Raw genomic sequence first — 46,588 nt, 5'->3', positions numbered from 1 at the left:
CGCCGAAACACCGAGACGGCTGGCGACTTTGGCCACCGGATAGCCACGTTCGGTTACCTGTTTGACGGCTTCAATCTTGAATTCTTCGGGGAAAAGCTGCCTGCTCATGACACCTCCTTGTAGGGCCAGTGTGAGGCTCACGAGGTATCTAGGAAAGGAGGGGCGATTCACTACTGCAATGACGTCACCGGACATGGGGCAACACCACACCTTCGTCCATCATGTTGCGCACGACCTGATTGAAGTGCCCGATCCACACCGCGTCAAACTGGGCTTCGCCTGCATTGACTTCCGCCAGGGCACGCAGCAGTGAGCGCACCTGATGCCGCTGGCCATGCCGCAAGATCACGGCCTCAAACGTGTCGATAATGGCCAGCAGTTTGGCGCCGTCACAAATCAAATCCGCGCGCAGCCCCGCTGGGTAGCCATGCCCGTCCGGACGCTCATGGTGTTCCCGCGTAATGCGGGCCGCCATTTCCCAGCCAGTCATTCGCCCCAGCAAATCTGCCCCCCAGCCCGGATGCGCGGCAAGCTGTATCCGCTCTTCGGCACTCAGACGCCCCTGCCGCAACCACAGCTCCTGCGGCAAAAACATCATCCCGATATCGTGCATATAGACCGCAGCCTCCAGTTGCAAAGGGTCCACCAACCAGCCAGACACCTGATTGCACGCTGCGGCCAACATCAGATTTCGTTCGGTGCGTCCCTGAAACAGCATGGAGCGCTGCTCGAACTGCAGTGCCAATGAACGGAAAAACTCCAGGTCGGCCTGCTGCGCCGGTGACGCCGCACTTGGCTTGGCCGGCAAGCTTTGCTGTGGCACAAAGCCGGTAAGCCGCTTGACCAATAACCATGCCTGGGCATCAACCAGCGCGGCAGGCGTTTCCCCCAGCTGCTGCAACTCTGCAATCAGCAAGTTGAAATCGCGCAAGGAGATATCCCGGCCACTGTCCAGCTCGGAAATCAACAATTCCAGCCGGTCTACGGCCAACAGCATGACCTGCTCCAGTGCCGCGCTAAATATCAGCTCTCCCGCCTTGATGCGTGCCAGCGTATCCTCAACGGCATGCACCAGCGGCTCCACAAAATACAACCGGCACAGGCCGGCATCCCCCTTGATGGTGTGAAAAAGCCGCATCAACTCCGCCAGCACCAGCTGATCCGCCGGCTGCTGGCGAAGCGTCTGCAACAAGTTGGCCGCACGAGGTGCATATTCATTCAGCGCATAGAGGAAATCACCGAAACTCTCTTCATCCTCAATGCGATAGTGTTCAATGGTCTCCTCCATATACCTCTCCCTTTGTCTGTGTTCTGTGACTGCACTATAGAGCCACTCCTGATTCGTAATGGCAGAAATGTCCATTTGCCGTATGACAAGTTGTCATAGCCCACATTTTTTTTATGGATTTGCTGCAAAAAAGACTTGCTTGTCCCCTGAAGCGCAGGCAGACTGCGACTTGCAGTTTTTCAAGTCGTGATCTGTACAGTTGTTGTAAAGGCTATCGCCGTACCACAGTTTGTCTTTTCCCTTGATTGACATGCGCTTTTCTCATACTCAACGCTTTCTCAATAAGGGAATAGAACATGGCAACCGGTACCGTAAAATGGTTCAACGACGCTAAAGGTTTCGGCTTCATCACTCCGGACAATGGTGGTGACGACGTATTTGCACACTTCTCGCAAATCAACTCCAAAGGCTTCCGCTCCCTGGCAGAAAACCAGCGCGTAAGCTTTGACATCGTTGATGGCCCGAAGGGCAAACAAGCTTCCAACATCCAGCCGCTGTAATATCAGCACTGGTTTGGAACTGAAAAACCCGGATGCTTGCATCCGGGTTTTTGCTTTTGCAGCACTCGCAACACACCACCCATGCAAGGAGTCGCCTCATGGAAACCTCGCACGACGACATTATCGCCAGCACCCGCAACTGGCTGGAGAAAGCCGTCATCGGCCTGAACCTATGCCCGTTCGCCAAGGCAGTTTACGTCAAAGATCAAGTACGCATCGTTGTCAGCGATGCCGAATCCCCTGACGCACTACTGGAGCACCTGGTCACCGAGCTACGCCTACTGGCCGACAGTGATCCGGAAGAAATCGACACCACTTTGCTGGTCCATCCGTTTGTGCTGCAGCGCTTTCTCGATTTCAACGAGTTTCTTGGTGTGGTGGATGCGGTACTGGAGGAAATGAAGCTGGAAGGAGAACTCCAGGTTGCCGAATTCCACCCCAAGTTCCAGTTTGACGGTACAACCATTAATGACGTCAGCAACAACACCAATCGCGCGCCTTATCCCACCCTGCACTTGTTGCGCGAGAGCAGCATTGCCCGCGCCGTGGAAGCCTTCCCCGACCCGGCCTCGATATACGAGCGCAACATCGAGGTCATGGAGGAGCTTGGCCGCGCCGGCTGGGAGGCGCTAGACGTCGGCCCACACAAGGCTAAGTAATAACCAATAAAAAAACCGGCTAAGCCGGTTTTTTTATTGGTAGCACACTACTTGCAACTGCATCATTCGGTAAAAGGCAGCGGACTATTCGCGCCCGTACGGGCATCCACATTCATTACCGATAGCAATGCGGCCAACCCCTCGGACAGAGAAGACAGTTGCTGCGGCGACATCCGCGACAAGGCCTCTGGCAGCCACCCGCGTGGCGCGTAGTTAGCGCGACCAACCAGCTCTCGACCGGCATCACTCAATGCCACTTCAACAACCCGCATATCCTGCGCATTGCGCTGACGTTGCAAATACCCCAGCTCTTCCAGTCGCAGCAGCATATTACTTAATGTTGCCGGCTTGATGGACATGCGTGCGGCCAACTCCCCAGCCTTCAAAGACCCGTTGTCCCGCAACTCTACAAGCAACCATGCCTGAGCCCCGGAAATTCCCAGCAGTTTCTCGATATCGGAGGAATGCTGCTGCGCAGCCCGAAATACCACCCGGAACTGCTTGAGTACTTCAAGCGGCATGTCCGAAATTTCTGTGTTGGTCATAAACTCGGTAATTCAAACTTTCTCTGCATACACAACCCGGCCGCACAAGCCGCCGCAATGTCCAATGACCTGCTATCCATTCAGCAAACGCCCGCAAGACTATTACAGGTCTGCAGCGGGCGCACCTACCATGAGGTCACCATTTGTACACCCACCAGGAGCAGCAAAACCGAACGGGCCGCGCCACGATCAGGTTGCCGTACCGCCCACAGTCAAGCCGCCATCAATTCGCAGTGTTGGTTGCCCGACTCCGACCGGCACACTTTGCCCCTCTTTGCCGCAAACGCCAACGCCTTCATCAAGCGCCAGATCGTTGCCGATCATCGCCACATAATTCAGCACGTCAGGACCATTGCCAATCAACGTGGCACCCTTGACCGGATAAGCCAGCTTGCCGTTTTCAATCTTCCATGCCTCCGAAGCTGAAAACACGAACTTGCCACTGGTAATGTCCACCTGTCCGCCACCAAAGTTGGCCGCATAAATCCCGTCCTTTACCGACGCGATGATTTCTTCTGGCGCCTTATCACCCGCCAGCATATAGGTATTGGTCATCCGCGGCATGGGCAGATGGGCATAGGATTCACGCCGGCCATTGCCGGTGGGCGCCATACCCATCAAACGCGCATTCATTGCATCCTGCATATACCCCTTCAGGATGCCGTCTTCGATCAGCGTGGTGCAGTGTGTGGCATTGCCCTCGTCATCGATCGCCAGCGAGCCACGACGCCCCGCAAGGGTGCCATCATCCACCACCGTCACGCCGGGCGCAGCCACCCGCTGGCCGATACGGCCACTGAAGGCCGACGTGCCTTTGCGGTTGAAGTCTCCCTCCAGACCATGACCGATGGCCTCGTGCAGCAGCACACCGGGCCAGCCGGACCCCAGCACCACGGTCATGGCACCAGCCGGCGCCGGACGAGACTCCAGATTGACCAGCGCTTGCCGCACCGCCTTGTCAACGTGGCGCGCGATAAACTCATCACTGAAACCGGTAAGATCAAAGCGGCCACCACCGCCGCTGCTTCCCATCTCCCGGCGGCCATCCTGCTCGGCAATCACCGTAACCGACATGCGCACCAGCGGTCGCACATCTGCCGCTCGCACACCGTCATGACGCGCGATGTACACCACATCATATTCGGCCACCAGACCTGCCATAACCTGAATAACGCGCGGATCACTGGCTCGAGCCAGCCGTTCCACCTTCTCCAGCAACGCCACCTTGGCCTCGGCCGGCAGGCTATCTACCGGATCCAGCGCCGGATAAAGTGCCAGCGCCTGACGCGACTGCACCACACCCGCATTGCCATGCCCGCCCGCGGCTCCGATGGCACGCACCGCATCAGCCGCCTCGCCAAGCGCAAAGGCGCTGATATCGTCGGAATAGGCGAATGCCGTCTTGTCGCCCGACACCGCACGCACTCCTACGCCCTGATCAATGCTAAAACTGCCAGCCTTGACGATACCCTCCTCAAGGCTCCAGCCTTCAGTACGGGTGTACTGGAAATACAGGTCGGCATAATCCACCTGATGGGCCAGCATGCGGCCCAGCGTGGCATCGAGCACACGCTCGTCCACGCCATACGGGGCCAGCAACAGGTTGTCTGCAATGGCTAATGCGTTGCTCATATCTTGTTCTTTCAGGAAAACACGCGATGCGCCAGCGCCGGCAAGCGCCCCCGCACCGACTGGATAACTTCAGGGTCGATCTCGGCGATTACGACACCCTCGCCTTTGCTCAACTCGGCAACGATACGGCCCCATGGGTCGATAATCATGCTCTGGCCGTAGGTTTTGCGACCATTTTCATGCTCGCCACCCTGCGCTGATGCCAGCACGTAGCACTGGTTCTCGATGGCGCGCGCCCGTAGCAGCACCTCCCAGTGCGCCTCCCCCGTCGTGGCAGTAAACGCCGCAGGCAGCACCAGCAGGTCAAACGGTGACAGCCGGCGAAACAACTCGGGGAAACGCAGGTCGTAACAGATGCCGAACGCGATATCTGCCAGCGGAGTCCCGACTTTTAACGGCTCCGTACCGGCAAGGATGCTGTCAGACTCGCAATAACGCTCACCCTGTCCAATAAAGCCAAACAGGTGGATCTTGTCGTAACGGCCGGCAACACTGCCATCCGGTGCAAACAGCAGCAAGGTGTTATACACCTTGCCGGGCTCCGGACAGGCCAGTGGCACCGTTCCACCTACCAGCCAAACGCCGTGTTCACGCGCGATAGCGGCCAACCCCTGCTGCAGCGGCCCCGCCTCGAAATTTTCGCGGATCGCCACTTTGTCGCCATCCTGGTGGCCCATCATGCAAAAGTATTCTGGCAACACCACCAGCTCGGCCCCTTGGGCGACAGCTTCGGCAACCAGTTCTGCCGCACGCTGCAAATTACGCTGCGGATCCGGGCTGGATACCATCTGCACTGCCGCGGCCTTGAATGCTTTTTTCATTGGTTTCTCCGGCTACGGTTTCGTTTCGGATTGCTTTTCGACGCGCTGACCAACCTTGCGTACTTGCGGATCGTTCAGACTGCCTGTGACTTCATATTCGTACGACAGTATCTGACTGACAGGATCCTGCAACAATTTTTGTGCCGCCAGTGCTACCGCACCCGCCACCGGATTGAGCAGGGTCGCGCCAGCGATGACCGCCACACTTTCCGATAACGCCGGCGTTATCCGCACCAGCACCTGCTGCCGGTTGTTAGCCAGATCGGCCTCGCCACTCATTGCCACCCTGGCGGCCGGCCCCTGGATTTGCACATCGTTCGAGCGGAAGACACCTGAATCGATATTGGCAGTACCGCGCAAGTTATCGAAAGCAAAGCCACTGCTGAATACATCGGTAAAGTCGAGCCGGATGCGCCGGCTAAGCGATTGCAGGCTCAGCAGACCCAACAGGCGCCCGGCGCCCGGGTCCACCTGCGCAAATTGCCCTTTGCCCATATCCAGCTTCACGTTGCCACTAAGCCGCGACAAATCGAATGCGGCCAACTGCCCCAGCCATTGCAAGGAACCGGACATTTCGCCGCTACCGCCTTTAAGCATACCAACCATACCGACTCGATTCAGCAAGGCGCCAGCATCCTTGGCCTGCAATTTGAACTCCAGCTCGGTACGCCGCCCACCGCTGCCGGTACCTTCCGGCGCCGCACCTTTCATTTGCAGCACGGCCTCGGGCGATTGCAACACCACCTCGTCCAGCAACCAGAGTTGCGGCTGGTGGTGGGCCTGCAGGCGCAAATTGCCCAACTCGTACCCAGACACCTGCAAGGCATCTACCTGCACATCCAGTGCCGGAATGGTCTGCGGCGATTCGTTGTCTGTTGCCCCTTCCGCCACCGGCAATGGAACGGCCAGCCGCTGCAGGCGGGCACGCAATACCCCCTCGCCCGCCGGTTGGTAATCAAGCCGGCCCTGCAGCTCCCGCGATTGCATCTGCAATTCGAAAGGCGCGGCGCCGCCCTGCCAGTCAAGCTGACCAGCAACATCGTGCAGACCCTTGCCCCCCGCCTGTAACAGCGGGGTGTCGAGCCGTAGCTGCAGCGGAGGCACGACTGCATTACCTCCCCCCTCCACTGCACTCACTGCAGCAAGCCACGGCTCCAGCTTCAATTGCGGCACGCGACCGTAGATTGCGATATTGTTCTGCGGTTCGGGCGAGGTGACACCCACACCAACCCCGACCCCCTGCAGGCTGCCATTCGCGGCCAACGTCACCACGCCGGCGGCGCGCTGCTGCTGTTGCCAGGCCAGTCGCCAGCCACGCATTGCCGGCCGCAGGGAAAGCAGCAGCGGCCAGCTATCCTGTGCCTCCTTGGCCAGCGGCACCGGCGCCGCACTGCTGATACCTTGCAGCGAGGACTCGACCGTCAGCTCGTCCAGGTTTTTCCCCACGGTAAAGCGGGCCTGATAGGGCGTATGACCATTGATAAACCGCGTCAGCAGCGGTACGTATCGGGCAGTTACCTGCGGCAAGTCCAGCTCGCCACTGCTGGTAAAGTGCGATTTGCCGGCTGCATCGAGTGACGCAGCAAGGTGACTGCGGCCACCAAAGGCACTGTAGTCAATACCAGGGCTGGAAACCCCGCGCTCGTTGAAATGTAACGCCCCACGGACATCGGTCAACACCGGCAATGGCAAGCTGCGCAGCTGCAGCCGGTTACCGCCCAATGCCAGCTTGCCATCCACCTTGGTATCAGCGATGCGGGATAGCGGGATATTCAAGCCAAGCTGCAAACCGGCACCACCCGCACTGTCGATAGTAGAAAGAAAGCCATCCAGCCAGCCATCTACCGGACTGGCATGGGTATAGGCCAGCATTTTGGGTAGTTCACCCTGGGCATGGCCATTGATCAGCAGACGCGCATCGCCTCGAGTCACCGCCGGCAGACTGACAACAACGCCATCCAGCGCCACGCCCGCGGTCTGCGCGGTACGGGCATCGATACGGATGTCGTCGTTGCGCATGCTGAACCGCCCCTGGATGGCACTAATCGCCGGCCAGTCCGGCTCGAATTGCAGTTTGCCATCGTGAATATCGGCAGCCACCTCGAACCGCCCCTGCTTGCCGTCGGCAAACGGGAACGCGGCCAGATTTCCCTGCAGGCTGGCGCGTACCTGACGCGCCTCGCCCCCTTGCAACGCTGCACGCAACCAGTGGACAGTATCGGTACCAATCAAGGCCGGCAGATAGGCTGGCACGCGATTGGCCGGCACACTATCTGCGGCCAGCGTCAGGTCACTGCGTACCGACCCATCCAGCGGCAATTGCAAGCTGCCTTTGATAAGGGCAGACAGGTCAGGTGTCGTCACTTTTACGGCTGGCACAGCAAGTTGCCAACCGCTGCCGCTACGCTGCCACTCAAGGTTGGCCGCAAGCTTCTGCAACGCAACCGGCTGCGGCAACTGGCCAGGAACCGCCAGCTGCATCCTGCTGCCATCCAGCACCAGCTGTCCGCCATTGGCAGAGGCACTGACACGGCCAGACATCCCGCCGGCCAGACGGATGTCGTTATGTAACTGCAGTGCCAGGCCATTAAAAACGGTGGCGAACTGGTAATCATGCGGTTGCTGCACCGGACCATGCCAGCTGAAATCCAGTTGCTGCAACTGGCCGTCCACCCGGGCCAACTGACTCTCCGCCAACGCCGGCCAATGCGGCGCAAGCAAAGGCAACGCCGGTGTCAGCGACAAGCCGCTAACGCGGACGCTACCGCCCTGCCGTTCCTGCCAGCGCGCATTGATAGCGGCATCGGCCAGCAGCTTGCCATACTGGGTATTAACCACCAGGTGACTGGCCTGCAATGCATGACTGCCTGATTGCGTGCTCTGGTAATCCACCTCGCCAGCCAGATGCGGCAATGGCACCGCCTTGCCGGCCAGCGACAAGGCAACCTTTTCAACCTGCCACTTACCGGCCAGCGTGGTGACACGCCCCTCGGCAAACAGCATGCGCAATTGCGAGGAGGCCGCCCCGCCTACCGAGAATGGCGCATCCGGCCAGTAGCGTTGCAACCAGCCAAGTTGTGGCGCATCGGCCTTGAGTGACACCTCACCCGTCCAGTCTCGCCAGTCGCGCATTCGACTACCACGCCAGCTACCTTCCAGATCCAGCTGCGATAACAGCGCGCTTTCCGGTTTTGCCCTCACCTGCAAGCGATGGCCAAACAGACCGGCAAACAGTTGCAAATGCATGTCGCGCGCGGACAAAGGCGGCAAGCCCAACTGCTGATCCAGCCAGGTGAAGCGTTGCAGCACAACATCGACTTCGTCCTGCCGCATCAACCAGTCAGCGGCCGAACCATCACCCTTGCCCTCGTCCAGCGCCACCCCGTTCAGCCGCAGGCGTCCATCCGGCATGCGCTGCAAGTCCAGTGCCAGACCACGCAGGGTAATCCGTGCCAGGCGCGGCTCCAGATTCCACAGGCTCTTCCAAGCCGGCACCAGTTGCGCCTCGCGCAGCAACATCGGCGGCGCATCCGGCCGCGGACGGATAGCCACCTGTTCCAGCGTGATCTGCGGCGCCCATACCAGCCATTGTCCGGAGATGTGGCCAACCGTCACCGGCATGCCAATACTGTTGCTGGCCCAACGCTCGATGTCAGGACGCAGACGATCTAGATTGGGCAAAAACTGAAAGCGGAACAGCAGAAAAGCAACGGTCAGTGCAAGCGTCAGCAGCAGCAACAGCAGGCGCACCAGCCGCAGCGTGCGCCGCAGCAAGGACACCACCCGCAGGCTGCGGTCATCGCGCGCTGCGTTCGTGTCGGGAGAAGAGGTAGAATGAGGAGTCACGATTTCGTCATAGCGTTGAAGGCGCATTATGCCAGTAAACACCGCCGTCATCCCAGCAGCCAGAACATTCAGTTACTACCTAGACCGCCAGCTATCCGCCAACCCGGATCAGCTCGCCCTGCTTACCGAACGACTGCAACAGCCGTTCGATCTGGCGGAAATGCAGGCCTTTGCAGACTGGGACAGTCTGGACAGCATGGAAGTGCTACAAAAATTGCTGCGCCAGCTGCGCACCGCCGTGATGGCGCGACTGATTGCCCGCGATGTCGGCGGCGTTGCCAGCCTAGACGAAGTGGTCACTACCATCAGCTTGCTGGCAGATTTCGTCATCAACACCACCCTGCCCATTGCCAAGCGCACCTTGGCGCACTTTGGCGACCCTATCGGTGAAGACAGCGGCGAAGTCCAGGAACTGATAGTTGTCGGCATGGGCAAACTGGGTGGCCATGAACTGAATGTCTCTTCCGACATTGACCTGATTTTCCTGTATCCGGAAGGTGGAGACACCAACGGCAGCCGCAAGCTGGCCAACCATGAATACTTCACCCGGCTCGGCAAGCTGCTGATCGGCGCACTCAATGACATCACTTTTGATGGCCAGGTATTCCGCGTCGACATGCGCCTGCGTCCCTACGGCGACTCCGGTCCATTGGTCATGAGCCTGGCGGCGCTGGAAAACTACCTGCTGACCCAGGGCCGCGAGTGGGAGCGCTACGCCTGGATCAAGGCCAGGGTAATCGCCGGCGACGCCAGCCAGCTGGAGCCACTGACCCGCCCGTTTGTTTACCGCAAGTATCTGGATTACGGCGCCTATGGTGCGATGCGCGACTTGCACGCCCAGATTCGCCGCGAGGTTGCCCGCCGCGACATGGCGGAAAACATCAAGCTAGGGCCTGGCGGCATCCGCGAGGTGGAATTCATCGCCCAGGTGTTCCAGCTGATTCGCGGCGGCCGCGAGCGCCGCCTGCAGCTGAAGAGCACCCGCGACACTTATGCCGTGCTGGCAGAGCTGCGCCTCCTGGAGCCGGACACTGTTGACGAGCTGCTGCAGGCCTACACTTTCCTGCGCAACCTGGAACACCGGCTGCAATACCTCGACGACCAGCAAACCCAGAACCTGCCAACCAGCGACGACAACCGACAGCGCATTGCCCGCAGCATGGGCTTTGCCGACTGGCAAAGCTTCATGGACGAGCTGAACCAGCATCGCCGCAAGGTGGCACGTCACTTCGAACAGGTGTTCTTTTTGCCAACCGAAGGTGCGCCTGCACATCCACTGGAAAGTCTGTGGCGCGATATCAGCGACACCGACATCGACGGCCAGTTGGCCACGCTGGGCTATCAGGATGCGGCCGCGATCCAGTCGCAACTGCGCAGCCTGAAGACCAGCCAGCGCTATCAGCAGTTACCGGATGGCGGACGCAAAAAACTGGATGCGTTGATGGGGCCGCTGATCGAGGTGGCCGCCGGCTTCGAAAACCCGGACACCACCTTGTCGCGCGTCCTGACACTGATTGAAGCCATCAGTCGCCGCTCATCCTATCTATCGTTATTGCAGGAATACCCGCAGACCCTGCAACGACTGGCCTCATTGTGTTCTGCCAGCGCCTGGGTATCCGGCTACCTCACCCGCCACCCCATCCTGCTGGACGAACTGCTCGATGCCCGCGTACTGTACGCCAGCCCCGACTGGCCACAGTTGGCCGCACAGCTCCAGCAGCAACTGGCAGACTGCCAGGGCGACGTCGAAGCCAAGATGGATACCCTGCGCCACTTCCAGCATGCCCAGACCTTCCGCCTGGTAGCTCAGGACCTGGCCGGCATGTGGACGCTGGAGGCGCTGTCCGACGAATTGTCTCGCCTCGCCGACCTGGTGCTGGCAGCCACCTTGCAGCACGCCTGGCTAGACATCCCCAAGCGCCACCGCGAAGTACCGCTGTTCAGCATCATCGGCTACGGCAAGCTCGGCGGCAAAGAGCTGGGTTATGCCTCCGACCTCGACGTGATTTTCCTTTACGACGACGAGCATCCGGACGCCGCGGACCTGTATTCGCGACTGGCGCGCAAGATGACCACCTGGCTTACTAGCACCACTTCTGCTGGCGTGCTGTACGACATCGACTTGCGCCTGCGACCGAACGGCTCCAGTGGCCTGCTGGTCAGCACCACCGAGGCCTTCCGTCATTACCAGCATCATGATGCCTGGTTGTGGGAGCATCAGGCCCTGACTCGCGCCCGTTTTGTTTGTGGCAACACCGAGATCGGCGAGCGCTTCGAGTCCATCCGCGAAGAAGTGCTGTCACTGCCGCGCGAACCGGCAACGTTGGCCGCAGAAGTCATCGCCATGCGCAGCAAGATGCTGGAAACCCACCCGTCACGCGAGGATGACGTCAAACATGCGCGTGGCGGCATTGTCGATGTCGAATTCATCGTGCAATTCCTTATCCTGGCTCATGCCCGTCAGGTACCGGGCTTGCTGGCCAACAGCGGCAATATCGCACTGCTGGCAACGGCAGCCGAAGCCGGCCTGATTTCCCCGGCGCTAGCCAACCAGGCCCGTGATGCCTACCGCACTTATCGCCGACTACAGCATGCCAGCCGGCTCAATGACAGCAGCAAAGTCAGCCATGCCCCGCTGGAGTGCTATCAGCAAGTGCAGGCATTGTGGCAGCAGGTATTCGGCTGTGCCGCAGACTCTCCATGAAAGCCATAACACTTTGCAGGATGGCGACTGTATAATCGCCGCATAATTGAAAACAGGACTAGACGGAGAACCCACCATGTCGATGGCAGATCGCGACGGATACATCTGGTACAACGGCGAACTCGTGGAATGGCGCAACGCCACCACCCACGTACTGACCCATACCCTGCACTACGGCATGGGCGTATTCGAAGGGGTCCGCGCCTACGAAACCGCCAACGGCCCGGCAATTTTCCGTCTGCAAGACCATACCGACCGCCTGTTCCGCTCTGCCAAGATTCTCGGCATGAACCTGCCGTTCAGCAAAGAACAGATCAATCAGGCGCACCTTGATGTGGTGAAGGCCAACAAGCTGAAATCCTGTTATTTCCGTCCGATGGCATTCTACGGCTCCGGCAAGCTGGGCGTAGCACCGAAGCAGGACGACGTGCAGGTGATTGTGGCCGCTTGGCCGTGGGGCGCCTATCTGGGCGAAGAAGGCCTGGAGAATGGCATTCGCGTGAAGACCAGCTCCTTCACCCGCCACCACGTCAACATCACCATGTGCAAGGCCAAGGCCAATGGCAACTACATGAACTCCATTCTGGCCAACAACGAAGCCACCGCCGATGGTTACGACGAAGCATTGCTACTGGACGTGGACGGCTTCGTGGCCGAAGGCTCCGGCGAGAACATCTTTATTGTCCGGAAGGGCAAGCTGTATACCCCGGACCTGACCAGCGCGCTGGAAGGTATCACCCGCGACACCGTGGTACAGATTGCCACCGAAATGGGCCTGCAGATCGTCGAGAAGCGCATCACCCGCGACGAAGTCTACAGTGCCGACGAAGCCTTCTTTACCGGCACCGCTGCCGAGGTAACCCCGATCCGCGAACTGGATCGCCGCAGCATCGGCGAAGGCAAGCGCGGCCCGGTTACCGCCGAGATCCAGAAGCGTTACTTCGATTGCGTAAAAGGGCTCGACAGCAGCAAACAGCAGTGGCTGACCTACGTCGGCTGACCACCACAACCGGCGGCAACCACCGCCGATCATCGACCATACTGAAAGCAAGCTAGCATGGCTGAATTGAAAGAAAACACCGCCCGCGTCATCGAAGTTACCGCCAAGGATCTGCCTTTGCATTGCCCGACGCCAAACCAGATCAAGTGGAACTCTCACCCGCGCGTGTTCCTGCCGATCCTCAAGAACGGCGGAGAGGCTCTGTGCCCGTACTGCGGCACGCTCTATAAATTTACCGGCCCGGTGCCGCATGGCCATCACTAAGCCACGCACTCAATCATCTGATTTAAAGGTGTAGCCTTGCTGCACCTTTTTTGCTTCTGTACATGATCAAGAAAATTCTGGTAATCGGCCCCTCCTGGGTTGGCGATAGCGTAATGGCCCAGCCGCTTTATCGGCGCCTGCACGAACGTCACCCTGGACTGGAGTTGCACGTATTCGCCCCCGCATGGACACTGCCGCTGCTCTCGCGCATGCCGGAGGTGGCCAAGGCACACCTCAACCCCTTTGGCCATGGCCAGTTACGCTTGAAAGAGCGCTGGAAAGTTGCCCGCCAACTGCGTACCGAGCACTTCGACCAGGTTGTGGTGCTTCCTAATTCGCTCAAAGCCGCACTCATCCCATTCCTGAGTGGCATCCCGCTTCGCACCGGCTTTACCGGCGAACTGCGCTATGGCCTGCTTAACGACACCCGAGACCTGGACGAGCAGGAGCTTCCCACCATGGTGGAGCGCTTCTGCGCCTTGGCTGAAGAGTCCGGCATGCCTGTGCTGCGCCCGATCCCGCACCCCAGCCTGTCGTCGAAACTGGAACAGCAACAGGATACCGCCCGCAAGTTAGGCATCGACCTGCAGCAACCACTGATTGCCATGTGTCCTGGTGCCGAATACGGCCCGGCAAAGCGCTGGCCGGCACGACACTTTGCCGAGCTCGCCCGTCGCTACCACGCCGCCGGATATCAGGTCTGCCTGTTCGGCTCCGGCAAAGACAAGGAAATCGGCGAAGAAATCGCCAGCTTGTCACAAGGGGCTGCGGCCAACCTGTGTGGCAAAACCGGCCTGGAAGAAGCCATCGACCTGATCGGCCTTGCCAAGCTTGCCGTTTGCAACGACTCCGGACTGATGCATGTGGCTGCAGCGCTGGATGTGCCACTGGTCGGCATTTACGGCTCGTCCAGCCCTGACTTCACACCGCCGCTGAGCAACAAATCGGTGATCGTGTCGCTAAACATGGACTGCAGCCCATGTTTTGAGCGCAACTGCCCGTACAAGCACACGCTCTGCTTGGAAAACCTTCACCCGGCGCAGGTCTGGCAAGCTGCAGAGAGCATGCTGCAGCAATCGCCGCCACCAGCAACCCAATCGCAAGAATAAGATCATGAAGCGCAACGAACTACCGGCCACCCCGGAAGAAAATAGCCGCCGCATGGAACTGGTTCGCGCCGCCGCCCGGCTGTTCCGCGACCAGGGATACGAGCGCACCACCGTCCGCGACCTTGGCAATGCCGTAGGCTTGCAATCCGGCAGCCTGTTCTATCACTTCCGTACCAAGGAAGAAATCCTGGTTGCCGTCATGGCACTCGGCATTACCGCCACCACCGAACAGCTGGCAGCCACCTTGACCGCAGCCGGCGACACTCGCAGCAAGTTGGCCGCACTGTTTCATGTGCATCTGCATTCGCTACTGGGGGACAACCAGGCGGCACTGGAAGTAATGCTATACGAGTGGCGCAGCGTTTCGGCGGCCGCCAAACCAGGGTTGATCGTACTGCGCGATCGATACGAAGCACTATGGCAACAAGTGCTGGACCAGGCCGCAACCGAGGGGCTAGTCAAACAGGATACCCGATTGCTGCGCCGCACCCTGCTTGGCAGCCTGCACTGGACCGTACAGTGGTACCGTAACGATGGTGAACTTAGTGTGGCCCAACTGGCCGAACGTATGCTGGCACTAGTCATACAGGAAAACTGACTTGCCAACGGCTGCCATATCATCTTGAATGAAGACGTTATAGGGGAGTCCTGCATGCGCAAGAGCAAGCTCCGAAAACCCGTCTGGCTGCTACTTGGTTACCTTAATCTGGCCTTGGGTATACTTGGTGCCGTCACGCCACTACTGCCGACAACAGTATTCATTCTGATGGCAGCCGCCTGTTTCGCCCGCAGCCACCCGAATATGGAGCAGCGGCTGTTACAACACCCTGTTTTTGGCAAGGTCATACGTGACTGGCGCCTATATCGCGGCATGCAACGTCGCACCAAGTTTTTGGCGCAGGGAAGCATGTTGGTTTCCTTCGGGGCAAGTATCGTCTTCAGCAGCCATCTGCCCTATATACAGGCCATTCTGGTTCTGTTATGGCTTGGATTGAGCATATGGATACTTCACTTGCCCACCCTGTCGGCTAACCAGCAGTTTAGATCGACCGTTATGCCGCAATGCACGCTTCGCAAGCTGGACTCCCTGCCTGAGGAACATTGAGATGGATATCAGCAACAACAGCTACAGCAGCGTAAATAACGCTGGCAACAGCCTGCAGCAGCAACGACAGCTGCAAGATCGCCAGCGCCTGCAGGATGAACAGGCAGCCGCAGCAGCAGCGCGACAGGCAAACACCCAGCAGCAAAGTGGCGCTGTTCAAACAGCCCAAGCGGTACGTGAAAGCGAATCGGCCTCAGCCACTCGTAATGGCACCAGCAACCAATCTTCCAGGCAGCTGGAAAATAGCCTGCAAGCGCAATTACTGAACTCCCGAGCTGCACAACTTTCAGACAACACGCCGCCCAGCCAACAAACCAACAACTCCAGTACCACAAGCAACGCAAGCAATGAGACGCAGCCAAACAAGCAAGCCAATACCCAGCAACAACAAAAGCAGGACACTAGCCGAGCCGAGTTGAATGCCTACAGCCAGCAGAATGCTGTTGCCCAGTACCAGAGTAGCCAATCACTCCTGCAGGATGCCGGTAGCAGCAAGCAGGTTCGCACCAGCGCGTAATCAACACACATAACAGGGGGTTAGCATTTTCAGCCGTTGTGCTGCGACGTATGCGGCATCTCCCCCCCCCCGCCCAACACTATAGCAATGAGTGAAGACCATACCTTGCCATTGCAGATGGCGCACATCTGTACCACCCCCCTCTTGTTAGTTCAAAACTATCTCGTCATTAGCAACGCTCAATAAGCTTGCCCCTCACATTATTGCTAAAATAGCGCCATTCACCGACGCACAGGAAAATGAACATGAGCCAAACTCGTCACAGCCCGCTGTTGATCCTGGGTTCCGGCCCGGCTGGCTACACTGCAGCCGTCTATGCCGCACGCGCCAACCTCAAGCCGGTACTGATCACCGGTATGGCACAGGGCGGCCAGCTGATGACCACCACGGACGTGGACAACTGGCCGGCAGATGTCGCCGGCGTGCAAGGCCCAGAATTGATGCAGCGCTTCCAGCAACACGCCGAGCGCTTTGGCACCGAGATGATTTTCGACCATATCCACACCGCCAAGCTGGATGAAAAGCCGTTCCGCCTGATTGGCGACTCCGGCGAGTACACCTGCGATGCGCTGATTATCTCTACCGGTGCCTCTGCCAAATACCTGGGACTGCCCTCCGAACAGGCATTCTCCGGCAAGGGTGTATCCGCTTGCGCCACTTGCGATGGCTTCTTCTACCGCAATCAGGACGTGGCAGTAGTAGGCGGCGGCGACACTGCCGTCGAAGAAGCGCTGTATCTGGCCAACATCGCCAAGCATGTCACCCTGATCCACCGTCGCGACACCTTCCGTGCCGAAAAGATCATGGTCGACAAGCTGAATGCTCGCGTAACAGAAGGCAAGATCACCCTGAAGCTGAATGCCAACCTGGACGAAGTCCTGGGCGATGACAGTGGTGTAACCGGCGCACGCCTGAAGTTCAACGATGGCCACACCGAAGATATCAAGGTAATGGGCGTGTTTATCGCTATCGGCCACAAGCCGAACACCGACATCTTCAAAGGACAGCTGGAGCTGGACGAAACCGGCTACATCGTGACCCGCGGCGGTCGCGAGGGCAACTCCACTGCCACCAGCGTTCCGGGCGTATTTGCTGCCGGCGACGTGCAGGATCACATCTACCGTCAGGCCATTACCAGCGCCGCATCCGGCTGCCAGGCGGCCCTGGACGTCGAGCGCTTCCTGGATCACTAAGCGATCCCCGCGTTGAAGTCGCTCAAGGATCAGCTCAAGCCGATCAAAGCACAGGCAAGGCCCGCAAGGGTCTTGCCTGTTGCCGTTGCGGCCAACCCCGAGCCAGAACCTGACTTCCCGACCTTGATGCGACACGTTCTGCCACTCAAGCCCGACGGTCGCGTGCAACATCCGCTGCCACGTCCCAAGCCACGCCGCTTGCGTCAGCCAGTCACCAGTCAAGGCGAAGCCGAACACAACAATCTGTTCGCCCAAATGCTGGGCTGGTTCGAACCAGCCGAAGTCGAGCATCAACACCGCAGCCCCGGCATGCCCAGCGGCACGCTGCGCAAGCTGCGCGGCGGCCACTGGCCGGTATGCGCCGAACTCGATCTGCATGGCCTGGACCGTTTCGAGGCACACGAACGGCTGGCGCTATTTCTGCACCGCTCCCGCCAAGTCGGCCAGTGCGTGCGCATCATTCATGGCAAAGGCCTGAGCTCTCGCGGCGAACCGGTATTGCCCAAGATGGTCAGAGCCTGGCTCAGCCACCATCCCGACGTACTGGCCTTTTGCGAAACCGCCAGCCACCAGGGTGGAAGCGGCGCCGTACTGGCGTTACTCAAGCGCCCAAAGTGACAAGGAAAACAAACATGGACACCTGCCCGACCTTCACCGCACCCGCCACCAGCGGCCAACAGCTCACCCTGCCCGATGGCCGGTTAACAGTGCTGTACTTCTACCCCAAGGACAACACCCCCGGCTGCACCACGGAAGCACAAGGTTTCCGTGACCAGCATGCCGCTTTTGTTGCCGCCGGCGCTCGCATCGTTGGCGTGTCACGCGACAGCCTCAAATCGCATGAGAATTTCAAAGCCAAGTTCGAATTGCCATTTGAATTGATCAGCGATCCGGAGGAAACTGTATGTAATCTGTTTGCTGTCATGAAGCTGAAAAACATGTACGGCAAACAGGTAAGAGGGATTGAACGCAGCACCTTCGTGATTGACGGTGCTGGCAACATCCTTCGCCAATGGCGCGGCTTGAAAGTGCCGGGCCATGTTGAAGAAGTGCTTGCGTTCGTGAACACGCTTTAAGCGGGGCGCACATGGGGTGGGCCCTGCCAGCCAAGGGGGCCCTATCATGGCAAGCCGCAAGAAAAGCAAGAACATCAAACTTTTCGTTCTCGACACCAACGTATTGCTGCATGACCCCACCTGCCTGTTCCGCTTCGAGGAACACGACATTTTCATCCCCATCATCACGCTGGAAGAACTGGACACCCATAAAAAGGGCATGTCTGAAGTAGCCCGCAATGCCCGCCAGGCCAGCCGCTTCCTTGATGAGATTGTCAGTCAGGCCGGTGCAGACATCACCGATGGCATCGAACTGAAAAATGCCAGCCGCGAAGCTGCCACCGGCCGGTTACTACTGCAAACCCAGGCCATCCACGCCACCTTGCCGGCCTCAATGCCGGTAGGCAAGGCGGACAACCAGATTCTTGGCATCGTGATGGCGCTCAAGCAACTGGAGCCGTCGCGCAATGTGATTCTGGTGTCCAAAGACATCAACATGCGCATCAAAGCGCGCGCGTTGGCGCTGGAAGCAGAGGATTACTTCAACGACAAGGTGCTGGAAGATTCCGACTTGCTGTACACCGGCATGCGCGAGATCGACCAGGGCTTCTGGGATCGCAATGGCAAGGATCTCAAGTCCTGGCAGGAGCATGGCCGCACCTACTACCAGCTGAAAGGCCCGGACGTACCCAGCCTGATCCTCAACCAGTTGTTGTGGCAGCAGGGCGAGCAGCTGCTGCAGTGCCGCGTTATCCAGCTGGATGGCAAGACCGCGGTACTGGAAACGCTGCGCGACTACAGCCACCAGAAGAACAACGTGTGGGGCATTACCGCGCGCAATCGCGAGCAGAATTTTGCCCTCAACCTGCTGATGAATCCGGAGGTAGACTTCATCACCCTGCTCGGTCAGGCGGGCACCGGCAAAACCCTGCTGACGTTGGCCGCAGGTCTGGCAATGACGCTGGAGCAAAAGATATACAGCGAGATCATCATGACCCGCGTCACCGTGCCGGTGGGTGAAGACATCGGCTTCCTGCCGGGCACCGAGGAAGAAAAAATGCTGCCCTGGATGGGCGCACTGGAAGACAACCTCGACGTCCTCAACAAAACCGAAGAGGACAGCGGCGATTGGGGCCGCGCCGCCACCCGTGACCTGATCCGCAGTCGTATCAAGGTCAAGTCCCTCAACTTCATGCGCGGGCGCACCTTCCTCAACAAGTACCTGATCATCGACGAGGCACAGAACCTCACTCCCAAGCAGATGAAGACATTGATCACCCGCGCCGGCCCCGGCACCAAGGTGGTTTGTCTCGGCAACATCAGCCAGATCGACACACCGTACCTGACCGAAGGCAGCTCGGGCCTGACCTATGTGGTTGACCGCTTCAAGGGCTGGGACCACTCCGGGCACATCACCCTGCAGCGCGGCGAGCGTTCGCGACTGGCCGATTACGCGGCAGAAGTGTTGTGAGCCGGGTGGCACTGGAACTACTGCACGCCAGCAACAGCGGCGAGGCCCGTGCGGCCCCGCCGCTGTTGTTCATCCATGGCGCCTACAGCGCGGCCAACTGCTGGCAGCAGCAGTTTCTGCCCTGGTTCAGCCAGCAAGGCTACGATTGCTGGGCACTGAGCCTGCGTGGCCACGGCAACAGCCCGGGACGCGACAAGTTGCACGATTACGGCATTGCCGACTACGTCGACGATGTCGCCTGGGCCTGCGACCAACTACCCCGCCAGCCGGTATTGCTCGGGCACTCGATGGGAGGCTTTGTCATCCAGCAGTATCTGCGCCAGCACCCCGCACCGGCCGCAGTGCTGCTAGCCAGCGTGCCACCTGGAGGACTGGCTCTCCCCACCTGGCGCCTTGGCCTGACTGCACCGGACATCCTGCTGGGGCTAAACCTGTTTCAGCAGGGCAAGTATCACCCCACGGCGGACGAAGTCCGCCGCATGCTGTTGTCTGCCGACGTTGAGCAGGCTACGGCGGAATGGCTCGCGCAACACTGCCAGGTAGAAAGCCAGCGCGCCATTCTGGACATGACGCTGACCACAGCCCTTTTTGCCCGCCGCCTGCCTTGTCCGGTGTTGTCGCTGGTTGGCCGCAACGATCTACTGGTCAGTCCGATGGAAGCGCGCTCCGGCGGCCAACTGCTCGGCATCGACACCGTCGTACTGCCGGACATGGGGCACATGCTGATGCTGGACCGCCGCTGGTTACAGGCCGCGCAAGCCGTAGACGACTGGCTTTGCCAGCAATTTCTCGCGCCAGCTCCTGGCTGACAAACAACTTGCCGCGTACAACAAGGCTTGCTAGTGTGGCGGCCATTTCTCATGCCGTACGGCAAATTCATTCCAGGAGTAGCAATGGCGGGTAGTAGCCTTTTCATGCTGATCGACGACATCGCCAGCCTGCTTGACGATGTGGCCGCCATGACCAAAGTCGCGGCAAAGAAAACTGCCGGCGTGCTGGGGGACGATCTGGCGCTGAACGCACAGCAGGTTACCGGCATCCGTGCCGAGCGCGAACTCCCCGTAGTCTGGGCGGTAGCGGTTGGTTCATTGCGCAACAAGTCCATCCTGGTACCACTCGCCCTGGCCATCGGGGCATTTCTACCCTGGCTGATCACCCCCTTGCTGATGATTGGCGGCGCCTTCCTCTGCTTTGAAGGGGCAGAAAAACTGGTCCATAAATATCTGCACGCATCCGATGAAGCACAGGAGCACGACGAACGGCTGCAGGCACTCCAGAACCCGGAAATGGATATGGTGACCTTTGAGCGTGACCGCATCAAAAGCGCCATTACCACCGACTTCATTCTCTCGGCGGAAATTATCGCTATTGCCCTTGGAACCGTGGCGGCAGAACCATTTGTCAGCCAGCTGGCCGTACTGACCGGCATTGCCGTCTTGATGACAGCTGGCGTGTACGGTCTGGTTGCCGCCATCGTCAAACTGGACGATGTAGGCCTCTATCTGGCGCAAAAACCTCAGACAAGTAGCCAGGTAATTGGCCGCCTGCTACTGAATGCGGCACCGCCCTTGATGCGTTTCCTGTCGGTAGCCGGTACGGTAGCAGTATTTCTGGTCGGCGGCGGCATTCTGGCCCACGGCCTGCCAGTGGTTTACCACGCCATAGAAGGCTTTGCCGCCGGCAACGCCAGCCACCTTCCCGGCGGCATCACCTCGGGGCTGCTCAACGGTCTGCTCGGCCTGCTGGCAGGCTTGCTGCTAGTGTTGCTGCACACGCTGGCTTCGCGTTTCCGCACTGCTCGCAACTAGGCTGCAGGCAATAAACAAACCCGGGCATGCCCGGGTTTGTTTATTGCGGCCAACAGATCAATCGTCATCATCCGCCAGCCATGATGGCTGTCGCTTCTCCAGAAACGCCCTTACCCCTTCTAGCTGCTCCGCACCGCCCATCAGCTCCAGAAAAGCAGCCTTTTCTAGCAGCAACTGCCTGTCCAGCGTGCTTTGCGGACTACCATCAATCAGGCGCCGCGCGGCCAGCACGGCCGAACGCGATTGCCGCGACACTTTGCCGGCCAGGCTTACCGCCATGATCTTGGCCAGCCCGGCATCCACCACCTCTTCCACCACCCCGATACGCAGTGCCAGGTCGGCATCCACAGTTTCGCCCCCCAGTATGATGCGCTTTGCCCACGCCACTCCGACGCGATCGGCCAAGGCCTTGGTCCCGCCGGCACACGGAATCAGCCCCACTGATGCTTCCGGTAAACCGAGCCGAGCACCACGTTCGGCCACGATATAGTCACAGGCCAGCGCACACTCCAGCCCTCCGCCCAGTGCATAGCCATTAACGGCCGCCACTGTAACGCCATGAAAATGCCGGATGCTGTTGAACGCCAGCGCAAAGGCATCTGCAACCTGTGCGGCCAACGTCTCGTCACCAGCGGCGAACTGTTGCAGATCGGCGCCGGCAGAAAAGAATTTCTCGCCGGCCCCAGTCAGCACTACCGCATTTACTTGCTGCTCGCTCCCCAGCAGCTCCATCGCGGAGGCCAGTGCTTGCAAGGATTCCAGCGTCCAGGCATTGGCCGGCGGATTGTCGATTGTCACAATCGCCGAGTGGCCAAGATGCTCGATCACGATCTGTTTGTTCATTCGTTATTGCTCCCATCCTTGCTGCCCGGCCAGGCCTGACATAGCCAGAAGACGATCACCGTAAATTTTGCGACAGCAGCTTCCTGCCCCCTGCCGGCTTGATGACAAGGTTAACTACTAATAACGATGGACTATCCCACTGTTTTTTCAAGCCATTACCCGGAAATAAAGCCTAAGCCGCCGCTAAGCCGTTAACATATTTTCCAGCCAGCCTGTTGCCAAAATTTCCACCCTCGGCACGACTGTTACAATGCCGCTTTTCCCCGTCACGCCTTCATCATGCTCGAGATCAGTCTGCTTTCACTTTTTCTTACCGGCTTGCTGGGAGGCGTGCATTGTCTGGGCATGTGTGGCGGCATCGTGGCCGCCATTTCGGTGACCAGCCAGGGCCGCAAGCCACTGCTCTTGCTGGGCTATAACCTGGGACGGCTGGCGAGTTATGTTGCCATCGGCGCGCTGCTCGGCGGGCTGGCGCAATGGGGCATCGCACAGGCCAACTTCCGGCCGCTACAGCTCGGCCTATTTGCTGCGGCCAACGTGCTGCTGATTCTGCTGGGCCTGTATCTTGCGGGCCTCTCCAGCGCGGTGACGCAGATCGAAAAACTGGGGCAGCCGCTTTGGCACAAGCTGCAACCGCTCACGCGCCGGCTATTGCCGTTACGCCACGGCTGGCAAAGCTTACTGGTCGGCGCGGTGTGGGGCTGGGTACCTTGCGGCCTGGTCTACACGGCCAGTCTCTCCGCACTGGCCAGCCAGAGCGTAGCCAGTGGCGCGCTGGTGATGCTGAGCTTCGGCCTCGGCACGCTGCCCAACCTGCTGCTGATGGGGGCTTTTGCCAGCAAACTGGCACAGTGGAAACAGCAACGGCCAGTCCGTCTGATTGCCGGTCTGGCCGTTGCCGCCATGGGTGCATGGCACTTGCTACAACTATTTAGCGCATCGCACTGAGCAGGGTCTCGACGTTACTGCGGAACAGTTGCAGATAGTTGCCCGCCTTGCCATCGCTGGACAAGGCATCCGCATACAGCTTGCCGCCCACCTTCACCCCGGCCTCATTGCTCAACTGCTGCAGCAGACGCTTGTCAGCCATGTTCTCGAAGAACACCGCCTTCACCTGCTCCTTCTTTACTTGCTGGATCAGACGTGCCACCGCCTTCGCCGAAGCCTCCGCTTCGGTGCTGATGCCTTGCGGCGCCATGAAACGGATCTGGTAACGGGCTGCCAGGTAGCCAAATGCCTCGTGTGAGGTCAGCACCTTACGCTTGGCCAGCGGCACGGCGGCAAATTGCTGGGCAGCCCAACCGTCGAGCGCCTTGAGCTTGGCCTTGTAGGCATCCGCACGCTGGTGAAAGTAGCCGGCACCAGCCGGATCGGCCTTGCTCAAACCATCAGCAATGGCATCAACATACAGCATGACGTTTTGCGGGTTATGCCAGGCATGCGGGTCGATACTGCCATGATCATGACCATCACCCTCGTGATGCCCCTCCTCTGCCGCAGCCAACGGTTTTACCTTGGCGCCAGCCGTCACAGTCAGTCCCTTGAAACTGGCCGCCCGCGACATGCGCGGCATCCAGCCTTCAAACCCCAAACCGCTGACCACGAAGACCTTGGCAGCGGCCAGCTTCTTCACATCTGCCGGCGCCGGCTGAAAGACATGCGCATCCTGATCCGGCCCGACCAGTGATTGCACCTCGACCTGGTCACCACCGATTTCGCGGGTGATATCGGCCACGATGCTAAAGCTGGCCACTACCGGCACCTTGGCAACGGCGAACAACGGCGACAGCAGCAGTGCCATCGCAAAAAACTTGCGCATTGAAAACTCCTAATTGGTCAGGTGGCGGGAACGGAACAGCCGTGGCAACAGGCCGCCGCGCGGCGCCAGCAGCATCGACAACAAATAGGCGACACCAGCCAGCAAAATAATGGCAGGGCCGGATGGCAACTCGGCATGGTAAGACAGCAACAAGCCACCGACGGCCGACAGGCTGGCGATCAGCAATGCCACCAGCAGCATGCCACCCACCGAGGCCGCCCACAGTCTGGCCGCGATAGCCGGCAGCATCATCAACCCTACCGACATCAGGGTGCCCAGCGCCTGGAAGCCGGCCACCAGATTCATCACCACCAGCAGCAGGAACAGCAGGTGCCACACGCCGCCTCGAGCGCCGATGGCACGCATGAATACCGGATCGAGACTTTCCAGCAGCAGTGGCCGGTAGATTGCCGCCAGCACCAGCAAAGTGATGCTGGCAACGCTTGCCACCAGCAACAGCGCGGCATCGTCCACGGCCAGCACCGAGCCAAACAGCAGGTGCATCAAGTCGACATTGCTGCCGCTCTTCGACACCAGCAGCACGCCCAGCGCCAGCGACAGCAGATAAAAGCCGGCAAAGTTGGCGTCTTCCTTCACCTCGGTATAGCGGGTAGCCAGACCGGCCAGCAGCGCCACCAGTACCCCGGCAACAAAGCCGCCGGCGCTCATCGCCGGCAGGCTGAGACCCGCCAGCAGATAGCCCACCGCGGCGCCCGGCAATACCGCATGGCTCATAGCGTCACCCATCAGACTCATGCGCCGCATCACCAGTAGCAAGCCCACCGGCGCGCTACCCAGCACCAGCGCAAGGCAACCCACCAGCGCCCGGCGCATGAAGGCAAAATCGGCAAACGGCGACACCAGCATTTCATGCAACGTCATGAGCGAACTCCCTGGCCATCCACGGCACACACAGGCGCATTGGCCTGCCAGTGGGCGGCGGTTTCGGTAGCACGTTTCAGATTGTCATCGGTCAGCACGGTATCGGTCGCCCCCCAGGCCACCACCTCGCGCGCCATCAGCAGGGTTTGCGGGAAAAACGCCCGCACCTGCTCGTAATCATGCAGTACCGCAATCACCGTACGCCCCTCCTCCTGCCAGCGGCGCACCAGCGCCAGCAGATCGAAGGTGGTACGTGCGTCCACCGCATTAAAGGGTTCATCCAGCAGGATCAGTCGGGCGTCCTGCACCAGGATGCGGGCGAACAGCACGCGCTGGAACTGGCCGCTGGACAGTGCCGACACCGGATGCAGCGCGAAGTCTTCCAGCCCGACGGTCACCAGTGCATTCCAGCTGGCATCATCCAGCTGGCGGCCAACATTGCCGAACAGGCCGCTGCGCCGCCAGTGACCGCTGCTGACCAGATCGATTACCGACACCGGCAGGCTGCGATCGATTTCGGATTGCTGCGGCAGGTACGCAATGTCTTTGCGGCTGATGGCGTCAAACTGCACTTCGCCGCTATCCGGCCGAATGGCACCCATGATGGTTTTCAGCAGCGTGCTCTTGCCGGCACCGTTGGGGCCGAAAATGGCGGTCGCCTGGCCCGGAGCAAAGCGGCCGCTCACATGGTGAACGGCCGGATGGCGCTGGTAGGAAACCGTAAGGTTATGTAACGAGATCAACTTTCCCCTCCCAAGGCCCACAGCACCATTGCCCACAACAGCAGCAGCAGGCCGGAAGCCAGCAGCAGGCGCTGCCCGGCTGACATGGCCAGCAAACGCCAGCGCGGCAGATGGCTGTCATCGCCGGCGCCATGCGGATGCGGGTGGGAGTGGGCATGCTCGTGTTCATGCTCGTGATGGTGGTGATGTTGTGTCATATCAGCTCTGTGACCACGGTTCGATGCAGGCTCGTAGCGCGGCCTCGATCGCGGCGGCATCCAGCCCGCTGGCAATCAGCTCGAAGCGGTTATCACGGCGCCATGCCACCTGGTTGGCCGCCCAGCGCCCCTCGGTCCAGTTCAGCCACAGCCAGGAATCCATCACCTGGAACACCCCCTTGGCGCGCACCAGGCCATCCACCCGCTGCGGCAAGGTGTCGAAGAAATCGGTTAACGCCTCGCCGGAGAATGTCGTTCCGGCCGGAAAGGTCCAGCCCTGCGACTGCCAGCCCGGCGCATCGTCCTTGCGCACGGCGGGGCGATATTGCGGCTTTGGCGCCAGCGCGGCATCCAGCCACTGCGTGCTGGCCGCACCGTGGTGGATTTCCGCCACCAGCGACTTGGGCGGGAACAGACCGGTGGCCTTGTCGCGGTAGGCGGCCAACGTTTCGGCGTCGGCAAGGTCACTCTTGGTCGCCAGCAGCACATCAGCCACCATGACCTGATCGCGGTACAGCGGCTGGCGGAAGTAGTCGTTATTGACGAACTGGCGCGGGTCGACCAGCGTCAGCACGGCGCCAACCTCCAGCGCATTGCCCAGCGGCTCGGTACGCAGTTCGTCAATCAGCCCGGCAGCATGCGCCAGACCACTGGCCTCGATGATCAGCCGATCCGGCCGTTCACGACGCAGCAGGTTGGCAACGGTCACCGTCATCTGCGGGCCGGCCACGCAACACAGGCAGCCGCCGGCGATCTCGGCCACCGGCAACTCGCCGTCGTCCAGCACCGCGCCATCGATGCCGATCTCGCCGAACTCGTTGACGATAATCGCCCACTTTTCCTCGCGCGGACGGTGGCTGATCAGGTGGCGGAGTGCGGTGGTCTTGCCCACCCCCAGAAAGCCGGTCAGTACATTGACGCGGGTTTTTTTCATGCTTGGCATCCTTGGCAATGTCCCGTCAGCAGCAGGTTCTGTGGCGCGATGGCGAACCCTTCGCCCCCCGCCTGTTCGCGCAACAGCGCCAGCATCGGGGTGGCGTCCAGCTCCTGCACCCGCCCGCACTGGCTGCACACCAGAATCAGCCCTTCGTGATTACAGCCCACATGGCGACACACGATGTAACCATTCAGCGCATCCACCTTGTGCAACAAACCGCTCGCGACCAGAAAATCGAGGGCACGATAGACGGTTGGCGGCGCGGCAATGCCCCGCTGCCGCTGCAAATCAGCCAGCACCTGGTAGGCCTTGACCACCCCGTCATAGCCCAGCACCAGCTCCAGCACTTGACGGCGCAAGCTGGTGAGCTTTGCCCCTTGTTGCTGGCAATGCCGGTCGGCGGCATTGAGGAAACACGCTGCATCCATGATTGACGGACACTTCAAATAAGAAACAGCCAAGAATGTTACGGTATAACAGAACGTTTAACAAGCGTTAACCAAGCTGCCGGCATAACTGTTGCCTGGCTATGCTAAGCTGCCGCCAACATTTGCCTGCCATTCCGCCCAGACCCACGCCATGAAGAAACTCCTGCCAATCGCCCTGTGCTGTGCCTTCCTATCTCACGCCTTTGCCGCCGATCCGATCAAGTCTCGCCAGCAGGTATTCGAGCAATACAAGCAAACCGTTGGCAGCATGGGCAAGATGGTCAATGGCGACACGGCATTTGATAAGGAGATGTTTGCCAAGTTGGCCGCACACATGGACGAGCTGGCACAACAGCCATGGCAGTATTTCACCCCGGGCAGCGACAAAGGCAAGACCGAAGCCCGCCCGGAAATCTGGTCCAAGCCGGCCGAATTCAAGGACGCTACCGACAAGCACAAAGCGGCCGTTGCCAAGCTGAAAACTGCCGCAGCCAGCGCCGGCAGCGTCGACGATGTAAAAGCGCCATTCGGCGCCATGCAACAGACGTGCAAAGCCTGCCACAACCAGTTCCGCGCTGACTGAAACAACAGACGGTTACGCCAGCGTGGTCCGGTTTGCTTTAGCTTGGAAACTTATCACTTTCGCGCAGTCAAAAAGCGCTTTCAGCCTCTCACGACCATCATGAAAAAATTAAGCACTGCCTTGCTGCTGGCCCTGCTGTGTAGCACCGCCTTTGCCGGCCCCGGCGAAGATCGCCAGAAAAGCTTCAAGAAAGTTTTGCTCAGCTTTGAACCGATTGGCGTCATGCTGCGCGACGGCCCTTTCCGCAAGGACCAGTTCATCAAGCATGCGGATGATCTAAAGGCTGCTGCCGCGGTGCCATTTACCCTCTTCAAGCCGAACAGCATCGATGATGTCAGCCGCGCCAAGCCGGAAATCTGGAGCCAGCCGGCCAAATTCAAAGCCGAGCAGGATAAATTCCTGGCCGCGGTCAGTGCCCTGCAAGCCGGGGCGCGTAGTGACGACCTGGCAACCGTGCGCATCAAGTACGCAGCTGTTACACAGAGCTGCAAAAGTTGCCACGACAGCTTCCGCGGCCCTAAACGCTAAGCCAACAGCGGCAAACAAAAAGGCATGCTCTCCAGCATGCCTTTTTTGCTTTCTTGTTTCGCCATCACACCCAGGACAGACCGCCCAACACCAAGCCGGCCACGGCGAACAGCAGCAACACAGCAAACCAGGAAGATGCGAACCGCGGCTCGGCAACTGGTGTTGCCACTTTTTTGTGCCCCACCAGCATCGGCTTGACCAAATTCTCGCGATGCAAAACCCGATACACAATGATTGCCGTCACATGCACCCCGACCAGCCCAAGCAATACATTGAACCATAAGCCATGCCACTCGGTGACCTGTTCGGCCAAGCCGCCGTCCAGCAGTTTGGCCAGCGGCCCATCAAAAGTATAACTGTCGACATCGGCGGCAAAGAGCCCCAGCCCCAACTGCAGCAGCAGTGCGGCCAACATTGCAAGTACCATCAAGGCACCCAGCGGATTGTGGCCGAGACCATCATGCTCACCGCGCAGATAAGCCCGGATTGCCGCCGGTCCGCGCACAAAACTGCCGAAGCGCGATGTCTGACTACCCAGCACACCCCACAGCAAACGGAACAGCGCCAGCACCAGCAAAGTCACGCCGCTACGGATATGCCATTGCAGCTGCCCGCTCTCGGCACTCCACCACATCACGCCAAACAATATCACCAGCGACCAGTGAAATAGCCGCGTCGGCAGATCCCAGACCTTCACCCGATAATTCATCTATCGCCCCATCGCACAACCAAACCGCATCATTTTACCCGCGCCACTTGGGCTGCCGACAGCAATGCATTAACGAATGTTGCAAGGCAAAAGCCGGGGCAGCCAAATGGCAAAATCGGCTAGAATAGCCCCTTTGTCGCCAGCGCCCATCAGGGCCAGCACCGCACCAACCCCAGGAGAGTTTTCAAGATGCACCAGTCCGCCCTTATCCAGGATCTGCAAGCCCGTGGCCTGATCGCGCAACAAACAGACGCGGCAGCCCTCGACGAACTGCTGACCAAGGAGAGCGTGACCCTGTATTGCGGCTTCGACCCGACCGCAGACAGTTTGCATATCGGCAGCCTGGTGCCCATCCTCATGCTGCGCCGATTCCAGCTGGCCGGCCATCGCCCGGTCGCCCTGGTTGGCGGCGCCACCGGCATGATCGGCGACCCTAGCTTCAAGGCCACCGAACGCAAACTCAATACGCCGGACGTGATTGCCGGCTGGGTAGACAAGATTCGCGCCCAGGTGTCGCCCTTCCTGTCGTTCGAAGGTGAAAACGCCGCCCAGATGGCCAACAACTACGACTGGTTTGGCGGCATGGGGGCACTGGAATTCCTGCGCGATATCGGCAAGCATTTCTCGGTCAACCAGATGATCAAGAAAGAAGCGGTACAACAGCGTATCAGCCGTGAAGACCAAGGCATCAGCTACACCGAATTCAGTTACAGCCTGCTGCAAGGCTATGACTTTGCGGAACTGAACAAGCGCAACGGCTGCAAGTTGCAGATCGGCGGCTCTGCCCAGTGGGGCAACATCACCGCCGGCACCGACCTGACCCGCCGCCTGAACCAACAACAGGTGTTTGGCCTGACCATGCCTCTGGTTACCAAAGCCGATGGCACCAAGTTCGGCAAGACCGAATCCGGCACCATCTGGCTGGATGCCAAGAAGACCTCGCCGTACGCCTTCTACCAGTTCTGGTTGAATACCGCAGACGCCGACGTCTACAAGTTCCTGCGCTACTTCTCGTTCCTGTCCGTGGCCGACATTGCCGCGATTGAGGAAAACGACAAGGCCAGCGGCAGCAAACCGGAAGCTCAGCGCATCCTGGCCGAGCAGGTTACCGCGCTGGTACATGGCCAGGAAGCCGTTGCCGCGGCACAGCGCATCAGTGCAAGCCTGTTCTCAGGCAGTGTGACCGACCTTACCGAGTCCGACCTGGCACAACTGGCGCAAGACGGCATGCCCAGCATCCAATTGCCGCGCGCACAAAGCGGCCTGATCGACACTTTGGTTGCCGGCGGACTCGCCAAGTCGAAATCGGAAGCGCGCACCTTCATCCAGAGCGGAGCCGTCAGCATCAACGGCAACAAAGCCGACAGTCTGGAACACCAGATTGCCGATGGCGAGCGCCTGTTTGGCCAGTACAGCCTACTCAAGCGCGGCAAGAAAAATCACACCCTGATTTGCTGGCAATAATATCGGTCAGACCCACGTTAGCCGCGACTCCACAAGGCAAGCCACCCGGCTTGCCTTTTTTCTTTGCCAGTCGAAATGCATCGTCACAACCCGTCGCCAGACCCTTTGCGCCCGCATTGGTGACTCGCATACAACACCAGGCCTTACCGTCCGAAAAGCCACTATTCAATTTGTCGGCACGCAGCTATAACCCGTAATGACATAGGCAACAATGCATTAAAAGCACATTGCCTTTTTCGTTACCGGAGCAGCAGCTCGTGCAACCAGATACGGAACGACCAGAACTCTGGCAACCCCAGCCGGAGCTTGCTACATGAAAGGTGATTCGACCCATGCGCCAAGCCCCTACCCGCAATCCAACGCACCTGTTGGGTATCGTCTGGCCATTTATCGTCGTGGCCTTACTGCAAGCGGCGATCAGCGGCGTAAGCCTGAACGTGATGTCCAGCGTGCGCGCCTATATCAGCGGAGAAAGCCTATGGTCAAAGGGACAAAAAGACGCCATCTATAGCCTTGAGCAATACACGGAAACCCGAGACAGTAACTATTACCGGCAGTACCAGCGTGCGATCGCCATCCCGCTGGGCGACCACGAAGCTCGGCTGGCGCTGGACCGCCCGGAACCGGACTTGGCTCGCGCTGAAGCGGGCTTCCTGCAAGGCGGCAATCACCCCCAGGATATCCAGGGGCTGATCTGGCTGTTCCGCTATTTCCGCCATTTCAGCTATCTGGAAACCGCCATCAGCCACTGGACCACGGGCGACCGCTACGTACTACAGCTCACCCAGATTGCCGAACAGATGCACCGCGAACTTAGCCGGCAACAAGCCAGCGAAAGCGAGATCGCCAATTGGGAAGCACAAATCCAGCAGATCAACGAGCAAGTCACTCCGATCGAAAAGGCATTTTCCGACACCCTGGGAGAGGGCTCCCGCTTTATCCAGCAGCTGCTACTGGCAGTTAACCTGATTACAGCCAGCATCCTGATATTACTGGCCGCCTTGCGCACCGGAAAATTACTCGCCCAACGCCAGGCATTCGAATCCGCACTGCATGCCGAGCAAGAGCGCGCGCAAGTCACGTTGGCCGCAATTGGCGATGCCGTAATTACCACCGATGAAACCGGCTTCATTTCCTACATGAACCCGGCAGCCGAACAACTCACCACCTGGCTGGATGAACAGGCACGCGGCCTGCCGCTGAACTCGATTTTCCGCATTATCGATGAACACTCGCCACAGAGTGACTGGCGCCTGATCGACCAGATCCTGGCTGGCGAGTGCAGCGAAGACAGTCTGCACACCCAGCTGATGGTACGACTGGATGGCAGCGCCATCGCGGTATCTCTGGTCGCCGCCCCGATTCACAGCAAGCAGCGCATTACCGGAGCGGTGCTCGTCCTGCACGACATGACGCGCGAACGGCAATACGTGGCCAACCTCTCATGGCAAGCAAGCCATGATGCCCTGACCGGCCTTGCCAACCGCCGCGAATTCGAACGCCGCCTCGAGCAAGCGCTGACCAAGCTGGCGCAACATAGCGGCTCGCATGCCGAACACGCTTTAATGTTCCTGGACCTGGACCAGTTCAAAGTCGTTAACGACACCTGCGGCCACGCCGCCGGGGATGAGCTGCTCCGCCAGATATGCACCCTGTTGCAGCAACAACTACGCGAGGGCGACACGCTGGCCCGGCTGGGTGGCGATGAATTCGGCATTCTGCTTGAGCATTGTCCGACACCCGCAGCAGAGCGAATCGCCGAGTCGCTCCGCCAGACCGTGCAGGACCTGCATTTCATGTGGCAGGGCCATCCGTTCAACGTCAGCATCAGCGTCGGGCTGGTACATATCACCGAGGCCATGACCACATTGGCCGAAGCACTGCGCGCCGCTGATGTGGCCTGCTACATGGCCAAGGAAAAAGGCCGCAATCGGGTGCAGATTTACCATGCCAACGACGCCGAGCTCTCCATGAAGTTTGGCGAGATGGCCTGGGTGCAACGCATCCACCTGGCTCTGGAAGAAAACCGCTTTTGTTTGTATGCCCAGCAGATTGCTCCGCTCGGCGATACAACCGACTCCGGCGCCCATATCGAGCTGCTTTTGCGGCTGCATGACGAATTCGGCCTGCTGGTACCACCTATCAGCTTTATTCCCGCCGCTGAGCGCTATGGGTTGATGCCACTGATCGATCGCTGGGTGGTAGAGAATGCTTTTGCCATTCTTGCTGGCCGGCAGCGCTGCGGCAAACCGGAGTCGATCTCTACCTGTGCCATCAATCTTTCCGGCACGACCATCGGTGATGACGCCTTCCTCGACTTCCTGCAAGAGCAATTCCGGCGCCATGCAGTGGCACCGCAATCGATCTGCTTCGAGATTACCGAGACCAGTGCCATCGCCAATCTCAGTGATGCCATCCATTTCATCACTGAACTGCAGAAGATCGGCTGCCGCTTCTCGCTGGATGACTTTGGCTCCGGCATGTCATCGTTCAGCTACCTGAAACACCTGCCGGTGGACTACCTGAAAATTGACGGCAGCTTTGTCAAAGACATGCTGGATGACCCTATCGATCACGCCATGGTTTCTGCCATCAATCACATCGGCCATGTAATGGGCAAACGCACCATAGCCGAGTTTGTGGAAACACCGCAGATCATGCAGGCGGTCGCCGCCCTTGGTATCGACTACGCCCAAGGCTATGCCGTCATGCGACCACAACCGTTTACCTGCGAATGCGAGATGAAACATCCGCGCAGGTGCCAGATACCCGCCTCCGCCACTGCCACGCCACTGACCGACCCCATGCAGCAGGACATCCAGATTGCCAGCAAAGGAAGCACTTAGTGACCGATTTCCAGCGACAAGGCCCGCTTCGTGAAGCCAGCAGCTACCCGCAATGGACGCAGCAGTTATTAGAACAATGCCAGCCTGCCAAGCAACGAGTTGTCGAACATCAGCTATTCCAACGCATGGCCGAAGGACGACTGGAACCGTCCGCCATGCGCCTGTTTCTGACCGGCACCTGGCCGGTTATAGAACAGTTTCCGCTGTATATGGCGCAGAGCTTGCTCAAGACCCGTGTCGGACGACACCGCGGCGAAGACATGGCACGCCGCTATCTGGTACGCAACATCCGGGTCGAACAAAATCATGCCGACTACTGGCAAGCATGGGCAGCAAGCTATGGCATAACCCTGATGGACCTGCACGCTCAGCGCGTACCAGTCGAAATGCACGCACTCAGCCACTGGTGTGCGCATTGTTGCAGCAATAGCGAACTACTGCTGGCCATCGCAGCCACCAACTACGCCATTGAGGGTGCGACCGGAGAATGGTCGCAATATGTCTGTGCCGCGGGCCGCTACGAGGCATCGTTGCCGGAAGCTAGCCGCAAGCGCACCATGAAATGGCTAAAGGTGCACGCGCATTACGATGACGATCACCCGTGGGAAGCACTGGAGATCATCTGCACCCTGGCAGGCACACAGCCAGCCCGCCAGCTGCAACAACAGCTGCAAGCAGCCATCTGTAAAAGCTATAGCTATATGGAGCTGATACTGGACCAGTGTCTACCGCAGGAAGCCAGCAGCAAACAGGACAGTCTGCGGCCAACCTTTGCCTGAGTTGGCACCAATAAAAAAGCCGGGAAACCCGGCTTTTTTATCTCGATGTCCGAATGACTACACCACCCCGGCTTCATGCGCCTGAACGTCGGCATGGTAACTGGATCGAACCATAGCCCCTACAGCTGCATGCTTGAAGCCGACATCGTAGGCCTTGCTCTCGAATTGCTTAAATAGGTCCGGATGCACATAACGCAATACTGGGAGGTGACCGTCGGTCGGCTGCAGATACTGGCCAATGGTAATCATGTCGATATCGTGGGCCCGCATATCGGCCATGACTTCGTACACTTCCTCATCGGTTTCACCAAGGCCAACCATGATGCCGGACTTGGTCGGCACTTCCGGACACAGCTTTTTGAACTCCTGCAACAGCTTGAGCGAGTGCAGATAGTCAGCCCCCGGCCGCGCCTGCTTGTAAAGACGCGGCGCGGTTTCCAGATTGTGGTTCATGACGTCCGGCGGGTTTTTACTGAGAATTTCCAGCGCCAGCTCCAGGCGACCGCGGAAGTCCGGCACCAGCACCTCGATTTGGGTGTTAGGTGACAGCTTGCGAATCTCGCTGATGCAATCGGCAAAGTGCTGGGCACCACCATCACGCAGGTCGTCACGGTCCACTGAGGTAATCACCACATACTTGAGCTTGAGCGCAGCAACAGTTTCGGCCAGATGCTTGGGCTCATTCGGATCCAGCGGATTCGGGCGACCGTGGCCAACGTCACAGAACGGGCAGCGGCGGGGGCAGATATCACCCATGATCATGAAGGTGGCAGTGCCCTTGCTGAAGCATTCGCCGATATTCGGGCAGGTAGCTTCCTCGCATACGGTATGCAACTTCTGATCGCGCAAAATCTGCTTGATCTCGTTAAAGCGCTGGCCATTAGGCAGCTTGGCACGGATCCACTCCGGCTTCTTGAGCTTCTCGTCCAGCGGCACAATCTTGATCGGAATGCGTGCGGTCTTGTCGGCGCCCTTATGCTTTACACCAGCCTGGTTGTCCAGTTTCATGCGGTCTCCTTCATCACCGTCAGATTGCGCTCCAGATGGGGCAGCAACCGCTCGGCGGTTTCCGTCACGGTAAGCGTTGCACCGTGATTCTTCAATTGCGTCACCTTGAGGCCGGCATAGCCGCAAGGGTTAATCCAGCTGAACGGCGTCAGATCCATGTCCACGTTCAGACTCAGCCCGTGATACACCGCGCCATTCTTGATTCTCAGCCCCAGCGAGGCAATTTTTTCACCCGCCACATACACGCCTGGCGCATTCACGTCGCCATAGGCCTCGATGCCCAGCTCGGCCAGCAAGTCGATTACCGACTGTTCGATGCGCCGCACCAGCTCGCGCACACCAATCCCCATGCGCTTGAAATCGATCATCAAATACACCACCAGCTGCCCCGGCCCGTGGTAGGTCACCTGGCCGCCACGGTCGCACTTCACTACTTCGATACTGCTGGGCATGATCAGGTGTTCGGGCTTGCCGGCCAGGCCCAATGTGTACACCGGTGGATGTTCCAGACACCACAACTCGTCCGGCGTGTCCACCGTGCGCTGGTCGGTAAAGGCCTGCATGGCCTGCCAGGTGGGCGTGTAGTCCACCTGCCCCAGGTATTTGACAATACGACTCATGACAGCCTTACAGCACCCACTTCACCAGCGCATGGCCGGTCAGCGAGCGGTAGATGTTGTCCAGGTGCTCACGCGAGGTGGCGGTTACGGTAATGGTCAGGGACACATACTTTCCGCTGGAGCTGTCACGCGCGCTGATGTGCGCATGTTCCAGATCGGGCGCATGCACACGCACCACTTCAAACATGATCAGCTGGAAATCCGGATGGCTCTCGCCCATCACCTTGATGGGAAAGCGGCACGGAAACTCCAGCACGTCGTTAATATCGGTTACTTGCTTGCTCATATCACATCCATTACTGCAAATGTTGGCCGCACTGGGCAGCTATCTGCCCTATATGCGGCCCAACACGGGAATTACCAGCCCAGCCAGAGCTTGATGCTGTCCCACAGGCGGCTAAAGAAGCCGCCTTCTTCCACGCCCTGCAACGCCACCACCGGTTTTTCCGACAGCACCTTGCCATCCAGCGAGATGGTCAGCTTGCCGACTTGCTGCCCCTGCTTGATAGGCGCGATCAGCGGCTGTACGGTGCTCAGCTCCGCCTTCAGCTGCCCGGACTGGCCACGCGGCACAGTCGCGTAAACATCGCTGGCAAAGCCGACCGGCAATTGCTTGCTGGCACCTTTGTACACCGCAATTTCTTTCACCGCCTTGCCGGCTGCATACAGCTTGGGCGTCTCGAAGAACTGCAGCGCGTAATTGAGCAGCTTGGAGCTCTCTACCGCGCGCGCTTCTTCACTTGCCGTACCGACCACAACCGAAATCACGCGGCGCCCATCTCGATGGCTAGACGCGATCAGGTTGAAACCTGCACTGGCGGTATGCCCGGTCTTCATGCCATCCACGTTCGGATCGCGGAACAGCAGCAGGTTACGGTTAGGCTGCGTAATGTTGTTGTAAGTGAACGACTTCATCGAGTAAATCGGATAGAACTCGGGGAAATCGCGAATGATGGCCGCAGCAAGAATGCCCAGATCATGCACCGTGGTGTAGTGCTCCGGATCCGGCAGGCCGGTGGCATTGCGGAACTGGGTATTCACCATACCCAGACGCTTGGCTTCTGCCGTCATCAGCTGGGCAAATACCTGTTCGCTGCCGGCGATGGCTTCGGCAAGCGTGATGCAGGCATCGTTACCGGATTGCACGATCATGCCCTTGATCAGGTCATCCACCTTGGCTGGATGCTTCGGATCCAGGAACATGCGGGAGCCTTCTTCCTGCCAGCCGCTGTGCGACACGGTCAGCGTCTGATCCAGCGTCAGGCGTTTTTCCTTGATCGCCTTGAACGTCAGGTAGGCCGTCATCAGCTTGGTCAGAGAGGCCGGCTCGATGCGGGAGTCCGCATCCAGCGAGGCAACCGTGGTTCCACTCTGGAAATCAGTCAGGAAGTAAGCCTTACCGGCAATTTCTGGGACCGGCGGAACGAAAGCGGTAGCGGCATGCGCCAGAGAGGCCAGCGACAGTGTCGCAGCCATTAGCAGAGAAGTCGTTTTTTTCATTGGTACATCGGGTCGGGTGGTGAAATGCCACAAAAGCAGCCCGCCATTATACACATCGACAGCGGATACTCGGGACGGAAGGAAACAAAATTCGACACGCACAGCACGCGCCGGCGACTGGCTAGACCGCCTTGCCGCCGGCAAGTTTCACCAGGTCGCAATCAGGTGCTGTCACGCGCCAGCAACTCGAAGCCAAGGTCTACCTTTAGCGACGCCGGTTGCCGCCCTGCCATCAGCGCCAGCAGCATATCGGCGGCCTCTGATCCGGTCGCATAACGGGGGGTTGCCACGGTAGTAATGGCCGGATTGCTCCACGCCGACATGTCCAGATTATTGAAGCCGGCAATGGCCAAATCCTGCGGCACACGAATACCACGCCGCTGGGCCTCGAACAGCACACCGACGGCCAGGTCGTCGTTATTGCAGAATACGGCATCACAATCCGGCGCCTGCGCCAGCAAACGTGCCAGCAAGCCGCCCCCCATTCCCACCGACGACGGATTCGGCTCGGTCAACTCCCGACTGGCGTCATACAGCCCGGCCTGCTGCAGCGCAGCCCGATAACCGTCACCACGCCTCAGTGTGCGTGGATCCAGCTGCGCTGCCAGGAACGCGATACGACGATACCCCTTGGCAAGCAACAGCGATGTCAACGCATAGCCGCTATCAAACTGGGAAAAGCCGACGCAAGGACGCCCCCCCTCATCCAGTTCCATCATGTGCACGGTGGGGATATTGCTTGCGGCCAACAGCTGTTGCGCAGCCGGCGTCTGGTCGAAGCCGGTCAGTAAAATGCCATCCGGGTTGTACTCCAGATAGGTGCGCAGCAACTTTTCTTCCTGTTCGGGCGAATAGCGCGTATCACCGATCAGCATCTGGTAGCCCGCCGGATACAACTTGTCATGAACCGCAGCAAGAGTATCGACAAACACCGCGTTGGACAGCGACGGCACCAGCACCACGATGCTGTTGGACTTGGTGGAAGCCAACGCCCTCGCTGCACGGTTCGGCACATACCCCAACAAGCGCACTGCCTCATCGATACGCTGCCGCAAGGCTTCACTCACCAGATCAGGCTTGTTCAGCGCGCGGGAAATGGTAATGGCACTGACGCCAACATGGGCGGCAACGTCGCTCAATGTGGCACGGCTCTGGCCGATTCGGGGTTTGCGTGCAGTCATGACTGGCATTCTAGCTGGGAGGTGGTGATAACGTCACACCATGCTGCATTGCACGATGTAATGTTCTTTACGGCACCCAATGTTAGCGCTAACCTGAATTTCAACCAAGCACTCATCTGCCCCGCAGATGGCAACCACCGCCGATCAGCGGTTTTTTTAAAACAACCGATGTTAACGCTAACATGAACAAAATCACGACAATCGTGCTAATGGGTGTCTGCGGCAGCGGCAAAAGCGTCATCGGCGAAAAGCTGGCCCAGATGCTCGGGTTTAGCTTTGTCGAAGGCGACAACTTCCATCCTGCGGCCAACATCCAGCGCATGGAAGCCGGCACCCCGCTTACCGACCAAGATCGCAAGCAATGGCTGGAAACGCTGCGCGACCAGATAGCACGGGCACGCGAGCAACAGCAGCCCATGGTGCTGTCCTGCTCGGCACTGAAACGCAAGTACCGCCAGCTGCTGCAGAGCGGCGACCCGACGCTGCTGTTCATCCACTTGCATGGCAAGCGTGAACTGATAGAAACCCGCATGCAGGCACGCGCCGATCACTTCATGCCAACCACCCTGCTGGACAGCCAGCTGGCCGACCTGGAGCCGCCTGCCGCTGACGAGCCGGCAATAACGATAGACATCGACCAACCCGTGGAGCAGTTGCTGCAGTCCCTGCTGCAACAACTCGCCCAGACAAGGAGTTGCCATGACTAAAGCACTCAACCGGCTGGAGCGGCTGCTGGAATGGCTGATGACGCTCGCCCTCGCCACCATGGTGACGCTGGTGTTCGGCAATGTGGTACTGCGCTACGCCTTCAACACCGGCTTTGCCGCCGCCGAGGAAGTCTCGCGGCTGATGTTTGTCTGGCTGGTATTTCTCGGCGCTGTACTCGCACTGCGACAGCAGACCCACCTGGGGGTAGACATGCTGCAGGCGCGCCTGCCGGCGCCGCTGCGCCGTCTCTGCGCCATCGTCAGCCACCTGCTGATGCTGTACGCGCTATGGCTCTTCCTGCAGGGCAGCTGGAACCAGACCCAGATCGGCCTGCACACCTTCTCTACCGTACTCGGCTTTCCGATGGCGCTGTTCTCGGCCGCCGGACTGCTGTCAGCCACCGCCATGCTGGGGCTGGTGGCCGGCAACCTGTTCCGCCTGATGCTGCGCCCGGCCGATGCCCACATCCCGGGCACCCCGGGCGAACACTGCGGCCAGGACCTCTAAGGAGACAACATGACCATCGCGATTTTTCTGGCCGTCCTGTTTGCCTGCATGGCGCTTGGCATGCCTGTGGCCTTCGCCCTGATGCTGACCGGCATTGCCCTGATGTTCCACCTGGATTTCTTCGATGCCCAGCTGGTGGCGCAAAACCTGTTGGCCGGCGCCGACAACTTTCCACTAATGGCGGTGCCATTCTTCATCCTGGCTGGCGAACTGATGAATGCCGGCGGCCTGTCCCGCCGCATCATCAACCTGGCAGTGGCCTTTGTCGGCCACATTCCCGGCGGCCTGGGTTTTGTCGCCATCGCGGCTTCCGTACTGCTGGCCAGTCTATCCGGCTCGGCCATTGCCGACACCGCCGCACTGGCGACACTGCTGATCCCGATGATGCGCAATAACGGCTATCCGGTTGGCCGCGCCTCCGGCCTGATTGCGGCCGGCGGCATCATCGCCCCCATCATCCCTCCCAGCATGCCGTTCATCATTTTCGGGGTCACCACCAACACCTCGATTACCGCCCTGTTCCTGGCCGGCATCGTACCGGGACTGATGATGGGCATCGGGCTGGTCATCACCTGGCTGCTGGTGTCGCGTGGCATGCAGGTAGTACCGCAGCCGAAACAAAGCTGGGCACAACGTCGCCACGCCCTGCTGGATGGCGTCTGGGCACTGCTGCTGCCGGTCATCATCATCGGTGGCCTGCGCGGCGGCCTGTTCACGCCGACCGAGGCCGCCGTGGTGGCCGCCATGTATTCGCTGGTGATCAGCCTGTTCGTTTATCGCGAGCTGAAGCTGTCGGCCCTGCACCCGGTGTTCGCCCATGCTGCCCGCACTACTGCCACCGTCATGTTTCTGTGCGCCGCGGCAATGGTGTCGTCCTACATGGTTACCCTTGCCGACCTGCCCGCTCAGGTAGCAGAGCTGCTTGGCCCGCTGATGCAGTCGCCACGCCTGCTGATGGCGGCGGTGATGCTGTTGCTGCTGGTCATCGGCACGGTGATGGATCTGACGCCCACCATCCTGGTACTGGGGCCGGTACTGATGCCGCTGGCACAACAAGCCGGCATCGACACCACCTATTTCGGCGTGATGTTCATCCTGGTCGGCTCGATCGGCCTGATCCTGCCGCCCGTCTGCACCGTACTCAATGTCGTCAGCGGCGTTGCCCGTATTTCACTGGAAAGTGCCTCCCGCGGGGTATGGCCGTTCCTGCTCACCTATGTCGGCCTGCTGGGCCTGCTGGTGGCAGTGCCGGAAATCGTTACCCTGCCGGCACATCTTTTCCGCTAACCCCGCACCACACGTTTTAGCCGCAACCCACACAAGCAAGGAGAGAGACATGAAAACAACCATCAAACCCGTGCTGTTCAGCCTGATTGCCGCCGGCGTACTGCTGTCGCCGCTGGCGGGCGCCGCCGACATCAAGCCGCGCATCATCCGCTTCGGTTACGGTCTGGCCGAAGACAGCAACCAGGGCCGCGCCGTGAAAATGTTCGCCCAGGAAGTTGCCAAGCTGTCCGGCGGCAAGCTCAAGGTCAAAGGTTTCGGCTCCGCCAGTCTGGGCAACGACATCCAGATGCAGAATGCCCTGATCGGCGGCGCGCAGGAGATGATGGTTGGCTCCACCGCCACCCTGGTGGGTGTCGACAAGGACTTCGGTGTCTATGACCTGCCGTTCCTGTTCAGCAACGAGCGCGAAGCCGATACCGTGCTGGATGGCACCTTCGGTAGCAAGTTGCTCGGTCGCCTGCCGGCCAAGGGACTGGTTGGCCTCACCTACTGGGAAAACGGTTTCCGCAATGTGACCAACACCAAGCATCCGATCAACCGCTTCGAAGACTTCCAGGGCATCAAACTGCGGGTGATGCAGAACCCGGTGTACATCGACATGTTCAACAGTTTTGGCGCCAACGCGGTGCCGATGGCCTTCTCCGAGCTGTTTACCGCGCTGGAAACCAAGACCGTAGACGGCCAGGAAAACCCGGTCAACACCATCCAGTCCAGCAAGTTCTACGAGGTGCAGAAATACCTGTCGGTAACCAAGCACGTCTACAGTCCGTGGGTCGTTACCGTCAGCAAGAAGTGGTGGGATGGCCTGTCCCGTGACGAACAGAAAGTACTGCAGGATGCGGCCAACTCTTCACGTGCGTTCGAGCGCAAGGACTCCCGTGCCGAAGCGATGCGCAGCGTGAAATTCCTGGCCCAGCAAGGCATGCAGATCAACTACGTCAGCGACGCCGAACTCAAGCGCATGCGCGACAAGGCCAAGCCGGCGTTCGACAAATTTGCCGCCGCCGGTGGTGCTACCGTACTCGCCGATTTGCAGTCCGCACTGAGCAAGAGCGGACAGTAACACCGGGCCTGCCTGCCCTGGCCACTGCCGGGGCAGGCAGCACTGACGCTGCACTGCAATAATCCGTCCCGATCAGGCATTCCCCGTGCCGGTGCTTCCTGCTACTCTGCCCCTTCAGGGACAAAAAATACGGAATCACCAGCTATGTCGCACCCCAAGGATTATCTTGAACGCATCCTGACCGCCAACGTCTACGACGTGGCCATCGAAAGTCCGCTGGACCTTGCGGCCAACCTCAGCCGCCGCACCGGCAACACCATTTTGCTCAAGCGCGAAGACTTGCAGCCGGTGTTCTCGTTCAAGCTGCGCGGCGCCTACAACAAAATGTCCAAGCTTACCGCCGAGCAGCGCGAAAAAGGCGTGATTACCGCCAGCGCCGGCAACCATGCCCAGGGCGTGGCACTGTCGGCGCAGCGTCTTGGCTGCGAAGCCATCATCGTGATGCCGGTGACCACCCCGCAGGTGAAGATCGACGGCGTTACCCGTCGCGGCGGCAAGGTGGTGCTGTCCGGCGAATCGTTCAGTGATGCCTACCAGCACGCGATGACGCTGGTAGCCGAAACCGGCAAAACCTACATCCCGCCGTTTGACGATCCGGACGTGATCGCCGGCCAGGGCACCATCGGCATGGAGATCCTGCGCCAGCACCCCGGCCCCATCGATGCGGTATTCGTTGCCATCGGCGGCGGTGGCCTGGCCGCCGGTGTGGCCAGCTACATCAAGCGCCTGCGCCCGGAGACCAGAATCATCGGCGTGCAGCCAGTAGATTCCGACGCCATGAAGCAATCGATCGAAGCCGGCCACCGCGTGGAGCTGAAAGACGTAGGCCTGTTCGCCGATGGCGTGGCAGTAAAGCTGGTGGGCGAGGAAACCTTCCGCATCTGCCGCGAGCTGCTGGACGAGATCATGCTGGTGGACACCGACGCCATCTGCGCCGCCATCAAGGACATTTTCGAGGATACCCGCTCCATTACCGAGCCGGCCGGCGCGCTGGCGGTGGCCGCCGCCAAAGCCTATGTGGAACGTGAAGGCTGCAGCGGCAAGACGCTGGTGGCGATCAACTGCGGCGCCAACATGAACTTCGACCGCCTGCGTCACGTGTCGGAACGCTCCGAACTGGGCGAGCGCCGCGAAGCCATCATCGCGGTGACCATTCCGGAGAAGCCGGGCAGCTTCAAGAAATTCTGCAGCGTGATCGGCAACCGCAACATCACCGAGTTCAACTACCGCTTTGCCGACCCCAGCATCGCGCATGTGTTTGTCGGCGTGCAGATCAGCGGCAAGGACGAGGTTGGCCGCATCGTCGAGGACCTGAAAGCCAACGAGCTGGATGGCCTCGACCTGACCGACAACGAGCTGGCCAAGCTGCATATCCGCCACCTGGTCGGCGGCCATGCGCCACAGCTGAAAGACGAACGCGTGCTGCGCTTCGAATTTCCGGAACGCCCGGGCGCGCTGATGCGCTTCCTGGAAGCGATGCACACCGACTGGAACATCAGCCTGTTCCACTACCGCAACCACGGTGCCGACTATGGCCGCGTGCTGATCGGCATCCAGGTGCCGGCGGAAGACAACGCCGCCTTCACCGCCTTCCTCGACAATCTGGGCTACCCGTGGGCGGAAGAGACCGACAATCCCGCCTACAAGCTATTCCTCGGCAAGACACTACGCTGAGCGTGACGTAAAATCATGCGGCCAACCGTACAAAGGTTGGCCGCATTTATTTTGTCGCTACCCTCCGGAGAAACGCGCAACATGATCAAGGCCGTACTGTTTGACCTTGACGGCACCCTGGCCGATACCGCCCGCGACCTGGGCGCCGCCCTCAACCGCCTGCTGGCCGAAGAAGGACTGCCGCCGCAGCCGTACGAAGCGGTACGCCCGATTGCCAGCCACGGCGCCCGCGGCCTGGTAAGCCTGGGCTTCGGCATCGACAAGAATCACCCGCGTTTTGAAGAATACCGGCTGCGCTTCCTCGATCATTACGAGCACAGCTTCGCCGACAAGACCGTGCTGTTCGACGACATCAACCCGCTGATCGACGCGCTGCAGGCGCGCAACCTGCAGTGGGGCATCATCACCAACAAACCGATGCGCTTTACCGACCGCCTGGTACCGGCGCTGCCGTTTGCCAGCAAGCCGGCGGTGGTGGTGAGCGGCGACACCGTCGGCGTCGCCAAACCGGATCCGGCGCCAATGCTGCACGCGACCCAGCAACTGGGCATAGCGGTATCAGCTCGCCGGCGGTCGGCAGCCCATCTGCCTGCTCCGTGGCCAGAAAAGCATCCGCAGGCAGATCCGGCAGTTCAGCCGGTGCGGCATACTGATCAAGCTGTGCGGCCAGCGCGGCAACGGCCGCCTCATCGTCGCCAGCAATCGGGGAATCGATAATTGCCGAGGAAGCAACCTCCGGAAGTACCGGCTCGAACCTTGCCAATGCAAACAAGGCATCCAGACCAGCCTCGGCTGGCCCGATTGGCGCAGGCTCCCCCTCGGGAGTCAACTGGAACGGAAAATCGGTTTCTTCAGACGAGACCTCTTCGTCAATCATTGCCGGTGCGATGCCCGGCAGAACCTCATCCAGCGCCAGATCATCCGGCATGTCCACGTCCAGATCCAGCGATGGCAAACTCTCGATCAGCCTGCTGGCGTCCAGTGCCGGCACAGCGTCGCCACTACCGACACCTTCCACCCCCAGTACGTCGTCAAGCGACAACTCTGGCGGCAGTTCCAGGACAGGGGTTTCTTCGGCCGGCAGGCTACGGGCCAGCTCATCCAGTTCTGCGCTGAAGTCAAATGCCGGCACATCCAGGGTATCGGCGTTTTCGCCGTCGACAACCTCGGTCAGTACCGGCAGATCCTGCAGATTCCAGTCGCTTGCACTTTGTTTGGGATCAGTCATGCCGCATCACTCATATTGTGATGGTGAATGTCAAAGCCTAAGTCGAGGTAGCGGCGATAGCGATTACGCGCCACCGCCGTGGATGCCTCGTCCAGGCCCACCACTTCCAGAATACGGGAAAAATCTGCCGGATCGGCAGGCATGTCCGGCGACAGGTTCAACATCACTCGCCCCGCCGCGACCTCGGGAAAGCAGCCTGCTGCCAACCAGATCGGCGTCATGTCGGCTTCCGGCTGCTGCCACTGGCAGTGCGGGATAAAGGAAATGTCCCCGAACGACCACAATGCCAGGCTAAATGCCTGCAAGGACGCGTCATCCGGCAACACAATCAGCAGTTGTTCACCCTTGCGGTACACCGTCTGCGCCGCCCGGCAAGCAAAATGCCGGGGCTGCGCCACATGGGTGTAGAAATCAATCCGCGTCATCTTCGGCCGCTTCAACTACTTCACGGCGAGGACGACCACGGCGTACGACATTACCCAGTGCGATGTCGGCACGATCCTGCAGGAACTGCACCAACATTGGTACCGGACGGCCCGTGGCACCCTTTTCCTTGCCACTGCGCCAGGCGGTGCCGGCAATGTCCAGATGTGCCCAATCGTATGCCTTGGCATAACGCGACAGGAAGCAGGCGGCACTGATACTGCCGCCCGGGCGGCCGCCAATATTCGCCATATCGGCAAACGGACTCTTCAGCAGTTCCTGATACTCACCCCACAACGGCATATGCCATGCACGATCGCCGACTTCCTCGCCAGCCTGCCACAACTCTTTGGCCAGACCGTCCTGATTGCTGTACAAGCCGGTAGCCACGTTGCCCAGCGCAATTACGCAGGCACCGGTCAAGGTAGCCACATCCACCACGGTGGCCGGATTGAAGCGCTCGACATAGGTCAGCGCATCACACAGCACCAGGCGACCCTCGGCATCGGTGTTCAGTACTTCGACAGTCTGACCGGACATGGTGGTCACAATGTCACCCGGTTTCAACGCGCGGCCGGACGGCATATTCTCGCAGGTAGCCACAACGCAAATCAGGTTCAGCGGCAGCTTCATTTCTACCGCGGCACGGAAGGCGCCGATCACGGCGGCGGCACCACCCATGTCGTACTTCATTTCATCCATGCCTTCACCCGGTTTCAGCGAAATGCCGCCCGAGTCGAAAGTCAGGCCCTTGCCCACTAGCACCAGGGGGCGATCGCCCTTATCCTTGGCACCGAAGTGCTTGAGCACCACAAAGCGGGGTTCTTCTTCACTGCCCTTGGCCACCGACAGGAAGGAATTCATCTTGAGTTCGGCAATTTCGGCCGGCCCCATCACCTCGGCCTCGGCACCGAAAGACACCGCCATATCGCGGGCAGTTTCGGCAAGGTGGCTCGGAGTGCAGATATTGCCGGGCATATTGGCCAGATCCTTGGCCAGCTTCATGCCGGCAGCAATGGCAAGGCCACGAGCGAGACCACGCTCGCCATCGGTCAGATCGCTACGCCGCGGCACCGCCAGGGTAAACTTACGCGGTTCCTTGGTTTCTTCCTGA

At 59.6% G+C, this 46,588-nt stretch carries 48 protein-coding genes (1 of these 48 only partly in view); 27 read left to right on the top strand and 21 right to left on the bottom strand.

The features are described from left to right. Positions 1-108: transposase (locus tag HU218_RS16865; protein ID WP_174874130.1), on the bottom strand; the 108-nt coding region annotated here is incomplete at its 3' end. A 76-nt stretch (positions 109-184) separates the two neighbouring features. Continuing rightward, on the bottom strand, positions 185-1,288 hold the full coding sequence (locus tag HU218_RS06525; RefSeq protein WP_174874129.1) for an HD domain-containing phosphohydrolase: 1,104 nt from the start codon (positions 1,286-1,288) through the stop codon (positions 185-187). Positions 1,289-1,584: 296 nt separating this feature from the next. On the opposite strand from HU218_RS06525, the gene HU218_RS06520 reads away from it, so the two are divergent. Both HU218_RS06520 and HU218_RS06515 read left to right on the top strand, forming a co-directional pair. Then, positions 1,585-1,788 carry a cold-shock protein gene (locus tag HU218_RS06520; protein ID WP_174874128.1) on the top strand — a complete coding sequence of 68 codons (204 nt, stop codon included), beginning with the start codon at positions 1,585-1,587 and terminating at the stop codon, positions 1,786-1,788. Between the two features lie 98 nt (positions 1,789-1,886). Beyond that, positions 1,887-2,447, top strand: coding sequence for a DUF1415 domain-containing protein (locus tag HU218_RS06515; protein WP_174874127.1), 561 nt, complete (start codon positions 1,887-1,889; stop codon positions 2,445-2,447). A gap of 62 nt (positions 2,448-2,509) precedes the next feature. Here HU218_RS06515 and HU218_RS06510 read toward each other — a convergent pair whose 3' ends face one another. The 4 genes from HU218_RS06510 to HU218_RS06495 form a co-directional block, all read right to left on the bottom strand. Beyond that, positions 2,510-2,992 carry a MarR family winged helix-turn-helix transcriptional regulator gene (locus HU218_RS06510; RefSeq protein WP_174874126.1) on the bottom strand — a complete coding sequence of 161 codons (483 nt, stop codon included), beginning with the start codon at positions 2,990-2,992 and terminating at the stop codon, positions 2,510-2,512. A 189-nt stretch (positions 2,993-3,181) separates the two neighbouring features. Beyond that, positions 3,182-4,624, bottom strand: a complete 1,443-nt coding sequence (gene tldD / locus HU218_RS06505; RefSeq protein WP_174874125.1) for a metalloprotease TldD — start codon at positions 4,622-4,624, stop codon at positions 3,182-3,184. An 11-nt stretch (positions 4,625-4,635) separates the two neighbouring features. Then, on the bottom strand, positions 4,636-5,445 hold the full coding sequence (locus tag HU218_RS06500) for a carbon-nitrogen hydrolase family protein (protein WP_174874124.1): 810 nt from the start codon (positions 5,443-5,445) through the stop codon (positions 4,636-4,638). Positions 5,446-5,457: 12 nt separating this feature from the next. Beyond that, positions 5,458-9,291, bottom strand: a complete 3,834-nt coding sequence (locus tag HU218_RS06495; protein ID WP_174874123.1) for a YhdP family protein — start codon at positions 9,289-9,291, stop codon at positions 5,458-5,460. Positions 9,292-9,319: 28 nt separating this feature from the next. Between HU218_RS06495 and glnE the strand changes: the two genes are divergently transcribed. The 13 genes from glnE to HU218_RS06430 all read left to right on the top strand — a co-directional run bounded on the left by glnE (position 9,320) and on the right by HU218_RS06430 (position 21,517). Beyond that, positions 9,320-11,995 carry a bifunctional [glutamate--ammonia ligase]-adenylyl-L-tyrosine phosphorylase/[glutamate--ammonia-ligase] adenylyltransferase gene (gene glnE / locus HU218_RS06490; protein WP_174874122.1) on the top strand — a complete coding sequence of 892 codons (2,676 nt, stop codon included), beginning with the start codon at positions 9,320-9,322 and terminating at the stop codon, positions 11,993-11,995. Positions 11,996-12,071: 76 nt separating this feature from the next. Beyond that, positions 12,072-12,995: a branched-chain amino acid transaminase gene (locus HU218_RS06485; RefSeq protein WP_174874121.1), complete on the top strand. Its 924-nt coding sequence runs from the start codon at positions 12,072-12,074 to the stop codon at positions 12,993-12,995. A 57-nt stretch (positions 12,996-13,052) separates the two neighbouring features. After that, positions 13,053-13,259 carry a zinc-finger domain-containing protein gene (locus HU218_RS06480; RefSeq protein WP_174874120.1) on the top strand — a complete coding sequence of 69 codons (207 nt, stop codon included), beginning with the start codon at positions 13,053-13,055 and terminating at the stop codon, positions 13,257-13,259. A gap of 62 nt (positions 13,260-13,321) precedes the next feature. Further along, positions 13,322-14,368, top strand: coding sequence for a lipopolysaccharide heptosyltransferase II (waaF, locus tag HU218_RS06475; RefSeq protein WP_174874119.1), 1,047 nt, complete (start codon positions 13,322-13,324; stop codon positions 14,366-14,368). A gap of 4 nt (positions 14,369-14,372) precedes the next feature. Beyond that, positions 14,373-14,966: a TetR/AcrR family transcriptional regulator gene (locus tag HU218_RS06470; RefSeq protein WP_174874118.1), complete on the top strand. Its 594-nt coding sequence runs from the start codon at positions 14,373-14,375 to the stop codon at positions 14,964-14,966. Positions 14,967-15,020: 54 nt separating this feature from the next. Next, entirely contained in the window at positions 15,021-15,473 is a 453-nt protein-coding gene (locus HU218_RS06465; protein WP_174874117.1) for a YbaN family protein, read from the top strand. 1 nt (position 15,474) lies between these two features. Continuing rightward, a complete protein-coding gene (locus HU218_RS06460; RefSeq protein ID WP_174874116.1) occupies positions 15,475-15,990 on the top strand; it encodes a hypothetical protein in 516 nt (171 codons plus the stop codon). A 245-nt stretch (positions 15,991-16,235) separates the two neighbouring features. Then, complete coding sequence (gene trxB / locus HU218_RS06455) at positions 16,236-17,183, top strand: thioredoxin-disulfide reductase (protein WP_174874115.1); 948 nt, start codon at positions 16,236-16,238, stop codon at positions 17,181-17,183. 12 nt (positions 17,184-17,195) lie between these two features. Next, on the top strand, positions 17,196-17,801 hold the full coding sequence (locus tag HU218_RS06450; RefSeq protein ID WP_174874114.1) for a Smr/MutS family protein: 606 nt from the start codon (positions 17,196-17,198) through the stop codon (positions 17,799-17,801). A 14-nt stretch (positions 17,802-17,815) separates the two neighbouring features. Further along, complete coding sequence (locus tag HU218_RS06445) at positions 17,816-18,259, top strand: peroxiredoxin (RefSeq protein WP_174874113.1); 444 nt, start codon at positions 17,816-17,818, stop codon at positions 18,257-18,259. Positions 18,260-18,305: 46 nt separating this feature from the next. Further along, positions 18,306-19,709 carry a PhoH family protein gene (locus HU218_RS06440; RefSeq protein WP_174874112.1) on the top strand — a complete coding sequence of 468 codons (1,404 nt, stop codon included), beginning with the start codon at positions 18,306-18,308 and terminating at the stop codon, positions 19,707-19,709. Continuing rightward, positions 19,706-20,518, top strand: coding sequence for an alpha/beta hydrolase (locus HU218_RS06435; protein WP_174874111.1), 813 nt, complete (start codon positions 19,706-19,708; stop codon positions 20,516-20,518). Before HU218_RS06440 ends, HU218_RS06435 begins: the two co-directional genes overlap by 4 nt. A gap of 84 nt (positions 20,519-20,602) precedes the next feature. Further along, positions 20,603-21,517, top strand: a complete 915-nt coding sequence (locus tag HU218_RS06430) for a DUF808 domain-containing protein (RefSeq protein WP_174874110.1) — start codon at positions 20,603-20,605, stop codon at positions 21,515-21,517. 57 nt (positions 21,518-21,574) lie between these two features. Here HU218_RS06430 and HU218_RS06425 read toward each other — a convergent pair whose 3' ends face one another. Beyond that, positions 21,575-22,360: an enoyl-CoA hydratase gene (locus tag HU218_RS06425; RefSeq protein ID WP_174874109.1), complete on the bottom strand. Its 786-nt coding sequence runs from the start codon at positions 22,358-22,360 to the stop codon at positions 21,575-21,577. 279 nt (positions 22,361-22,639) lie between these two features. Here HU218_RS06425 and HU218_RS06420 point away from each other — a divergent pair, with 279 nt between their 5' ends. Then, positions 22,640-23,308: a sulfite exporter TauE/SafE family protein gene (locus HU218_RS06420; protein ID WP_174874108.1), complete on the top strand. Its 669-nt coding sequence runs from the start codon at positions 22,640-22,642 to the stop codon at positions 23,306-23,308. On the opposite strand, the gene HU218_RS06415 is transcribed toward HU218_RS06420, so the two are convergent. The 6 genes from HU218_RS06415 to HU218_RS06390 are packed head-to-tail and all read right to left on the bottom strand — an operon-like array spanning position 23,292 to position 27,366. Next, complete coding sequence (locus tag HU218_RS06415) at positions 23,292-24,179, bottom strand: metal ABC transporter substrate-binding protein (RefSeq protein WP_174874107.1); 888 nt, start codon at positions 24,177-24,179, stop codon at positions 23,292-23,294. The genes HU218_RS06420 and HU218_RS06415 overlap by 17 nt on opposite strands. 9 nt (positions 24,180-24,188) lie before the next feature. Then, on the bottom strand, positions 24,189-25,061 hold the full coding sequence (locus HU218_RS06410) for a metal ABC transporter permease (RefSeq protein WP_174874106.1): 873 nt from the start codon (positions 25,059-25,061) through the stop codon (positions 24,189-24,191). Further along, positions 25,058-25,804: a metal ABC transporter ATP-binding protein gene (locus HU218_RS06405; RefSeq protein WP_174874105.1), complete on the bottom strand. Its 747-nt coding sequence runs from the start codon at positions 25,802-25,804 to the stop codon at positions 25,058-25,060. Before HU218_RS06405 ends, HU218_RS06410 begins: the two co-directional genes overlap by 4 nt. Further along, positions 25,801-26,001, bottom strand: coding sequence for a hypothetical protein (locus tag HU218_RS06400; protein WP_174874104.1), 201 nt, complete (start codon positions 25,999-26,001; stop codon positions 25,801-25,803). Before HU218_RS06400 ends, HU218_RS06405 begins: the two co-directional genes overlap by 4 nt. Before the next feature lies 1 nt (position 26,002). Then, positions 26,003-26,944 carry a CobW family GTP-binding protein gene (locus HU218_RS06395; RefSeq protein ID WP_174874103.1) on the bottom strand — a complete coding sequence of 314 codons (942 nt, stop codon included), beginning with the start codon at positions 26,942-26,944 and terminating at the stop codon, positions 26,003-26,005. Then, positions 26,932-27,366: a Fur family transcriptional regulator gene (locus HU218_RS06390; protein WP_174874102.1), complete on the bottom strand. Its 435-nt coding sequence runs from the start codon at positions 27,364-27,366 to the stop codon at positions 26,932-26,934. Before HU218_RS06390 ends, HU218_RS06395 begins: the two co-directional genes overlap by 13 nt. Positions 27,367-27,517: 151 nt before the next feature. Between HU218_RS06390 and HU218_RS06385 the strand changes: the two genes are divergently transcribed. Together HU218_RS06385 and HU218_RS06380 are read left to right on the top strand one after the other, a co-directional pair. Beyond that, on the top strand, positions 27,518-27,949 hold the full coding sequence (locus HU218_RS06385; protein WP_174874101.1) for a c-type cytochrome: 432 nt from the start codon (positions 27,518-27,520) through the stop codon (positions 27,947-27,949). Positions 27,950-27,991: 42 nt separating this feature from the next. Next, entirely contained in the window at positions 27,992-28,477 is a 486-nt protein-coding gene (locus HU218_RS06380; protein ID WP_246210757.1) for a c-type cytochrome, read from the top strand. 64 nt (positions 28,478-28,541) lie between these two features. On the opposite strand, the gene HU218_RS06375 is transcribed toward HU218_RS06380, so the two are convergent. Next, positions 28,542-29,186, bottom strand: coding sequence for a cytochrome b/b6 domain-containing protein (locus HU218_RS06375; protein ID WP_174874100.1), 645 nt, complete (start codon positions 29,184-29,186; stop codon positions 28,542-28,544). Positions 29,187-29,375: 189 nt separating this feature from the next. Between HU218_RS06375 and tyrS the strand changes: the two genes are divergently transcribed. The 3 genes from tyrS to HU218_RS06360 all read left to right on the top strand — a co-directional run bounded on the left by tyrS (position 29,376) and on the right by HU218_RS06360 (position 34,275). Further along, the gene (tyrS, locus tag HU218_RS06370; RefSeq protein ID WP_174874099.1) at positions 29,376-30,650 is read left to right on the top strand and encodes a tyrosine--tRNA ligase; all 1,275 of its coding nucleotides are present in this window, start codon (positions 29,376-29,378) and stop codon (positions 30,648-30,650) included. Positions 30,651-30,982: 332 nt separating this feature from the next. Then, positions 30,983-33,496: an EAL domain-containing protein gene (locus HU218_RS06365; protein ID WP_174874098.1), complete on the top strand. Its 2,514-nt coding sequence runs from the start codon at positions 30,983-30,985 to the stop codon at positions 33,494-33,496. A 155-nt stretch (positions 33,497-33,651) separates the two neighbouring features. Next, on the top strand, positions 33,652-34,275 hold the full coding sequence (locus HU218_RS06360; RefSeq protein ID WP_217450734.1) for an iron-containing redox enzyme family protein: 624 nt from the start codon (positions 33,652-33,654) through the stop codon (positions 34,273-34,275). A gap of 57 nt (positions 34,276-34,332) precedes the next feature. Here the strand turns inward: HU218_RS06360 and lipA are convergent, their stop codons facing one another. The 5 genes from lipA to gntR all read right to left on the bottom strand — a co-directional run bounded on the left by lipA (position 34,333) and on the right by gntR (position 38,584). Continuing rightward, positions 34,333-35,283, bottom strand: coding sequence for a lipoyl synthase (gene lipA, locus HU218_RS06355; protein WP_174874096.1), 951 nt, complete (start codon positions 35,281-35,283; stop codon positions 34,333-34,335). Further along, positions 35,280-35,903 (bottom strand): lipoyl(octanoyl) transferase LipB, encoded by a 624-nt coding sequence (gene lipB, locus HU218_RS06350; protein WP_174874095.1) that lies wholly within the window; start codon positions 35,901-35,903, stop codon positions 35,280-35,282. The genes lipA and lipB overlap by 4 nt, the downstream gene beginning before the upstream one ends. A 7-nt stretch (positions 35,904-35,910) precedes the next feature. Then, on the bottom strand, positions 35,911-36,189 hold the full coding sequence (locus tag HU218_RS06345) for an HP0495 family protein (protein WP_174874094.1): 279 nt from the start codon (positions 36,187-36,189) through the stop codon (positions 35,911-35,913). A 71-nt stretch (positions 36,190-36,260) separates the two neighbouring features. Next, positions 36,261-37,379, bottom strand: coding sequence for a D-alanyl-D-alanine carboxypeptidase family protein (locus tag HU218_RS06340; protein ID WP_246210755.1), 1,119 nt, complete (start codon positions 37,377-37,379; stop codon positions 36,261-36,263). 185 nt (positions 37,380-37,564) lie between these two features. Next, complete coding sequence (gene gntR / locus HU218_RS06335; protein WP_174874092.1) at positions 37,565-38,584, bottom strand: HTH-type transcriptional regulator GntR; 1,020 nt, start codon at positions 38,582-38,584, stop codon at positions 37,565-37,567. A 182-nt stretch (positions 38,585-38,766) separates the two neighbouring features. Here gntR and HU218_RS06330 point away from each other — a divergent pair, with 182 nt between their 5' ends. The 6 genes from HU218_RS06330 to HU218_RS06305 all read left to right on the top strand — a co-directional run bounded on the left by HU218_RS06330 (position 38,767) and on the right by HU218_RS06305 (position 44,540). Next, positions 38,767-39,291, top strand: coding sequence for a gluconokinase (locus HU218_RS06330; protein WP_217450732.1), 525 nt, complete (start codon positions 38,767-38,769; stop codon positions 39,289-39,291). Beyond that, entirely contained in the window at positions 39,284-39,799 is a 516-nt protein-coding gene (locus HU218_RS06325; RefSeq protein WP_174874091.1) for a TRAP transporter small permease, read from the top strand. The genes HU218_RS06330 and HU218_RS06325 overlap by 8 nt, the downstream gene beginning before the upstream one ends. A 9-nt stretch (positions 39,800-39,808) precedes the next feature. Next, entirely contained in the window at positions 39,809-41,086 is a 1,278-nt protein-coding gene (locus HU218_RS06320; protein WP_174874090.1) for a TRAP transporter large permease subunit, read from the top strand. A 49-nt stretch (positions 41,087-41,135) separates the two neighbouring features. Next, complete coding sequence (locus HU218_RS06315; RefSeq protein ID WP_174874089.1) at positions 41,136-42,149, top strand: TRAP transporter substrate-binding protein; 1,014 nt, start codon at positions 41,136-41,138, stop codon at positions 42,147-42,149. 144 nt (positions 42,150-42,293) lie between these two features. Continuing rightward, on the top strand, positions 42,294-43,823 hold the full coding sequence (gene ilvA, locus HU218_RS06310) for a threonine ammonia-lyase, biosynthetic (protein WP_217450731.1): 1,530 nt from the start codon (positions 42,294-42,296) through the stop codon (positions 43,821-43,823). An 81-nt stretch (positions 43,824-43,904) separates the two neighbouring features. Then, positions 43,905-44,540, top strand: coding sequence for an HAD family hydrolase (locus HU218_RS06305; RefSeq protein WP_174874088.1), 636 nt, complete (start codon positions 43,905-43,907; stop codon positions 44,538-44,540). A 507-nt stretch (positions 44,541-45,047) separates the two neighbouring features. Here the strand turns inward: HU218_RS06305 and HU218_RS06300 are convergent. Both HU218_RS06300 and HU218_RS06295 read right to left on the bottom strand, forming a co-directional pair. Next, positions 45,048-45,491, bottom strand: coding sequence for a DNA polymerase III subunit chi (locus HU218_RS06300; protein WP_246210753.1), 444 nt, complete (start codon positions 45,489-45,491; stop codon positions 45,048-45,050). Then, positions 45,463-46,588, bottom strand: partial view of a leucyl aminopeptidase gene (locus HU218_RS06295; protein WP_174874087.1) — the 3' portion only. The gene runs 437 nt beyond the window's last position; 1,126 of the gene's 1,563 nt are visible here — the last part of the coding sequence; the start codon falls outside the window, past its right edge — the gene reads right to left on this strand; it ends in the stop codon at positions 45,463-45,465. The genes HU218_RS06300 and HU218_RS06295 overlap by 29 nt, the downstream gene beginning before the upstream one ends.

It is taken from the genome of Vogesella oryzae, from assembly GCF_902829295.1.
Classification (GTDB): Bacteria; Pseudomonadota; Gammaproteobacteria; order Burkholderiales; family Chromobacteriaceae; genus Vogesella; species Vogesella oryzae.
The sequence above is the reverse complement of the archived record's forward strand: the minus strand, read 5'-3'. Positions and strand labels throughout refer to the sequence as shown.

What these genes read in the sequence shown, in the direction of transcription:
- HU218_RS06340 (WP_246210755.1), bottom strand. Translation starts at nt 37,379, where the DNA reads ATGGCTGCGACACTGTCGCTGGCCTCTCTGGCGCATGCCGCTACCGCT.
- HU218_RS06375 (WP_174874100.1), bottom strand. Translation starts at nt 29,186, where the DNA reads ATGAATTATCGGGTGAAGGTCTGGGATCTGCCGACGCGGCTATTTCAC.
- HU218_RS06470 (WP_174874118.1), top strand. Translation starts at nt 14,373, where the DNA reads ATGAAGCGCAACGAACTACCGGCCACCCCGGAAGAAAATAGCCGCCGC.
- tyrS (WP_174874099.1), top strand. Translation starts at nt 29,376, where the DNA reads ATGCACCAGTCCGCCCTTATCCAGGATCTGCAAGCCCGTGGCCTGATC.
- HU218_RS06395 (WP_174874103.1), bottom strand. Translation starts at nt 26,944, where the DNA reads ATGCCAAGCATGAAAAAAACCCGCGTCAATGTACTGACCGGCTTTCTG.
- HU218_RS06425 (WP_174874109.1), bottom strand. Translation starts at nt 22,360, where the DNA reads ATGAACAAACAGATCGTGATCGAGCATCTTGGCCACTCGGCGATTGTG.
- waaF (WP_174874119.1), top strand. Translation starts at nt 13,322, where the DNA reads ATGATCAAGAAAATTCTGGTAATCGGCCCCTCCTGGGTTGGCGATAGC.
- HU218_RS06325 (WP_174874091.1), top strand. Translation starts at nt 39,284, where the DNA reads ATGACTAAAGCACTCAACCGGCTGGAGCGGCTGCTGGAATGGCTGATG.
- HU218_RS06525 (WP_174874129.1), bottom strand. Translation starts at nt 1,288, where the DNA reads ATGGAGGAGACCATTGAACACTATCGCATTGAGGATGAAGAGAGTTTC.
- HU218_RS06410 (WP_174874106.1), bottom strand. Translation starts at nt 25,061, where the DNA reads ATGACGTTGCATGAAATGCTGGTGTCGCCGTTTGCCGATTTTGCCTTC.
- HU218_RS06330 (WP_217450732.1), top strand. Translation starts at nt 38,767, where the DNA reads ATGAACAAAATCACGACAATCGTGCTAATGGGTGTCTGCGGCAGCGGC.
- HU218_RS06515 (WP_174874127.1), top strand. Translation starts at nt 1,887, where the DNA reads ATGGAAACCTCGCACGACGACATTATCGCCAGCACCCGCAACTGGCTG.
- HU218_RS06420 (WP_174874108.1), top strand. Translation starts at nt 22,640, where the DNA reads ATGCTCGAGATCAGTCTGCTTTCACTTTTTCTTACCGGCTTGCTGGGA.
- HU218_RS06345 (WP_174874094.1), bottom strand. Translation starts at nt 36,189, where the DNA reads ATGAGCAAGCAAGTAACCGATATTAACGACGTGCTGGAGTTTCCGTGC.
- gntR (WP_174874092.1), bottom strand. Translation starts at nt 38,584, where the DNA reads ATGACTGCACGCAAACCCCGAATCGGCCAGAGCCGTGCCACATTGAGC.
- HU218_RS06320 (WP_174874090.1), top strand. Translation starts at nt 39,809, where the DNA reads ATGACCATCGCGATTTTTCTGGCCGTCCTGTTTGCCTGCATGGCGCTT.
- HU218_RS06390 (WP_174874102.1), bottom strand. Translation starts at nt 27,366, where the DNA reads ATGGATGCAGCGTGTTTCCTCAATGCCGCCGACCGGCATTGCCAGCAA.
- HU218_RS06430 (WP_174874110.1), top strand. Translation starts at nt 20,603, where the DNA reads ATGGCGGGTAGTAGCCTTTTCATGCTGATCGACGACATCGCCAGCCTG.
- HU218_RS06480 (WP_174874120.1), top strand. Translation starts at nt 13,053, where the DNA reads ATGGCTGAATTGAAAGAAAACACCGCCCGCGTCATCGAAGTTACCGCC.
- HU218_RS06460 (WP_174874116.1), top strand. Translation starts at nt 15,475, where the DNA reads ATGGATATCAGCAACAACAGCTACAGCAGCGTAAATAACGCTGGCAAC.
- lipB (WP_174874095.1), bottom strand. Translation starts at nt 35,903, where the DNA reads ATGAGTCGTATTGTCAAATACCTGGGGCAGGTGGACTACACGCCCACC.
- ilvA (WP_217450731.1), top strand. Translation starts at nt 42,294, where the DNA reads ATGTCGCACCCCAAGGATTATCTTGAACGCATCCTGACCGCCAACGTC.
- HU218_RS06465 (WP_174874117.1), top strand. Translation starts at nt 15,021, where the DNA reads ATGCGCAAGAGCAAGCTCCGAAAACCCGTCTGGCTGCTACTTGGTTAC.
- HU218_RS06415 (WP_174874107.1), bottom strand. Translation starts at nt 24,179, where the DNA reads ATGCGCAAGTTTTTTGCGATGGCACTGCTGCTGTCGCCGTTGTTCGCC.
- tldD (WP_174874125.1), bottom strand. Translation starts at nt 4,624, where the DNA reads ATGAGCAACGCATTAGCCATTGCAGACAACCTGTTGCTGGCCCCGTAT.
- HU218_RS06520 (WP_174874128.1), top strand. Translation starts at nt 1,585, where the DNA reads ATGGCAACCGGTACCGTAAAATGGTTCAACGACGCTAAAGGTTTCGGC.
- glnE (WP_174874122.1), top strand. Translation starts at nt 9,320, where the DNA reads ATGCCAGTAAACACCGCCGTCATCCCAGCAGCCAGAACATTCAGTTAC.
- HU218_RS06360 (WP_217450734.1), top strand. Translation starts at nt 33,652, where the DNA reads ATGCGCCTGTTTCTGACCGGCACCTGGCCGGTTATAGAACAGTTTCCG.
- HU218_RS06385 (WP_174874101.1), top strand. Translation starts at nt 27,518, where the DNA reads ATGAAGAAACTCCTGCCAATCGCCCTGTGCTGTGCCTTCCTATCTCAC.
- HU218_RS06305 (WP_174874088.1), top strand. Translation starts at nt 43,905, where the DNA reads ATGATCAAGGCCGTACTGTTTGACCTTGACGGCACCCTGGCCGATACC.
- HU218_RS06510 (WP_174874126.1), bottom strand. Translation starts at nt 2,992, where the DNA reads ATGACCAACACAGAAATTTCGGACATGCCGCTTGAAGTACTCAAGCAG.
- trxB (WP_174874115.1), top strand. Translation starts at nt 16,236, where the DNA reads ATGAGCCAAACTCGTCACAGCCCGCTGTTGATCCTGGGTTCCGGCCCG.
- lipA (WP_174874096.1), bottom strand. Translation starts at nt 35,283, where the DNA reads ATGAAACTGGACAACCAGGCTGGTGTAAAGCATAAGGGCGCCGACAAG.
- HU218_RS06440 (WP_174874112.1), top strand. Translation starts at nt 18,306, where the DNA reads ATGGCAAGCCGCAAGAAAAGCAAGAACATCAAACTTTTCGTTCTCGAC.
- HU218_RS06445 (WP_174874113.1), top strand. Translation starts at nt 17,816, where the DNA reads ATGGACACCTGCCCGACCTTCACCGCACCCGCCACCAGCGGCCAACAG.
- HU218_RS06365 (WP_174874098.1), top strand. Translation starts at nt 30,983, where the DNA reads ATGCGCCAAGCCCCTACCCGCAATCCAACGCACCTGTTGGGTATCGTC.
- HU218_RS06500 (WP_174874124.1), bottom strand. Translation starts at nt 5,445, where the DNA reads ATGAAAAAAGCATTCAAGGCCGCGGCAGTGCAGATGGTATCCAGCCCG.
- HU218_RS06485 (WP_174874121.1), top strand. Translation starts at nt 12,072, where the DNA reads ATGTCGATGGCAGATCGCGACGGATACATCTGGTACAACGGCGAACTC.
- HU218_RS06315 (WP_174874089.1), top strand. Translation starts at nt 41,136, where the DNA reads ATGAAAACAACCATCAAACCCGTGCTGTTCAGCCTGATTGCCGCCGGC.
- HU218_RS06400 (WP_174874104.1), bottom strand. Translation starts at nt 26,001, where the DNA reads ATGACACAACATCACCACCATCACGAGCATGAACACGAGCATGCCCAC.